The 57,671-nt window shown below is 64.6% G+C and carries 46 protein-coding genes and 2 pseudogenes (2 of these 48 only partly in view); 18 read left to right on the forward strand and 30 right to left on the reverse strand.

From position 1 onward, the window contains the following. The 4 genes in view from ACX80X_RS01640 to rfbA are tightly spaced (at most 60 nt apart) and all read left to right on the forward strand, a layout consistent with a single transcriptional unit that may run on beyond the window. A protein-coding gene (locus ACX80X_RS01640; RefSeq protein ID WP_459311129.1) for a DUF2304 family protein crosses the window boundary here: on the forward strand, positions 1–339 show its 3' portion. It extends 51 nt beyond the left edge of the window; 339 of the gene's 390 nt are visible here — the last part of the coding sequence; the start codon falls outside the window, past its left edge; its stop codon occupies positions 337–339. Between the two features lie 2 nt (positions 340–341). Next, positions 342–1,235, forward strand: a complete 894-nt coding sequence (locus ACX80X_RS01645; RefSeq protein ID WP_252600139.1) for a glycosyltransferase — start codon at positions 342–344, stop codon at positions 1,233–1,235. 5 nt (positions 1,236–1,240) lie between these two features. Further along, positions 1,241–2,143 carry a glycosyltransferase gene (locus ACX80X_RS01650; protein ID WP_252600140.1) on the forward strand — a complete coding sequence of 301 codons (903 nt, stop codon included), beginning with the start codon at positions 1,241–1,243 and terminating at the stop codon, positions 2,141–2,143. A 60-nt stretch (positions 2,144–2,203) separates the two neighbouring features. Next, on the forward strand, positions 2,204–3,067 hold the full coding sequence (rfbA, locus tag ACX80X_RS01655) for a glucose-1-phosphate thymidylyltransferase RfbA (protein WP_252600152.1): 864 nt from the start codon (positions 2,204–2,206) through the stop codon (positions 3,065–3,067). 61 nt (positions 3,068–3,128) lie between these two features. On the opposite strand, the gene ACX80X_RS01660 is transcribed toward rfbA, so the two are convergent. Then, entirely contained in the window at positions 3,129–3,287 is a 159-nt protein-coding gene (locus ACX80X_RS01660; protein WP_252600141.1) for a hypothetical protein, read from the reverse strand. On the opposite strand from ACX80X_RS01660, the gene ACX80X_RS01665 reads away from it, so the two are divergent. Further along, complete coding sequence (locus ACX80X_RS01665) at positions 3,220–5,118, forward strand: DUF6541 family protein (protein WP_308216181.1); 1,899 nt, start codon at positions 3,220–3,222, stop codon at positions 5,116–5,118. The two genes, ACX80X_RS01660 and ACX80X_RS01665, sit on opposite strands and share 68 nt — an antisense overlap. Positions 5,119–5,176: 58 nt before the next feature. Here the strand turns inward: ACX80X_RS01665 and ACX80X_RS01670 are convergent, their stop codons facing one another. The 6 genes and pseudogenes from ACX80X_RS01670 to glf all read right to left on the reverse strand — a co-directional run bounded on the left by ACX80X_RS01670 (position 5,177) and on the right by glf (position 12,133). Next, entirely contained in the window at positions 5,177–6,853 is a 1,677-nt protein-coding gene (locus ACX80X_RS01670) for an acyltransferase family protein (RefSeq protein WP_459311025.1), read from the reverse strand. Positions 6,854–7,029: 176 nt separating this feature from the next. After that, positions 7,030–7,311: pseudogene (locus ACX80X_RS01675) on the reverse strand (acyltransferase family protein); the annotation flags it as partial. 18 nt (positions 7,312–7,329) lie between these two features. Next, complete coding sequence (locus tag ACX80X_RS01680; protein ID WP_252598219.1) at positions 7,330–8,055, reverse strand: ABC transporter ATP-binding protein; 726 nt, start codon at positions 8,053–8,055, stop codon at positions 7,330–7,332. Then, positions 8,056–8,937 (reverse strand): ABC transporter permease, encoded by an 882-nt coding sequence (locus tag ACX80X_RS01685; protein WP_459309410.1) that lies wholly within the window; start codon positions 8,935–8,937, stop codon positions 8,056–8,058. Continuing rightward, complete coding sequence (locus tag ACX80X_RS01690; protein WP_459311027.1) at positions 8,934–10,949, reverse strand: glycosyltransferase; 2,016 nt, start codon at positions 10,947–10,949, stop codon at positions 8,934–8,936. Before ACX80X_RS01690 ends, ACX80X_RS01685 begins: the two co-directional genes overlap by 4 nt. After that, positions 10,946–12,133, reverse strand: coding sequence for a UDP-galactopyranose mutase (gene glf / locus ACX80X_RS01695; protein WP_104062236.1), 1,188 nt, complete (start codon positions 12,131–12,133; stop codon positions 10,946–10,948). Before glf ends, ACX80X_RS01690 begins: the two co-directional genes overlap by 4 nt. Before the next feature lie 246 nt (positions 12,134–12,379). Here glf and ACX80X_RS01700 point away from each other — a divergent pair, with 246 nt between their 5' ends. Next, a complete protein-coding gene (locus ACX80X_RS01700; RefSeq protein WP_459311029.1) occupies positions 12,380–16,393 on the forward strand; it encodes an FtsK/SpoIIIE domain-containing protein in 4,014 nt (1,337 codons plus the stop codon). A gap of 14 nt (positions 16,394–16,407) precedes the next feature. Here ACX80X_RS01700 and ACX80X_RS01705 read toward each other — a convergent pair whose 3' ends face one another. Further along, positions 16,408–16,845: a hypothetical protein gene (locus ACX80X_RS01705; protein WP_459309406.1), complete on the reverse strand. Its 438-nt coding sequence runs from the start codon at positions 16,843–16,845 to the stop codon at positions 16,408–16,410. 231 nt (positions 16,846–17,076) lie between these two features. Here ACX80X_RS01705 and ACX80X_RS01710 point away from each other — a divergent pair, with 231 nt between their 5' ends. After that, positions 17,077–17,325 (forward strand): WhiB family transcriptional regulator, encoded by a 249-nt coding sequence (locus tag ACX80X_RS01710; RefSeq protein ID WP_003804966.1) that lies wholly within the window; start codon positions 17,077–17,079, stop codon positions 17,323–17,325. A gap of 103 nt (positions 17,326–17,428) precedes the next feature. Here ACX80X_RS01710 and ACX80X_RS01715 read toward each other — a convergent pair whose 3' ends face one another. Genes ACX80X_RS01715 through ACX80X_RS01730 form a run of 4 tightly spaced genes read right to left on the reverse strand, consistent with a single transcriptional unit; the run spans position 17,429 to position 25,783 of the window. Further along, positions 17,429–18,898: a sensor histidine kinase gene (locus tag ACX80X_RS01715; protein WP_056343739.1), complete on the reverse strand. Its 1,470-nt coding sequence runs from the start codon at positions 18,896–18,898 to the stop codon at positions 17,429–17,431. Between the two features lie 28 nt (positions 18,899–18,926). After that, positions 18,927–23,780, reverse strand: a complete 4,854-nt coding sequence (locus ACX80X_RS01720; RefSeq protein WP_459311031.1) for an NAD-glutamate dehydrogenase — start codon at positions 23,778–23,780, stop codon at positions 18,927–18,929. A gap of 57 nt (positions 23,781–23,837) precedes the next feature. Beyond that, the gene (locus ACX80X_RS01725) at positions 23,838–25,145 is read right to left on the reverse strand and encodes an AAA family ATPase (RefSeq protein WP_252609065.1); all 1,308 of its coding nucleotides are present in this window, start codon (positions 25,143–25,145) and stop codon (positions 23,838–23,840) included. Beyond that, entirely contained in the window at positions 25,142–25,783 is a 642-nt protein-coding gene (locus tag ACX80X_RS01730; RefSeq protein WP_058931940.1) for a hypothetical protein, read from the reverse strand. The genes ACX80X_RS01725 and ACX80X_RS01730 overlap by 4 nt, the downstream gene beginning before the upstream one ends. 153 nt (positions 25,784–25,936) lie before the next feature. On the opposite strand from ACX80X_RS01730, the gene ACX80X_RS01735 reads away from it, so the two are divergent. Further along, complete coding sequence (locus tag ACX80X_RS01735; protein WP_252567261.1) at positions 25,937–26,152, forward strand: helix-turn-helix domain-containing protein; 216 nt, start codon at positions 25,937–25,939, stop codon at positions 26,150–26,152. A gap of 114 nt (positions 26,153–26,266) precedes the next feature. Here ACX80X_RS01735 and ACX80X_RS01740 read toward each other — a convergent pair whose 3' ends face one another. Next, positions 26,267–26,839, reverse strand: coding sequence for a hypothetical protein (locus tag ACX80X_RS01740; protein WP_056343753.1), 573 nt, complete (start codon positions 26,837–26,839; stop codon positions 26,267–26,269). Between the two features lie 148 nt (positions 26,840–26,987). Here ACX80X_RS01740 and ACX80X_RS01745 point away from each other — a divergent pair, with 148 nt between their 5' ends. Further along, the gene (locus ACX80X_RS01745) at positions 26,988–27,821 is read left to right on the forward strand and encodes a LysM peptidoglycan-binding domain-containing protein (protein ID WP_459311034.1); all 834 of its coding nucleotides are present in this window, start codon (positions 26,988–26,990) and stop codon (positions 27,819–27,821) included. 43 nt (positions 27,822–27,864) lie between these two features. After that, a complete protein-coding gene (locus ACX80X_RS01750; RefSeq protein WP_056343758.1) occupies positions 27,865–28,332 on the forward strand; it encodes an Rv3235 family protein in 468 nt (155 codons plus the stop codon). A gap of 123 nt (positions 28,333–28,455) precedes the next feature. On the opposite strand, the gene secA is transcribed toward ACX80X_RS01750, so the two are convergent. The 7 genes from secA to mtrA all read right to left on the reverse strand — a co-directional run bounded on the left by secA (position 28,456) and on the right by mtrA (position 38,784). Continuing rightward, complete coding sequence (secA, locus tag ACX80X_RS01755; RefSeq protein ID WP_459311036.1) at positions 28,456–31,194, reverse strand: preprotein translocase subunit SecA; 2,739 nt, start codon at positions 31,192–31,194, stop codon at positions 28,456–28,458. Between the two features lie 47 nt (positions 31,195–31,241). Beyond that, positions 31,242–32,507, reverse strand: coding sequence for a winged helix-turn-helix domain-containing protein (locus tag ACX80X_RS01760; protein ID WP_459311038.1), 1,266 nt, complete (start codon positions 32,505–32,507; stop codon positions 31,242–31,244). Positions 32,508–32,539: 32 nt separating this feature from the next. Further along, positions 32,540–33,265 carry a ribosome hibernation-promoting factor, HPF/YfiA family gene (gene hpf, locus ACX80X_RS01765; RefSeq protein ID WP_459311040.1) on the reverse strand — a complete coding sequence of 242 codons (726 nt, stop codon included), beginning with the start codon at positions 33,263–33,265 and terminating at the stop codon, positions 32,540–32,542. A gap of 144 nt (positions 33,266–33,409) precedes the next feature. Next, positions 33,410–34,438 carry a ComF family protein gene (locus ACX80X_RS01770; RefSeq protein ID WP_459311042.1) on the reverse strand — a complete coding sequence of 343 codons (1,029 nt, stop codon included), beginning with the start codon at positions 34,436–34,438 and terminating at the stop codon, positions 33,410–33,412. A gap of 59 nt (positions 34,439–34,497) precedes the next feature. Continuing rightward, positions 34,498–36,216, reverse strand: coding sequence for an LpqB family beta-propeller domain-containing protein (locus tag ACX80X_RS01775; RefSeq protein WP_459311044.1), 1,719 nt, complete (start codon positions 36,214–36,216; stop codon positions 34,498–34,500). Then, on the reverse strand, positions 36,213–38,138 hold the full coding sequence (gene mtrB, locus ACX80X_RS01780; protein WP_459311046.1) for an MtrAB system histidine kinase MtrB: 1,926 nt from the start codon (positions 38,136–38,138) through the stop codon (positions 36,213–36,215). Before mtrB ends, ACX80X_RS01775 begins: the two co-directional genes overlap by 4 nt. Further along, positions 38,110–38,784: an MtrAB system response regulator MtrA gene (mtrA, locus tag ACX80X_RS01785; RefSeq protein WP_056343773.1), complete on the reverse strand. Its 675-nt coding sequence runs from the start codon at positions 38,782–38,784 to the stop codon at positions 38,110–38,112. Before mtrA ends, mtrB begins: the two co-directional genes overlap by 29 nt. A gap of 154 nt (positions 38,785–38,938) precedes the next feature. On the opposite strand from mtrA, the gene ACX80X_RS01790 reads away from it, so the two are divergent. Genes ACX80X_RS01790 through ACX80X_RS01815 form a run of 6 tightly spaced genes read left to right on the forward strand, consistent with a single transcriptional unit; the run spans position 38,939 to position 45,178 of the window. Continuing rightward, the gene (locus tag ACX80X_RS01790; RefSeq protein ID WP_459311048.1) at positions 38,939–40,207 is read left to right on the forward strand and encodes a hypothetical protein; all 1,269 of its coding nucleotides are present in this window, start codon (positions 38,939–38,941) and stop codon (positions 40,205–40,207) included. Further along, positions 40,197–40,853, forward strand: a complete 657-nt coding sequence (locus ACX80X_RS01795; protein ID WP_459311050.1) for a DUF4129 domain-containing protein — start codon at positions 40,197–40,199, stop codon at positions 40,851–40,853. The genes ACX80X_RS01790 and ACX80X_RS01795 overlap by 11 nt, the downstream gene beginning before the upstream one ends. Before the next feature lie 14 nt (positions 40,854–40,867). After that, a complete protein-coding gene (locus ACX80X_RS01800) occupies positions 40,868–42,121 on the forward strand; it encodes a DUF4350 domain-containing protein (protein ID WP_459311052.1) in 1,254 nt (417 codons plus the stop codon). Continuing rightward, positions 42,118–43,119, forward strand: coding sequence for an AAA family ATPase (locus tag ACX80X_RS01805; protein WP_459311054.1), 1,002 nt, complete (start codon positions 42,118–42,120; stop codon positions 43,117–43,119). Before ACX80X_RS01800 ends, ACX80X_RS01805 begins: the two co-directional genes overlap by 4 nt. 11 nt (positions 43,120–43,130) lie before the next feature. After that, complete coding sequence (locus ACX80X_RS01810; RefSeq protein WP_459311056.1) at positions 43,131–44,423, forward strand: DUF58 domain-containing protein; 1,293 nt, start codon at positions 43,131–43,133, stop codon at positions 44,421–44,423. 41 nt (positions 44,424–44,464) lie between these two features. Then, positions 44,465–45,178 carry a DUF4166 domain-containing protein gene (locus ACX80X_RS01815; RefSeq protein ID WP_459311058.1) on the forward strand — a complete coding sequence of 238 codons (714 nt, stop codon included), beginning with the start codon at positions 44,465–44,467 and terminating at the stop codon, positions 45,176–45,178. 51 nt (positions 45,179–45,229) lie between these two features. Here the strand turns inward: ACX80X_RS01815 and ACX80X_RS01820 are convergent, their stop codons facing one another. The 7 genes from ACX80X_RS01820 to mnmA all read right to left on the reverse strand — a co-directional run bounded on the left by ACX80X_RS01820 (position 45,230) and on the right by mnmA (position 53,562). Continuing rightward, a complete protein-coding gene (locus tag ACX80X_RS01820; protein WP_252598240.1) occupies positions 45,230–46,240 on the reverse strand; it encodes a uroporphyrinogen decarboxylase/cobalamine-independent methonine synthase family protein in 1,011 nt (336 codons plus the stop codon). Continuing rightward, the gene (locus ACX80X_RS01825) at positions 46,231–46,617 is read right to left on the reverse strand and encodes a chorismate mutase (RefSeq protein WP_058931921.1); all 387 of its coding nucleotides are present in this window, start codon (positions 46,615–46,617) and stop codon (positions 46,231–46,233) included. The genes ACX80X_RS01820 and ACX80X_RS01825 overlap by 10 nt, the downstream gene beginning before the upstream one ends. A gap of 121 nt (positions 46,618–46,738) precedes the next feature. Then, entirely contained in the window at positions 46,739–48,454 is a 1,716-nt protein-coding gene (locus tag ACX80X_RS01830) for an ABC transporter ATP-binding protein (protein WP_459311060.1), read from the reverse strand. Further along, on the reverse strand, positions 48,451–49,464 hold the full coding sequence (locus ACX80X_RS01835; protein ID WP_252598242.1) for an ABC transporter permease: 1,014 nt from the start codon (positions 49,462–49,464) through the stop codon (positions 48,451–48,453). The genes ACX80X_RS01830 and ACX80X_RS01835 overlap by 4 nt, the downstream gene beginning before the upstream one ends. Next, entirely contained in the window at positions 49,464–50,546 is a 1,083-nt protein-coding gene (locus tag ACX80X_RS01840) for an ABC transporter permease (RefSeq protein WP_252598243.1), read from the reverse strand. The genes ACX80X_RS01835 and ACX80X_RS01840 overlap by 1 nt, the downstream gene beginning before the upstream one ends. 95 nt (positions 50,547–50,641) lie before the next feature. Then, entirely contained in the window at positions 50,642–52,282 is a 1,641-nt protein-coding gene (locus ACX80X_RS01845; protein WP_252598244.1) for an ABC transporter substrate-binding protein, read from the reverse strand. A 173-nt stretch (positions 52,283–52,455) separates the two neighbouring features. Further along, positions 52,456–53,562 carry a tRNA 2-thiouridine(34) synthase MnmA gene (gene mnmA, locus ACX80X_RS01850; RefSeq protein ID WP_252598644.1) on the reverse strand — a complete coding sequence of 369 codons (1,107 nt, stop codon included), beginning with the start codon at positions 53,560–53,562 and terminating at the stop codon, positions 52,456–52,458. A gap of 224 nt (positions 53,563–53,786) precedes the next feature. On the opposite strand from mnmA, the pseudogene ACX80X_RS01855 reads away from it, so the two are divergent. Then, positions 53,787–54,689 (forward strand): annotated as a pseudogene (locus tag ACX80X_RS01855) (NAD(P)/FAD-dependent oxidoreductase); the annotation flags it as partial. A gap of 102 nt (positions 54,690–54,791) precedes the next feature. Here ACX80X_RS01855 and ACX80X_RS01860 read toward each other — a convergent pair. After that, positions 54,792–56,024: a cysteine desulfurase family protein gene (locus ACX80X_RS01860; protein WP_459311062.1), complete on the reverse strand. Its 1,233-nt coding sequence runs from the start codon at positions 56,022–56,024 to the stop codon at positions 54,792–54,794. A gap of 56 nt (positions 56,025–56,080) precedes the next feature. After that, positions 56,081–56,743: a helix-turn-helix transcriptional regulator gene (locus tag ACX80X_RS01865; protein WP_459311064.1), complete on the reverse strand. Its 663-nt coding sequence runs from the start codon at positions 56,741–56,743 to the stop codon at positions 56,081–56,083. Between the two features lie 90 nt (positions 56,744–56,833). Here ACX80X_RS01865 and ACX80X_RS01870 point away from each other — a divergent pair, with 90 nt between their 5' ends. Beyond that, entirely contained in the window at positions 56,834–57,262 is a 429-nt protein-coding gene (locus ACX80X_RS01870) for a hypothetical protein (protein ID WP_459311066.1), read from the forward strand. 9 nt (positions 57,263–57,271) lie between these two features. On the opposite strand, the gene ACX80X_RS01875 is transcribed toward ACX80X_RS01870, so the two are convergent. Further along, positions 57,272–57,671, reverse strand: partial view of a hypothetical protein gene (locus ACX80X_RS01875; RefSeq protein WP_308216143.1) — the 3' portion only. It continues 272 nt past the right edge of the window; only the last 400 of its 672 coding nucleotides appear in the window; the start codon falls outside the window, past its right edge — the gene reads right to left on this strand; the stop codon is at positions 57,272–57,274.

Below are 57,671 nucleotides of genomic sequence, written 5' to 3' on the forward strand. Positions count from 1 at the left end.
ACCGAGATGCTTCGCCGCAAGAAACTCCGCGAAAAATACGCCATTTGGTGGCTTGTAGTTGGCGTCGCGACGCTGGTTCTCGCAGCATTTCCCCAACTCCTCGTAATAGTTTCCCAAGTCCTGGGCGTGCAACTGCCATCCAACCTGCTGTTCATCCTGAGCATCCTGATGCTGCTCGGCGTCTGCCTTCACCTCTCCTGGGAAATATCCGTTGTTGAAGAAGAAACGCGTGTTTTGGCGGAGGAGGTAGCCATCCTGCGTATTCAGATCGAACGCATCAACAACCTGTCCGCCGCTCCGCAGGAGGGCGGAGCCCACCACCCCGAAAGCAATATTTGAGCATGGCAAAATCCCTCGATATCTGTGTCCCCTACTGGGGCGACCCGGACTACATGAAGCTCACCATCGACAGCGTGCTGTCCCAACGTGATCCTCGGTGGTTTCTCACAGTCATTGATGATGCGTACCCCGATCCGACCATTGAGAACTACGTTTCCGACCTCGCCGACAGCCGCATCACCTACGTGAAAAAACCTGAAAACGAAGGCATTACGGCAAGTTTCCGGACGGCCGTACGGATGGCGTCGCAGGACCTCGTCACTGTGGTCGGCTGCGACGATATCCTCCTGCCCAACTACGTGGAAACTATCCTGGCCGCCCATGATTCCTTCCCGGAGGCGGATATTATCCAGCCCGGCGTCAGGGTCATTGATGCATCCGGCGGACCGGCCAGCACGCTGGTTGACGCTGTTAAGCAGAAGCTACTTCGGCCAAGAATTTCCGAAGCCACCCTGCTTTCCGGCGAAAAGCTGGCCACCAGCCTGCTCCACGGAGATTGGCTGTACTGGCCCTCGTTGACCTTCAAGACGGCATCGATACGGACCGTGGACTTCCGAAACGAGTTCTCCGTCATTCAGGATCTGGCGCTGATCATGGACATGATCATGCAGGACCGGTCGCTGCTCCTGGTTCCAACGGAATGCTTCGCTTATCGTCGCCACTCCGAGAGCGCCTCGTCGATGCTCATAATGGGCGGCGCCCGCTTCTCCGGCGAGCGGGAATACTTTGCGCTCGCCGCCCAGCTCGCCACCAGAAAGGGCTGGCGCAAGGCTGCCACAGCCGCACACCTGCGCCTGACATCGCGCGCTCACGCACTCTCACTCCTGCCCACCCTCATGAAGAACAAGGACGGCCGGGGCCTCCGGATGATGGCCCGACACGGTCTGGGGGCATAACGGACATGGAGCTCGAACCAGTCACAGTAGCCGTAGTCAGCACCTTCAACCCCCACCCAAACCTCCTCGACAACTGTGTCGCCCTGTTGGCGCAATGCGCCGAAGTTATCGTGGTGGACGACGGCAGCAGCGCACCGGACGAGCATGTCTTCAATGCTGTCGCGGGACTGGGCTGCACCGTGCTGAGGCTGCCCAAGAACGCCGGAATCGCGGCGGCACTCAATAGCGGTGTGGACTTCGCCCGGGAGCGTCAACGGCGTCTGGATTTCATCCTCACCATGGATCAAGACTCGCTTGTGGAACAGGGGTTCGTTGATGAGCTCACACGGGCCGCCGCCGCTGCGCAGTCAGCTGGTGTCAGGGTGGGAGTGGTCGCACCTGGAACCGTTAGCGGGCTGCCGAGCCGCGCACGGAAACTGGTGCGGAACATAGTCATAGGCGATGAGCCGGTCCAATCCGGTCTGCTCATTCCAGCCGAAACGCTGGACGCAATCGGAAACTTCAACGAAGCACTTTTCATCGATGGTGTGGACAGCGACTTCTATTTGCGGGCGAAGGCCGAGGGCTTGAACTGCATCATCGCCCCGGATGCCTCACTTACGCACTCGCTCGGCACGATGGTCCCGGCCAGCATCGGCCCCTGGACTGTTACGTGGCGCGGGAAGCCGGTCATGATACGAACGGCCGCGAGCTGGCGCTACTACTACATCGTCCGGAACCGTATACTCTTGGGACGAAAGTTCGCCCTTCGAGAGCCATACTGGGTGCTGCGTGGAGTTCTTGGCGACGCCAGGCACCTTCTGCTGGTCACCGTTCTCGCCTCGGGCAGGGGTGAACGCCTGTCCAGCGCGGCCGAGGGTCTGAGCGCCGGCGTGCGCGGCAGTACCGGACCGCGCCGAACCGCCTAGAAGGGGCTTACCGGCGTTCCCGTTTTGGCGCTTGGTCAGCTGTGGTGAATGATTGAACCCATGCGTGGAATTATATTGGCCGGCGGAACTGGGTCCCGGCTACACCCGATTACTCTTGGCATCAGCAAGCAGCTCGTCCCTGTTTACGACAAGCCGATGATCTACTATCCGCTCTCCACGCTCATTCTTGCGGGGATCCGGGACATTCTGATCATCACCACCCCGCATGACGCTGAACAGTTCCAGCGGTTGCTGGGCGATGGCTCTCAGTTTGGTATCAACCTGAGCTACGTGCAGCAGCCTTCCCCCGATGGCCTAGCCCAGGCTTTCGTCCTCGGTGCTGAGCATATCGGCAACGAGACCGTTGCGCTGGTTCTGGGCGACAACATCTTCTACGGCCAGGGAATGGGAACCCAGCTGCGGCGCCATGCCGACATCGACGGTGGGGCCGTCTTCGGCTATTGGGTCAAGGATCCGAAAGCCTATGGCGTTGTCGAGTTCGACGACGCCGGCAAAGCGCTCTCCCTGGAAGAAAAGCCGGAAAAGCCGCGCAGCCACTACGCGGTCCCAGGACTGTATTTCTACGACAACGACGTCATCGAAATCGCCCGGAACCTCAAACCGTCCCCACGTGGTGAACTGGAAATCACCGACGTGAACCGGACCTACCTGGAGAGGGATAAGCTTCAGGTGGAGATCCTGCCGCGAGGCACTGCTTGGCTGGACACTGGGACCTTCAATGACCTCAGCGATGCCTCGAACTTCATCCGCACGGTGGAGAACCGTCAAGGCCTCAAGATCGGTGCGCCTGAAGAAATCGCCTGGCGCAATGGCTTCCTCACTGACAACGAGCTGCGCGAACGCGCCGAGCCGCTCGTGAAGAGTGGCTACGGAAGCTATCTCTTAGGGCTCTTAGAGGACTAGGGCGGCCGGGCCGGAATCAACTCCCGGTCCCCCTGCCCGCATTCTGTCGTTCTCGTGGAGTCTAAATGAGCTGGTTTTCTACCGTACCAATCGTGGCTGCGTGCTTGGCGCTGCTCTTCCTGCCAGGATCGCTGATCCTTTTCGCCCTTGGTTTGCGAAAACCGGCATTCATTGCCGTGGCCCCGCCACTGACGGTCAGTTTGGTGGCTGTGATTGCCATCGTGGCTCCATTCCTTGGGATCGCGTGGTCGCCTTTACCGGTTGTTGCCGGCACTGTCCTTGCGGCCGCGGCTATCTTCGGCTTAAGAAAGTTGATCGAACGACGCGGGCCCCGCGCTAACCACCAACGTCTGGCATTCACTAGGCCGACTTGGATCCACGCCATTGCCGCGGCAGGATTCGTCATCGGCTCAGGATCCATTGCGCTCCAGCTTCACCAGGCTTTCGGTAGGCCAGAGAGCATCTCGCAAACATTCGACAATGTTTTCCATTTGAATGCTGTGCGGTACGTTCTTGAGTCCGGCAATGCCTCCTCAATGACGCTCACCGGGATGACCAACGGTGACAACCCGCCGTACTTCTACCCCGCTGCCTGGCACGGGGTAGCGTCACTACTCATCCAGATCACCGGCGCACCGTTGACCGTCTCAGTCAATGTCCTCAACCTGTGCATCGCGGCCGCGGTGTGGACGCTGGGGTGTATGTTCCTCGTGCGGTCGATTTTGGGGCCGAACCCTTACGCCGTCGGGGCAGCCGGGATTCTGGCGGCAGGTTTCGGTTCCTTTCCAATCCTCCTGCTCGACTTCGGCGTCCTGTACCCCAACTTCCTGTCCGTCAGCATGATTCCGGCGTCCCTTGCCTGCGTGAACATCTTTTTCGGAACCAGCAAGCTGTCCGGTTTCGGAACGGTGGCGCGTTACTCCCTGGCCCCGCTGGCCGCAATCGCGGTAGCAATCGCGCACCCGAATGGCGTGATGTCCCTGATCGCGCTGTCGATTCCCGTCGTGGTTTCCGCCTTCGTAATTTTCTCCGTGGCGCGCCGCCGGAACGGCAACACGGTTCGGCTCAGTCTCCTGGCAGGAGCGGCCCTGATTGTCGTCCTGGGGATCATTGCTGTCCTCTGGAAGTTCGTACGTCCTCCGGAGGCTGCGGCAACCTGGTTACCGGTGCAAACTCCTGGGCAGGCCGTCGGCGAAGTTCTGACTAACTCCGCGATGCTCCGCCCTCCGGCCTGGGCAGTCAGCATTCTCGTCATCACTGGACTTGTCTACGTCCTTCGGCGACACCGTTTTATCTGGCTCGCCGGCTCCTTCCTCATAGTGGCCGGTTTGTTCGTGGTCGTATCAGCCGGCCCTGCCGGCTGGGTCCGCAACATCCTGACAGGTGTCTGGTACAACGACAGCTACCGCCTCGCGGCTTTGCTGCCGGTAACAGCCGTTGCCCTTGCGTCAATCGGTGCCGCATGGGTGCTTCACGCGCTGCAGATGCGCCTTCGCGCCGCCACGGAGCGCCGAAGGCTGCCCGCTCTGCTCATGAGGCCGTCCATCTCTTCCGTCATTTTGCCAGTGGTCTTCTTCGCCGCCATCGCCGGTGCTCAGGCGCCGCCCATGATTACCCCTGTACGCTCGGCCCAGGCTAACTACTCAACGACTCCGGGCTCTCCGCTAGTTAGTTCTGACGAGTTGGCGCTGATCGATGAGCTGGACAATTTTGTCCCTGCAGGCGCAACCATCGCCGTGAACCCATGGACCGGGGGGGCAATGGCCTTCGCCATCGCCGACCGCAACACAACGTCCAAGCACACGCTAACGACGTACACCAAGGCAACGGAACTGCTGAACGACAAGCTTCGGGAAGCAAGCACTGATCCTGCCGTGTGCGCAGCGGCCCGGGCCGACAACGTCAGCTACGTGCTCGATTTCGGTACCAGCGAAGTCCATGGAGGAAATCACGGCTTCGTCGGGCTGCAGATCCCGGACGCCACACCCGGCTTCGAACTCCTCGCGCAGCACGGCGAGGCCAAGCTATTCAAGGTAACCGCCTGCGGCTGACTTGTCGCGCAGCGGCCAGGCAGCTCCGCTGGCATCCTTTACAGGACGTCCGCATGCCTCAGAGCCGGAGCAGTTGCCCCAGCGGCGAGGCAAGGGTCCGGGCGAAACTGTTGGTCATGTGGTTGTCCCGGTAGACCAGCACATTGCCAACGACGGACGGGCAGGCCCCGTCTGCGCAGAAGTAGGGGTAGAAGTCGATGACCTCCACGCCGGGAACCCTCGATGCCGCTGCAGCCAACAGATCCTCCGGACGGTCCTCGGCGCGCTGCTTCACTGTGCATGCGTCCGCGACCGGACCATGGGACTGGACGCAGTCCGGTGCCGCAAAGTCAGGATAGGGAATATCCATCACAACGGCGACCCTGATGCCGGCGTCCCGAAGTGGCTTGAGCATGGCCACATACCCGGACACGAGCGACTCCGGATCCTTCCAGCCCCATTGCAGGGCACGCCGGTATCCTGAGGGCGTCATTCCGGACACCACTACGAGATCAGGCTTCCGGTGCAGTATCCGCTCCAGTGATACGAGGTTCTGGTTGGGACAGTTGTGGAAGACCGTATCCGAGGACTCGGGCGGCGCGGCTGAAAAAGGACAACCGTTCCGGACCATCGCCTGCACGTTCCAGTCGGCTTGCTCCCCCACAAGCAGCAGGGGGTCAACCAGCTGGGCCGCATGCGAGTCACCCACTACCAGGATGGTCCGCTCCGCATCAGGACGGCCGTAACGGCATGCCTCATCGCCCATTGTCGAAGGATCGAACGCGCCGCACTCGTTGCCGCCCGTCAACGGCACGTCCTTCATCGCCACCGCCGGGTCGGGCCGCAGCGCCAGCCCAGAGGGAACTGCAGCCGGCCGGTCCCGGTCGAGCGCCATCGCGCCCGGATACTGGCGGATGTTGAGGGCACCGTCCAGCTGCTGGGATTTCGCTTCGACGATTCCCAGGGCGCCGCCGCCGCAAGGAAAGTCGCAGCCACCAGTCCCGACGCCATGACAAACGCGCCGCGGTGGCGGAACCGGCCGCTGGGGCCGGCCGCGGGGCTCCCCAGCGGATGCCGGAGCGGCCGGCGGAACCTTTGTTCGAAGACGTAATAGGACGCAATCGCCGCGGCCAGACTGATAAGCGCTATCACCGATCCATGAAGGATTCCTGGCGCCCTGCCCAGGCGGAAAACGTAGAAAACCACCACCGGCCAGTGCCACAGGTAAAGGGAATACGAGATGTCCCCGAGGTATTTGGACGGCCCGATAGCGAGCACCGACGATGCGCTGAAGCGCCCGGCGTCGTCCGTCTTTTCCGGTCGGGGTGCCCGCCGCCAGCACCAGGACCGTTGCCACGACGGGGACCAGCGCCACATAGCCTGGAAAATCCATGAAGGTGGAGAGGGTGAAGGCGCACCACAAAACCGCCGCCAGCCCGGCCCACCCCAGAAGCCGCCCGGTCCGTTCCCCCAGCTGCAACCGCGGGGCGGTCAGTGCGAGGATGCCGCCGAGGCCGAGTTCCCAGACACGGGTAGATGTGGCGAAGTAGGCGACGTCATGGTCCGCTGCCGAGAAAGCGATGCTGTGGACAAATGACACCGCTGACAGCGCAACGATCAGGTAGAGACACGCCGTTTTCCTGGGCAGGCCGGACTTTCGGGCCAAGGCGGCCGCAGCCAACAGGCACAGCGGCACCACCAGGTAGAACTGCTCCTCGACGGCCAGCGACCAATAATGTTGGACGGGCGATAACAAGGGCCGTGGCTCCTTCGTAGCTGCCGGAGGCGAACGCCTGGTTCCAGTTCTGGACCTGCAGGGCCGCCATGACCACGTCGAAGGAGATCGACCGCCATCGGCTTTGCGGGAAGTAGGAGCACCATCGCCGCGAGGGTTGCCAGCAGGACCAGGCTGGCCGCCGGGAGCAGCCGCCTGATCCGCTTTGCGTAAAAGGACCGCACGGACACCCGTCCGGTGGCCTCGACTTCGCGGACGAGCGATCCGACGATGAGGAAACCCGAGATGACAAAGAAGACGTCGACGCCAACAAAGCCGCCCGGCAGTACCTGCGGCCAGATGTGGTAGCCGATGACCAGCCCCACGGCCACTGTCCTGAGGCGTTGGATGTCGCGCCGAGGCGCAGGCAAAGATGACACAACTACCTTCCGTTGAGAGCGATAGTTGTCCGCTCCGTTGCTGGACGTTCTCTCCCGCACGAGCGGGCTGGCCTGCTGCTAGGAGCGCAGCATTGCCACGGCGTCGTGAATCGGCCCGTCGAAGAGCACGTTTCCGTGCTCCAGCAGGATTCCCCGCGCGCAGATGCGCGACACCAGGTCAAGGTCATGGCTGACCACCACGAGCGTCTTCCCGTTCCGGGCCAGTTCCTGGATCTTGTCGATGCACTTCCGCTGGAAGGGCTCGTCCCCGACGGCGAGAATCTCGTCAATCAGGAACACTTCAGGATCCGTGTGCACGGCAACCGAGAACGCCAGCCTCAGGTACATGCCCGAGGAGTAGAACTTCACCTCGGTGTCGATAAACTGGCCGATCTCGGAAAACTCGACGATGTCGTCAAAGCGGTCGTTGACCTGCTGTTCGGTCATGCCCAGGATGGCGCCGTTGAGGAACACGTTGTCGCGGCCGGAAAGGTCCGGGTGGAATCCCGCCCCCACTTCGATCAGGCCCGCTACGCGGCCCCGAGTCCGCACCGTGCCGGAGTCCGGCAGCATCACGCCTGAAATGTGCTTCAGCAGCGTGGATTTTCCGGATCCGTTCAGTCCGAGGAGCGCGACCGTTTCGCCTGTCTTCACTTCCACCGAGACGTTCTTCAGGGCGTGGAATTTCTCCGACAGGTCGCCCTTCCGCCCCTTGGCTAGCCAGACCACGGCCTCCTTGATGGACCGGGTATGGCGCAGCACGAACTGCTTGCTGATGTCAGAGACTTCGATTGCGTTGACCACTCACAGCTCCTGCGCGAAGCGGCCCTCGAGCCGCCGAAAAGTGAATTGGCCCAGAACCAGGACCAAGAGTGCAATTGCCAGTCCCACAGGTGTCCAGAGGCTGAACAGATTGGGAGGCATGGCAGCGGATCCATCTGTCGTCGGGAACCAGAAGGCATAGTGGAAGAGCTCGACGCCGATCGTCACCGGATTTGCCTGGTAGACGGCGAACGCAGTTGTGCCGAGTTTCTGCTCAACCATGGTCCACGCGTACATCACGGGTGAGGCCCAAGTCGCTACCATCAGCAACATGTCCACGAGGTTTTCGGAGTCGCGGAAGTAGACGTTGGCGGCACCGAATAGCAACCCCAGACCGGTTGCAAGCAAGCCAACAATCGCAAAGCCGGCAACGGCCGCAAGAAGCTGGAAGACGTCTGGGTGCCACCCAGCAAAAAGGCAGCCTGCCACCAGCACCACCAGCTGAGGGAAGAAGTGGACAGCCGAGACCCATACGGACGCAACTGGGAATAGCTCGCGCGGAAGATAGATCTTCTTAATCAAGTTGCCGTTGTTGACTATCGACCTGGCCGCATTGCCCAACGCCTCCGAGAAAAAATTGATCAGGACGATGCCTGAAAACAGGTAAACGGCGTAGTTGGACAGCCCGTCGGGGTTCCTCGGACTGCGTTCCAGCCCGAGGAACACACCAAGTGCCACATAGAAAACAATGAACTGCACACCGGGCTTAACGTAGGACCACAGGAGTCCAAGAACGGAACCGCGGTAGCGGACCTTGAGTTCCTTCCGCACCAACAGTTTCAGCAGAAAGCTCGACTGGCGAAGATCGCGTAGGCCACCGCCAAGTCCGGGCGTGGTTAGTTCCCCGGGACTGATCCCGCTCACTTGACCTCGTTCTGAGTGTGTTGCTCGAACGTCTTCCTCCAGGACTCAATCGACGTGAGGTCGTTCATTGCGGCCTTGTATTTCCGGCTGAGTTGCGGCCAGTCCTTGAGGAGTTCGGCGTGCAGGCGCGCGCTTTCGGCCAGCATCTTCCGGAGCTGCTTCGGATCGCGACGGTACCAGGACGCGCCGGTACCCTCTGCGTTGGACACCACGGCGCTGTCGAACTGGGCCATCCGCCACCAGCGGTTGTCTTGGTGGGCCACGGTGGCCTGCGGCCGCTCGGCGCTTGATCCGCTGACCGGGGAGGCCAACTGCCGGATCACGGTCTTGGCTGCCCAAGGAATCAGCGAGATCTTGGACGGTTGGGAGATCCCGTGTCCCCGGCGCGGAGGCTTGTCCATTTTCGGAGCCGGGAACTCGTCCGGGTCGGGGCGGAACACGGAATCAGAGTACCCTGACATCATTTCCCGGATCTGGGGCAGCTTGGCCGGGAGCAGGTCCCGCAGCGCCTCCGGACCCTTCAGGATGTCCTCAAGGGCCCATCCACGGCCGTGCGCGGTGGCGTACTGCATCGACACCAGGTGCTTGACATCGATGTACTGGGATTCCCTGACGACGCGTCCACCATGTTCATAGGGGCTGTGCAGCAGCGCTGCAACCACCCGGTTACGGGCGTGGAAATAAGCCTGCCAACCAACCAGATCGTCTTTGTCGATCCAAGATACATGCCAGACGGCTGAACCGGGCAGAGAGACCGTGGGGACGCCATGAGCCTTCGCTCGAAGTCCGTATTCTGAATCGTCCCACTTGATGAATAGCGGTAGGGAGAGCCCGATTTCGCGAATCACCTTCGTCGGAATCAGGCACATCCACCAGCCGTTGTAATCCACATCGCAGCGGCGGTGCAGCCAGGACGTCTGGCGGAGGTTTGAGGACATGAAGTCGTGTCCAAGAATCATCTCTTCGTTGGGCAGCGACGGTTGGAACCGGTATGGGTTCACGACTTCGCCGAACGTATGAAGGACTGTCCGGTTGTACAGGTCGAACATGTGTCCGCCGACAATCGTAGGAGTCTTGCAGCGGTCCGCGAACGTCAGCAGCCTAATGATGCTTTCAGGCTCGACGACGACGTCATCATCCATCAGCAGTACGTAGTCGCTGCCATTCTCTACAGCTTCGAACATCCCCCGGGCAAAACCTCCGGAGCCTCCGAGGTTGGACTGGTTGATAATCCGCAGTTTCCCCTGCAGGGAATCCCGGACCTCCGAAAAGCCTTCCGCATCCGCAACCTTCTGGGATCCCTGGTCGACGATCAGGATTTCGTGGACGTGTTCCAGCGCCTCGCCGCTCTCAGCGAGAAGCCGCAAGTTGTTGAGGCAGAAGTCCGTCTTGTTAAGCGTCGTGATCTGCAGCGTCACCGATCCAGGCTGGCTTTCGGCCACCGGGCCCTGCCATTCCGCGTCCAGCATGACGAGCGGTTCCGAGCCGGCCACGAGATCGAACCAGTACCACCCGCCGTCGCCGAACGGTGCTAGGGACAGTTCGAAGAAATTCTCCGAAAAGCCCTCCACCCTGCGGGTGTCCACGCGCTGCAGCGAACCGCGCGCGTTCGACTTATAGACAATGACGGATCCGGTCCCTTGCGTGCGCACATGCAGGCGGACCTTCTCAACGCGGGTCCACCGGCGCCAATAGCTGGCAGGAAAAGCGTTGAAGTAGCTACCGAAAGAGACGCGCTCCCCGGACCGGACGGACGTCGAGAAGCGTGATAGAAAGTCCTCAACGTGAGCTTCCTTCGTCGGGCTGCTGAAGGCTTGCGGCTTCTTGGCCTTTCCGTCGCGGTCGCCGACAGTGGGCAGCTGGATACCGGTGGCCGTGCCCATGTCCATGTACAGCGGCACAGTGTCCATTTGGCTTGAACTGGGCAGGATAACGCGCTGGAGCGTATCCCAGCGTTCTTCGTTCGCCTGTGAGCTTTCGGTGCCGTTCGTGCTTTCAGTTGAGACACTCATGCGTCTACGCCTCCGCTTTCAAGCTTCGCTCCGCCTTCGAAATGAGGCCGAATCTGGTTGTCGAACATGGTCAAGGCTGAGCCTATGGCCATGTGCATATCGAGGTATTTGTACGTGCCTAGCCGTCCGCCAAAGAGAACGTCCTTCTCAGCTGCGGCAAGGTCGCGATACTTCAGCAGGCGTTCCCGGTCTGTGGGCGTATTGATCGGGTAGTAGGGCTCGTCGCCCTTTTCTGCGGCACGGGAGAATTCGCGCATGATGACGGTCTTTTCCGTCTGGTACTCGCGCTCGGGGTGGAAGTGGCGCGGCTCAATAATGCGCGTGTACGCCACCTCGGCGTCGTTGTAGTTGACCACCGACGTTCCCTGGAAATCTCCGACGTCGAGTACTTCCTTTTCGAAGTCGATGGTGCGCCACGAAAGGTCGCCCTCTGCGAAGTCGAAGTAACGGTCCACCGGACCGGTGTAGATCACGGGGATGTTGCCGACGACCTTGTCCTTGCTATATTCGTGCGACTCGTCGAAGAAGTCGGTGTTGAGCCGAACTTCGATGTTCGGGTGTTCCGCCATCTTTTCGATCCAGGCCGTGTAGCCGTTCGTCGGCAGGCCCTCGTACTTGTCGTTGAAGTACCGGTTGTCGTAGTTGTAGCGCACCGGGAGGCGGGAGATGATGCCGGCGGGCAGGTCCTTGGGATCGGTCTGCCACTGTTTGCCGGTGTAGTGCTTGATGAACGCCTCATAGAGCGGCCGTCCGATGAGCTGGATGCCCTTGTCGTTCAGGTTCTGCGGATCCGTCCCAGCGAGCTCGCCGGCCTGTTCCTGGATCAGCGCCTGCGCCTGGCCAGGCGTCAGGTTGGCGCGGAAGAACTGGTTGATGGTGGCCAGGTTGATGGGCAGTGAGTAGACCTCGCCCTTGTGAACGCCGTAGACCTTGTGGACGTAGTTCGTGAAAGTGGTAAACCGGTTCACGTACTCCCACACGCGTTCGTTCGAAGTGTGGAACAGGTGGGCGCCGTAACGGTGCACCTCGATCCCGGTCTGCTCTTCCTTTTCGCTGTACGCGTTTCCACCGATGTGGTGGCGGCGGTCGATGACGACCACCTTCAAGCCGAGCTCAGTGGCGGCCTGTTCTGCGATTGTCAGGCCGAAAAAGCCAGACCCTACGATGACGAGGTCAGCGGTCACAAAATCTCCTGGTTCGAATGCGGGCAGCGCAATGTTGCGCATTGTCTGCTGCACCAGCCTACCCGAGACCCCATCGTGACCTACTAATCCGGTGCTCCCGCCCTTGTCCACATACGGCACGTCGCCTCACGACACCGTCCCGCGTGATGGCTAGCTTAGAGACAAGCTGACCGTTAGGACTTACACATCATGTTGCTGCACTGCACGCTCGTTCGGAGCCCGGGCGCAGCTCTCCAGGAACCACCCGTGGAGCTGACCATCGAGGGTCGACACGGGGCTGCCGGTGCGGAACTGCAGGCCGCGCTGACGGCAAATTTCGGGACCGGGATTGTCTCTGTCGACAGCCAGAACGTCGCTGAGCTCAGGCTCGGACGGCCTCCGCTTGTCAACGGAGCCACGCTCGTCGACGGGGCGGACCTCACAGCGCGCAGGTTCCGGCCGCGCACCTCCGAGCCTCCAGCGTCACTGGCATTGGCCGTCCACAGCGGCGCCGGCGCGGGGACGGTTGTGCCGCTGCGGCGGGGCACGTACACCATCGGCCGCAGCAATGCCGACATTCTCATCCCCGACGCCGACCTCTCGCGCACCCACGCACGCCTGGTGGTCACCGAGACAGCCATCACGATTGTTGATCTGGACAGCGCCAACGGCACCGATGTGGACGGCGAGCGCGTGCGGAATGCCGTGATTTCGACGGGCTCCACCATTCGTTGCGGCAACTCCACCATGTCACTGGTGTTCCTTGAGCGTTCGGGTGACGGCCTGGCCGACGCGGGGATGGATGTCCACGAGCCGTTGGTTATCAGCCGGCGCGACGATCCCACAAACCGCGCGGCGCTGCTTCTGACGGCTGTGTTGCCGGTGGTCATTGGCGTGGGGCTTGCCGTCGTGACCGGAATGTGGATGTTCCTGGCTTTCACGGCCGTCTCGGCGATCTCCATCTTGGTGCCGGTGATCGGCGGGCGCCGGCAACGCCGCGAACTCGCTGCCGCGGTCAGGGCCGCGGTCACCCAGGACCAGGAACGACGACGGCGGGCCGCGCCGCCGCTCTCGGACCTGACCATCGGGGATACAACAGGTAGGGACCGTGCCGGGCCGCGCACCAACAAGGGCATCTGGCTGCGGCTGGGCCAGGCAATCCAGCCGGCCAACCTCCGGTTCGAGCCCACGGATCCGGGCCGCGCAATTCCTTCGGCCGGTACACTGCCACTCACGCTCAGTCCGGCCAGACCCCTCACCACCATCCGCGGGCCACGAGCCGCCGTCGACGGGCTGGTGCGCTCACTCCTGATGCAGCTTTCCGGCTATCCGCTGGGCCGGAATACCCGGGTGGTCGTCCATGGCAAGGCGGAGCATCTCCCCCTCGCCGCACGGTATCTGGACGGTGTCACGCTTTCCAGTAACTCAAACACTCTCGGGACCCTGCTCGAACACGGCTTCGGGCCTGCCCATGGACACGGACTGCTCCTCCTTATGGACGGCACGGAGCCCTCGGCCAAGATCACCGCCACGGCATTGGAACACGGGTGGCAGGTCATCCATGCCCCCGAAGACGGGTCAGCGCTGACGAATGCTGACGTGGAACTCGGTGAACGCTTGTCTGTGTTCAATGACGGTGATAACAGCATCCGATTCGCTCCTGATCTGGCGCCCATTGACGTCTTCAACAGGTTTTGCCGTCGACTGGCGCGGGAGGCAAACCAGCCAGTCGGTGCGGGACGGTCCATCCCCACGTCCTGCCGGCTCGCAGAGCTGCTCCCCCACTCCACGCCCGAAACATCCAGGCGATGGTCAGCAAACAACAGCTTGCCCGGGCTTGCCGTTCCCATCGGGCGCGGTCTTGAGGGTCTACGGACACTCGATCTCCAAAACGACGGACCCCACCTGCTGGTCGCCGGGACCACCGGCTCAGGAAAATCCGAACTCCTGCGCAGCCTCACTGTTGCTCTCGCCCTCAGCTACGCGCCGGACCGCATCAACTTCCTCTTTGTGGATTTCAAGGGCGGCTCCGGACTCGGCCCCCTGACCGGGCTCCCGCACTGTGTGGGTATGCTCACCGACCTGAGCAGCCATGAGCTCGAACGCGCCCTGCAGTCCCTCCGCGCCGAGATCAAATTCCGGGAACAGAGCCTGGCGGCAGTTCAGGCACCGGACCTGACGTCATTCCGGGCAACGTCGGCGGGGCGCGCGTCGCCGCTCCCCCATCTTGTAATTGTCATAGATGAATTCCGGATGCTGGTGGAGGATGCTCCCGAATCGCTCCGGGAATTGATGAGGATCGCCGCCATCGGCCGTTCCCTGGGCATCCACCTGATCACGGCCACACAACGGCCCCAGGGCGCGCTGACGGCCGACATCCGCGCCAACGTCACCACTAGCATCGCGTTGCGCGTCCAGTCGGAGATGGAATCCGTGGACATCATAAATTCGAAAGCCGCGGCCGGGATCAGGGTCGATACTCCGGGCCGGGCTTACCTGGCCCGCGGAACGGAGGCTCCGCTGGAGTTTCAGGCCGGATCCCTGACAGCCGGAGCCATCCGGTCCGAACCCGCCGGAATCTCGGTATGGTTGGCCTCCGAGTACATCGATGCCCCTGCAGTGCTGGGGGGTTCCGGATCCGCCAGGCACGAACCGACGCCTGCCGAGGCAACCGCCCCGTTGATAGCTTCCATGTCCGCGTTGTGGGAGACCATGAACCGTCCGGCCATCCGGAAGCCGATTGCTGCGCCGCTCCCCTGTCTCCTCCCCGAACCTGCAGGCTCGTCTACCCCCGGGACCGTAGAAAGCGATGCTGACGACGACGATGGCGCCAGTGACAGGACCAAGGCCGACGCCGGTGCCACCAGATGGTCCGTAACGCTCGGCCTGATGGACCTGCCCGCCGAACAGCGAACGGCCCCTTTGGTCTGGGAACCTGCCGGCCACGGACACCTGGCGCTTGTCGGCGGACCGGAATCAGGAGTGCCCGAAGCCATCCGGCTGGCAGTCCTCGGCTTGGCATCCCACGCCCGGGAATCCCACTTGTATCTGCTGGACCCGGACAGTTCGTTCGTGGGGTTGGCTTCCCACTGCCGGGTGGGCGCCACGGCAGGACTGCACGAGCTTCGCCGTGCCGTACGCATCCTGGAGCGTCTGGCACGGGAGCAGTCACTCCGGCTGGGACGTGCCGCCGCTGACGACGAGATACCGCTCGTGCTGGTGGTCGCTGGCTGGGGATCCTGGCTCTCGGCCTTACGTGCCGGGCCGTTGGCGTGGGCCGAGGACGTTCTCCATGACCTAGTCCGGGATGGAAACCGGGCCGGTATCACGGTGATCATCTCGGGACAGCGGGAACTGGTCACTTCCAGGTTCTTCGCAGCCGTACCCAACCGCGTGTACTTCCCGACCGGATCCAGCGGCGACAGCCTGATTGCCTGGCCGAAACTGCCTCCAACAGCGCCCACGGTGGGAAGGGGCGTCGCTGTGGGCGCGCTGTCGGGTGGAAGAACTGCAGTCTGCCAGTTCTACACGGCTGCCGGCGCTGAGGCCGCGGATCCGCGGTTAGCCCAAGCGCCGGAGCCTTCCCTGCGGCGTCGACCATTCCGAGTGGAGCCCCTGCCGGCCGTGGTTCCGGCGGCCCGGATCCTGAACCGGGCGGCCCCTCAGATCCCGGCTGGACTGAAAGGCAGGATCCCACTGGGGCAGCGCGTCGTCCGCATCGGCGTGGGCGGCGACGAACTTGAACCGATATCCGTCCGGGTGTCTGCGGGCGGAGTGCTGGCGGTGCTGGGCGGCCCGTCGTCGGGCAAGTCGTCATTTCTCCGGCTCCTGCCGAGGGTCAACCCTGAAGCAGGACCGTGGCTAATGCCGGACCAGGACACCGAACCGGGTGCCTACTGGTCCGGGATCCTGCGCCAAGCCACAGCGGGCGGTCTGGAACGGAACCCGGTGGCATTGGTTGACGATGCGGACCTGTTGCTGCAGGACGTCACCCGTGACCTTGCCGACCTCAATACGCTTGGAATCACGGTGGTGATGACTGCGGGGTACAGTCCGATACTCGCCCAGCGGGTTCCGCTGGCGCTCCAGGCGCGCAACCTGGGCTGCGGCATCCTGATCGCGCCCCGGACGTCCATGGACGGCGACCTCTTAGGGGTCCGCTTCGAGGTGGAACCCAACCCGCCACCGGGACGGAGCGTTCTCATCCAGAACGGCCGCGCCACCGCCGTCCAGTTGGGCTGGGTACCGCTTGATCAGTCGAAGGACGGATTGGCCGCCTAAAGTGCCGGTGGTGCCTAGAACGCCGGAGGCGAATCGCCTGTCCGGGATGCGTAGCTGATGACGCGTCTGTCGAACAGGAGCACTATGGCCGCAAGCGCCGGCACCACCATGGCGATCCCCGCCCAAATGACGCCGCCGGTAAGGGTCGGGACGCCGATAGTAAGGACAAACAGCTGGGCGACCAGCGCCGCTGCCCTCGTCCACCGGCGCCCACGGAAGAGGAAGTGCCCCACCGAATAGAGCCAGGCCGAGAAAGCGAGCAAGAGGACCAGAGTAAATACGGCTCCCCAAAAAGACAGGACCGGTGCACCGGTCAGGAGTTCGTAGCCGTACCAGGCGGCGGTAACCAATAGCGCGGTGGCCTCGGCGGCAACAACAAGAGCTATCGCCACAATGCCGCGCGGGCGCGTGGATGGCGACGGATCTGCAGGGTTCGTGGGGGGTCTTGACACACTGGCACCCTACCGGAGATAGTCGGACAGTGGCGGGGGTCGGCAATGCCCGTGTGATGTATCGCTCAGCTATCCGGGGATTTCAAGCTGTATTACCCCTTGTTTACACAGCGTTAACATGACAGGCTTGACTGAGATGACCAAGGGGGCCCCTCAGGGCCCTTTTCCTTTGTAGCTACTAGTGAATTATTTCACAAAGAGCTTTTCCCAGAATTGGAGCAACTGATCAGCATGGATTGGCGTAACCGCGCGGCGTGCCTCGACAAGGACCCGGAACTGTTTTTCCCCGTAGGAAACACAGGGCCTGCCCTCCTCCAGATTGAGGAAGCCAAAAGCGTTTGCCGCCGCTGCCCCGTCGTTGACACGTGCCTCCAGTGGGCTCTCGAGTCCGGCCAGGACGCCGGCGTCTGGGGCGGCATGAGCGAAGACGAACGCCGTGCCCTTAAGCGCCGCGCCGCACGGGCCCGCCGCGCCTCCTAGGCTCGGTCCTTAAGGCCCTAGCACCAACAGCCTCACACAACGATGGCCGCAACCCTTCCGGGTTGCGGCCATCGGCTGTTAAGTCACGTGCAAGGTCTCCGGGCTACCTGGCCGCCAGGCTGAGGCGGATCTGGACAGCCGTTCCGCCGCCGTCGCGCGGGTGCCACGCGATGGTGCCGCCCAGCTCACTGGTGACCAGCGTGCGGACAATCTGCAGCCCCAGCCCCTCGACGTGCGGCGTATCCGGCAGTCCCACACCGTCGTCGGCAATTGTGACGGTCAGCAGTTCCTCGCCGTCTTCCTCCTCGGAACGGTCCGCGATGAGCCACACGGTGCCGGTCCGTCCTTCGAGCCCGTGCTCGACGGCGTTGGTCACCAGTTCGTTAATGACCAGTGCCAGCGGGGTGGCGAAGTCGCTGGGCAGTTCCCCAAACAGTCCGGACCGCTCGGTCTTGACCTGCTGCGATGGCGAGGCGACCTCTGCGGAAAGCCTGAACTGGCGGCCGATCAGCTCGTCGAAGTCAACGCTCTGCGCCAATCCCTGTGAAAGGGTCTCGTGGACCAGCGCGATGGTGGCCACGCGCCGCATCGCCTGCTCCAGGCCCTGCTTGGCCTCGTCGCTGACCATCCGGCGGGACTGCATACGCAGCAGGGCCGCTACGGTCTGCAGGTTGTTTTTCACCCGGTGATGGATCTCGCGGATGGTCGCATCCTTGGTAACGAGTTCCATCTCCCGGCGCCGCAGTTCGGACACGTCCCGACACAGCACCAGCGCACCAAAGCGCTGCTGCTCATCCCGCAGCGGGATGGCCCGCAGCGACAGGCTCACACCACGGGATTCAATCTCACTACGCCACGGCATCCGCCCCGTCACCACCAGCGGCAGCGTCTCGTCCACCAGCCGCCGGTCCTTGAGCAGGCCGGCGGTCACCTCAGCCAGGGAACGGCCTTCCAGCGACTCGCCGTCGCCCAGCCGCCGGAAGGCCGATACCCCGTTGGGGCTTGCGTACTGCACAATTCCTTCGGCATCGAGCCTGATCAGGCCGTCCCCCACACGAGGCGCGCCGCGGCGCGAACCGGTAGGCGAGGCAAAGTCAGGCCACAGCCCCAGCGTTCCCATCCGGAGGAGATCGTAGGCGCACTGCCGGTACGTCAACTCCAGGCGGGACGGCATCCGGGAACTGGACAGGTCCATGTGGGTGGTCACCACAGCCAGGGTCCGGCCGTTGCGCACCATCGGCACAGCCTCCACCCGCAACGCCATGTCAGTGCTCCAGTTGGTCTCACTGGACCGCTCGATGGCACGGCTGCTCCAGGCCTTGTCCACCAGCGGCTGCAGGTCCTGCCGGATGGGCTCGCCCACAAAGTCGCCGTGGAACACGGTGTGCGTGGTGGACGGCCTGACGTGGGCCAGCGCCACATAGCCGTGATCCGGGTGCGGGAACCATAACGCCAAGTCGGCGAACGCCAGGTCAGCGACCATCTGCCAGTCGCCCACCAGGAGGTGCAGCCATTCGGCATCGCCCGGCCCGAAATCAGCGTGTTCCCTGATGGGGTCCGTAAAGATTGCCACTGCACCTCCAGTTACGACGCCGGGATTCCTAGCGTCGGACGATTGACCTCAAGAGCCTCAATGCTACCGACAGTGAGGCCATGTCGTCGGCCTCGAGCGAGTTGACCTCGTCAAACATGCTCTTTGCCCTACCCAGCTGCTCGGCATTCTGGCGTTCCCAGTCCTTCAGCCTGTCCTCCGCGGAGTCCCCTGACGCCGTCGACTCGAGTACCGCCGTCGTCATGTCCGACACAGTGGAATAGAGGTCATCCCGGAGTGCGGCCCTGGCCAGTGCCTGCCACCTGTCCTGGCGCGGCAGGCTGCTGATCCGTTCCAGCAGCCTGTCAGCGTGGAAGCGGTTAAACACTGTGTAGTAAACGGCCGCAATCTCCTCCACCGGCTCCTTACGGGCATGCACGATCTTGGCGATGTCCAGCAGGACAAAGCTCTCGAAGAGCTCCGCCCACCGGAAGGCAAGCCCCTCCGGGAGTTCCCACGCGCGCGCGGTCTCCAGCCAGTCCGCAACGCGGTCACGGTCATCGCCACGCAGGTAGTCCAGGAGCCGGGCCCGCATCGGGTCCAGGAGCGGCTTGAATTCGGCCACGGTGTCAGCGATGGGCCGGGACGTGCCGCCCTGCGCCAGCAGCCACCGGACAGCGCGGTCCAGCAGACGACGGATGTCCAGGTGGACGGTGCTCCAGTGCTCTGTGGGGAACGACGCCGGCAGGCTGTTCAGCTCCCCCACCATGGTGTTCAGGTCGAAAATCTCGCGGAGCGCCACAAAGGCCTTCGCCACAGCCACTTCCGTGGCCGACGTTTCCTCCATGGTCCGGAAGGCGAACGTGATGCCGCCCAGGTTGATCATGTCGTTGGCCACCACCGTGGCAATAATCTCGCGCCGCAGCGGATGGGTGTCCAGCTCGGCGTCGAACCGTTCGCGCAGCTGCTGCGGGAAGTACGCCCGCAGCGTCCCCCGGAACCACGGATCGTCGGCGAGGTCGCTGTCACGCAGCGCCGAGGCCAGCTCGATCTTCGCGTAGGCCGCCAGCACCGAGAGCTCCGGTGACGTCAGCCCCTGGCCCTGGCTTAGGCGCTCCCGCAGGGTTTCGGTGCTGGGCAGGGCTTCAAGGTCACGCTTCAGGTCAGCCGACTTTTCCAGCCAGTCCATGAGTCGCTCATAGCTGGGACTCCACTCGGCCACCCGCATCCGGTCGTTCAGGAGCAGGATGTTCTGGTCCACGTTGTCCTCGAGGACCAGCCGCCCTACCTCGTCCGTCATGGAGGCGAGGAAGCCTGCCCGTTCCTCCGGGGTCAGTTTGTCCGCAGCCACCATCCGGTCCACAAAGATCTTGATGTTCACTTCATGGTCGGAGCAGTCGACGCCGGCCGAGTTATCGATCGCGTCAGTGTTCAGGATGACCCCTTGCAGGGCGGCTTCGATGCGGCCGCGCTGCGTCATGCCCAGGTTTCCGCCTTCGCCAACCACCTTGACCCGCAGGTCCTTGCCGTCCACGCGAATGCTGTCGTTGGCCTTGTCACCCACGGAGGCGTTGGACTCGGTGCTGGCCTTGACGTACGTTCCGATCCCGCCGTTATAGAGCAGGTCTGCAGGGGCGAGCAGGATAGCGCGGAGAAGCTCCGGCGGGCTGAGCTCGGTGGTCGCCTCAGGCAGGCCCAGGGCCGCCCGGACCTGCCGCGAGACCGGAATGGACTTGGCCTGGCGGGCGTACACGCCGCCGCCTTCGCTGATGAGGGATTTGTCGTAGTCGTCCCACGAGGACCGCGGCAGTTCGAACAGCCTCCGGCGTTCCACGAACGACGATTCCGTTTCCGGTGCCGGGTCAAGGAAGATGTGCCGGTGGTCGAACGCTGCCAGCAGCCGGATATGCCGGGACAGGAGCATGCCGTTGCCGAATACATCGCCGGACATATCACCCACGCCCACTACGCTGAACGGCTGGGTCTGGGTATCAACGTCGAGCTCGCTGAAGTGGCGTTTGACCGACTCCCAGGCGCCACGGGCCGTGATGCCCATCGCCTTGTGGTCGTAACCCACCGAACCTCCGGAGGCGAACGCGTCACCGAGCCAGAACCCGTATTCTGCGGCCAGCCCGTTGGCAATATCCGAGAACGTGGCCGTCCCCTTGTCCGCCGCCACCACAAGGTAGGAATCGTCGTCGTCGTGCCTGACAACGTCCGACGGCGGCACTACAGTTTCGCCCTCGGCTCCGGTGACGAGGTTGTCAGTGAGGTCCAGCAGGCCCCGGATGAACGTCTTGTAGCTTTCAACACCCTCCGCCATCCAGGCGGCACGGTCCGCGGCAGGATCGGGCAGCCGCTTGGCGAAGAAGCCGCCCTTGGCCCCGGTGGGAACGATGACCGCGTTCTTGACGGTCTGCGCCTTCACCAGGCCAAGGATCTCCGTCCGGAAATCCTCGCGCCGGTCAGACCAGCGCAGGCCGCCGCGGGCCACCTTGCCGAAGCGCAGGTGGACGCCCTCAACCCGCGGGGAATAGACCCAGATTTCGAACATCGGCCGCGGGAACGGCAGCCCCTCAATCCGGGCAGGATCGAGCTTGAAGCTCAGGTGCGTTTTGTACTGGTAGTAGTTGGTGCGGAGGGTCGCCTCGATCAGGTTCGCCAAGGTCCGCAGCACACGGTCGGCGTCGAGGGTTGCCACCTCTTCAATGGCAGCTGACAGCTCGCCGCGGGCTTTCTCCTGCGCCGCAAGGCGCTCGGTCCCGCTCAGGGCGGGATCGAACCGGGCCTCGAAAAGAGCTGTCAGGGCCTTGGTGACATCGGGATTGGCGAGCAGCGTGTCCGCCATGAAGCCCACCGAGTTGGTATTTCCCATCTGCCGCATGTACCGGGCATAGGCCCGCAGGACAGTGATCTGCCGCCACTGCATCCCCTCACGCAGCACCAGCCGGTCAAAACTGTCCGACTCAACGGCGCCGGATACGGCGGCACCGAACGAGTCAGCCAGCAGCTGTCCCGTGGCCAGCGGATCAATGCCGGCAGGGTATTTAAGCCCGAGGTCATAGAGGAAGAAGTCCCGCTGGTCAGCCGTCTCGATCTCAAAGGGCCGCTCATCCAGCACCTCGAGTCCCAGATTGTGGAAGAACGGCAGGATCTGGCTCAGGCTCTTGGGCTCCAGCATGTACAGCTTGACGCGGGCGTCCTCCTCCAGGACTTCACCGGCGCCCTTGGGCAAGTACACATGGACGCCCGGCCGTTCCTGCCTGGCACCGGCCGTGCGTTCGGCTTCGGCCCCGTATTTCTCGAACCGGGCGATGTCCTCCAGCGCGTCTTCGACCTCGTAATCCACCCGGTAGCCGGCCGGAAAAGCCTCCGACCAGATCGCGGCAAGCTCCTTCGCCTGCTCATCGGCGCCGCGTTCCCGCAGGACTTCAGCGATGCCCTCACTCCACGAACGGGCTGCCCGGACCAGCCGCGCTTCAAGCTCGTCGGCGTTGAAGTGGCTGACCTCGCTGCCCTTGGGCAGGCGGATCCGGAAGAACAGGCGGGCGAGGGCCGATTCTGTCATCCGCGCCTCGTAGTCGATGGACTCAGCCTTGAACGTGGTCCGTAATTCTTCCTCGATGCGGAGCCGGACATTGGTGGTGTACCGGTCACGCGGAAGGTAGACCACCGCGGACATAAAACGGCCGTAGATGTCCGGCCGGAGGAACAGCCGGGTCCGCCGCCGCTCCTGCAATCTCTGGATGCCGGTTGCGGTGGCCGCCAGGTCCTCGGTCTCGATCTGGAACAGCTCGTCGCGTGGGTACGTCTCCAGGATCCCCAAAAGGTCCTTGCCGGAGTGTGAGTCCGGCGGGTAGCCGGCATTGCCCAGCACGGCGTCCACTTTTTCGCGCACGACGGGGATGTTCCGGACGGATCCGGCGTAGGCACTGGTTGCGAACAGGCCGATAAAGCGGCGCTCGCCGTTGACGTTGCCGGCCGCGTCGAAACTCTTCACGCCAATGTAGTCAAGGTACGCGGGGCGGTGGACGGTGGACCGTGAGTTTGCCTTGGTGATCACGAGCGCCCGCTTTTCGCGGGCCTTTTTTCGGCCGGCGTCGGTGAGATGCTGCATATGCGGCGCGCCCGGCTTCGCCCGGAGCAGTCCGAGACCGCTGTCTTCACGCAGTTCCAGTACATCTTCACCGTCGACGTTGACGAGGTGGTACTCACGGTATCCAAGGAAAGTGAAGTTGCCGTCGTCGAGCCAGCGCAGAAGATCCTGCGCCTGCCGCAGTTCGGCAATCTGGGCCGGGTGGGACACCTGGTCGAGGCTCGCGGCAATCTGTTGGGCCTTGTTGCGCATCTTGGGCCAGTCTTCGACGGCGGCGCGCACGTCTCCCAGGATGCGGTCCAGCCCGTCCAGCAACGACGCCTTTGCCTCGTCGGAGACACGGTTGATTTCCACGGCGATCCACGACTCCATGTGGGAGGCGTTTTCGCCCTGCGCGATGAGGTGCGACAGCACAGGCATCGCGGCCGTATCACCGCTGGAGAGACCGATGTGGGACGGGACGCGGTCAACTTTGACCAGCTGACCCGTTTCCCGGTTCCGGGTCACCACGAACAGTGGATGAAGCACAAGTCCGATGGCGGCGTTCTGGCGAACAAGCTCGGCGTTGACCGAGTCAACAAGGAAAGGCATATCGTCCGTGACGACGTAGACGACGCTGCTGTCCGCCTCGTTGACGATGGAAACCTTCGCCTGGCCCGGCTGCCGGTTCGCGGCGACACCGCGGTGGGTTTCCGCCCGGCTGGCCAGCACCTCCGGGGAATAAGTCCGGGCATCTTCTTCGGCAAGGTGCTGGTAATAATCCGCCAGGAACCCCTCCCGGTCACCAATAGCCAAGGCTTGATCCTCCACGCTGGATCCAGACGACATCAACAAACGCCTCCATCACAAGTTTGATGCTGCACCGTTGCAGCTCCTACGGTGAGCCTAGCCCTTTCGCCGAAGCCTCGGTGTGGAAGAAAATACAGAGGATCGGGAAGATCGCTGGACAGCTGCACAAACCAAATCGGCGATCGCCCGCCTGAGCTTGGAATCCGGCGCTGTTTCGAGCAGCAAAGAGCCGCCGAGCAGCGCGGCGTCAGCTGCGGGGCTGTCCGCCGGCAGGAAGGCTGCGATCTCCGCCGACGGGCCATACCGCCCCCACGCATCCTTCAGCTGTCGCTCCGGGGATCTCCCCACCGCCGCCGCCCGGACCTTGTTCATCACCACAACAGGCGACACGTTCGGCACTGCCAGCTCGAGCTCCGCGAGTCCGCGGACCAGCCGGGGAACCCCCACCGGATCGGCGGCCCCCACGGCATAGACGGTGTCCGCCAGTTCCAGGGTCCGCAGGGTCGCGGCATTCCGGCGCGGAGCCATCGTGTCGAAGCTGAGTTCCTCGTCCGCCTCCAGGCAGAAGCCGGTGTCCACAACCACGACGTCGGCAACCTCCTTGGCGCGTTCCAGCACCAGCGACAGTGCTGCTGCCCGTAGTTCGGTCCACCTGTCCGCCCGGGTGATCCCGGTCAGGACCCGGAAAGTTCCAAGTTTGGTGGTGACAGGTGTGGCCACCTTCAGCAGCGCATCGGCGTCGAGCAGTCCCTGGTCCGCAAGCCGGCAGGCCTGCGCGATCCCCGCAGATTCATCCAGCAGGCCCAGGACTGCGGCGATGCTGGCCCCGTAACTGTCGGCGTCGACGAGGAGCACGGATTTCCCATCCGCAGCCAGTTCCCCCGCGATGTTGGCCGCGACGAAGGTCCGGCCGGGTGAACCGGCGGGACCCCACACGGCAATGATCTTTCCCGCCCCGGAGGCCGGCGGCACGTCCGCCTGGGCTGCGGGACGCTGACGCAACGCAGCACTGGTGTCCCCCAGCCCGCTCCCGAACGTTGCATCCCTGGCGGTGCCTGTCAGCTGGTCAACGGCCTCGGCAATCCTGCCGGCCAGGGCGGCGGACTCTACGCCGGTCAGTGCGGAGGCCACACCGATCCCGCGCAGCCTGGCAGCCTCGTCGGCGTCATCCGTGAGGGCGATGATCGCCACGCCCACGGCACCGAGCCGATCAACGAGCGAAGCAGTCAGGCCCTCGCAGCCGTCAGCCACAACCGCGGCCCGTGCCAGGCCGCTCTGGCAGGCCGCCAGCAGTTCCGTCAGTTCAGTGCAGCGACGGACCACCGTGACCGGACCGTGGAGCCGCTCCAACCCGCCCACCACGTCCTCGCGGGCCTGGCCCACGGTGACCACGGGGATACTCATGAGGCCCCGCCCGGGTTCCACACCACTGAAATCTTGGCCTGGTTCGCCTGCGCGCCGAGGATGGCCGGCATCTGGCCGTCGGCAACCAGCACCATCAGCACTGTATTGCGGGAGGACCCCAAGGCCGTGGAGCCGGCGGTCACCTGTGCAATTTCCGCGCCGGGCAGCAAGAGCTTCGGCTCACTGAAGCCGTTGCGGGCATCCGGCAAGGCAACCCAGACGTCCACCCGGGTCCCGGCAACCGCCTGCGGCGGCAGTGCTTCCTCAATGGTCACGGCCACTGGCTTGCGGTCCAACGAATCCACAGTGGCCAGACTTTCCTTGGGCACCAATTGGTTCTTGCCGATTCTTTGGACTGCAACCAACCCGTCGGGGAGCCCTGCTTCAACGGTGACGTAATGCTGTTCGGTCTCACCCAGGCGGACCTTGGCCCGGACCACATTGTCCGCGGTCAGCTTCTCACCCACCGCAATGGAGTCCCGTGCGGCGTAAACCTCGGTGGTCTGATCAGCGCTGCCAACCAGCGAGATCACTCCCACCACCGATGCCAGGACCAGCAGCACGCCAACCAGCAGCCGGGGATCCTTCCACGACGGCGGTTTCAGCCTGGCACCTGTAGTAACAGCATCGTGGCTCATGCTCTTCTCCCCCTTAGCTCCGGTCCAGGCGGCTGGCTGCGTCCGGACACCTCATTGTTACGGCATGGGCCCCGGAACAAAAGTCAAAAGACCAAACAACATCAAACTGTGGATAACCGCACCAGATGACGCCTTCAATGGCAAAATGGAGCTATGCCCAGATTCCTGACTCTCGCCGATGTTGCTGAACAGCTGCAAATCAACTCGCCGGCGGCCTATGCCTTGGTCCGCAGCGGAGAACTGAAGGCCATCCAGGTGGGTGGGCGCGGGCAGTGGCGCGTCGAGGAAAAGATGTTGGAGCAATACATCGAAGAGCGTTACGCCGAGGCCAGCCGCATGATCCTGGAAGCCAAAGCCAAGCAAGGCTGATTTTGGCTTTGCGAGTCAGCCCTCGCAACCGTTTGTCCGCTGAGTTTTTGTCCAGATAATCGCCTCTACGGGGCGGCAAAGTCCCATTAGGTGGACAAAAACTCCGGCCCGCGGCTACAGTTCCCCTGCACTCCGTGACCGCAGGGCACCCAGCGCCGCAAACGGAATCGTGGCTACCTGCCGAACCTGTGATGCACGCCGGGACTCCCCGGGGCTGACCAGCGCCAGGTCCAAAAAGTCACTGCCCACCCGGTCGATGACTCCGGCCAGCCCTGTATCCCTTTCCGGCGCGTGGCGCAGAGTGACTGCAAGTTCGGCCCGGTCCCGCGCCAGGCCCCGCAGCGCATGCGCCAATCCGATCCGGCGCCGCACCTGCGAAGTCTCGGCCACGGAGCCGCGGCCAAGGCCCGCATAGCGTGCCACCGCGCCGTACGGGACCAGGACCTGGTGACGCAACTCGTTCAGGACCAGCGCATCGGCGCCGGCATGGCTCAGGGTTCCTTCGAAGGCGCGCCCACACGCCAGGTACACGGCCACGTGGCTGTTCAGGGAACCCCGCAAGCGGTCAGCCAGAGCGACGGAGGCCGTTTCCGCTCTTGCCCGCTCAGAGATCTCGGCATCGACGGCCAGCCGCTCGCCCTCGGCGAACTGTGCCTCCATATCACTGAACAGAGCATCCCAACGCATGGGGCCAAGCGTAGGGTGCGGGTTTGTTCGCGGTCAATTCACCAACGACTTCACTCCAGTCTCTGGACAAATCCAGCATAAGTGCGTCAAACTGAACCTAAATTTATCAAATGATATCAAACAGCATCAAACATAAGATAGGAACATCATGACGGCAGCTACAGCACGTGGGCTCCGCGCAGACGCCGTCATGGCGGCGTCCATCCTCCTGTTGGGCTTCTTCCTCTGCGTTGCCGGCGGGGGCATGGTGGGCCAATGGCAACTGTCCACAGCACGCCGGCAAGGCCCGGACCTCGATGACCTACTCGGTGCCGTGGCTGTCGCCGCAGGGCTGGCCATCGTGGCGTGGTGGATCTTCTCGATGGTTTTGGCGTCAGCGGCTGCCGTCCTGGACAGGTGCGGCAGGCGGCGGGCCGCCGACAGGGCCGGCAAGTGCTGCCCGGCATTTATGCGCCGGCTCGCTGTGGCCGCACTGTCGGTGCAACTACTGTCGGCACCGCTGGCTCACGCAGCCGTCCCACCGGCCGGACCCGCCTGGGTACCCACGCAGGAAGTGGCGGTCCAGGACGTACCGGTCCACGGCGCAGCCATCCAGGCCCAGTGGTCTCCCACAAGCGGCCACCGGCAGCTCCCGGAACCGGAGGGCAAACACCCTGCAGACACGGGAGGACAGACCACCGAAACTCCTGCGGCGGCGGTCCGGCCAGACTGGCGTCCCAGCCCGCCGGTCCCGGACCCCGGCCTGCTGGCGGCCCAGCCCGTCCGGGCGGAACAGGGCCCAAGGTCGCCATTGAGTGAGGTCACGGTACTGGCGGGCGACACACTCTGGGACATCGCTTCCCGCCACTTGGGCCCGGCGGCTTCGGATGTGGATGTCGCCTTGCACTGGCCCCGCTGGTACGAGGCCAACAAATCCCGGATCGGCGAAAGCCCGCATGTCCTGCTGCCCGGGCAGATTTTGAAAGCACCTTCCACGGCCTAACCGACGTTCCGATATTCATCAGCTCACGATTAAGGGGAATCACATGTACGCAGTTACGCCAATCCGCTCCGCCACGGTCAACCCGGGCGGCGCGGCAGCAGTCCGCCAGGTTCCTCCGCGCACCACTACCGCGCCGGTCGTGCCGCTGCGTGCGGCAGACGAAGCCTCCGAAATCCTGGCGATCACACGCAGTACCGTGCAGGCGGCCATGGAAGTCCTCGCCGGCATCCGGCCGATCCACCAGCTCGCCCGCCGTCTGGATCCGCGCTGCCTCGCCGTGCTGCAGCACCGTGCCGCCTTGATCCGCCGCGAACAGTCGCGCTCTGCCTCGCCGTCCCTGGCCCGGCTGCACAAGAACTCCATCGTGCGTTCAGTCCGCGCCTGCGAGGTCGCCCCGGGCATCTATGAGGCAAGCGCCGTCGTGGTTGATGACATCCGGGCACGGGCTGTAGCGGTCCGGCTTGAGCGCAGCAAGCAGGTCTGGCGCGTGACCGAGTTTATGGTCGGCTGAACCGCTTGCCCACGAATGCAGAAGTGCCCGGAGCTGAGGCTCCGGGCACTTCCAGTGTCGAACTATTTCAGTGACGATCTATTGCAGTGCCGACCTATGGCTGATCAGTCTCGATCCCTGCTGTCAGCGGCGCTTTTTCCTGGCCGGACGCTTGGTGGCGTCCTGCGCTGCAGCCTTTGCGGGATTTCCGGACCGTGAAGAGACACGACCCTCCACCCGTGTCTGGGATGCGCCGTCTTCGCCGGGAGCCGTGTACTGCAGCTGGGCCGGCTTCTTCGGTGCTTCCAGGCCGGCAGCGTGGATCTGCGGCTCAACGTGCTCGGTGTGGCCACCTGCTGCGTCGGGCACCACCACATCCTGGGCTGGAGTCACCTCAACTTCAAGGTTGAACAGGAAACCGACGCTTTCCTCGCGGATGGCCTCCATCATGCTCTGGAACATAACGAAGCCCTCGCGCTGGTATTCCACCAGCGGGTCACGCTGTGCCATGGCGCGCAGGCCGATGCCTTCCTTGAGGTAGTCCATCTCGTAGAGGTGTTCCTGCCACTTGCGCCCGATGACCGAGAGCACCACGCGGCGTTCCAGCTCGCGCATGCTTTCGGAACCGATGGTCTCTTCCCGGGTCTGGTAGACCACGCGGGCGTCGGAGAGCAGTTCCTCCTTGAGGAATTCAACAGTGAGCTTGGACTTGCCGCCGGCTTCCTCGATGATCTCCTCCGCTGTGACGCTGACGGGGTAGAGCGTCTTGAGGTTGGTCCACAGCTGGGTGTAGTCCCAGTCGTCGCCGTTGCCTTCGGCCGTGGCGGAGTCGATCAGGGCGGTGATGGTGTCCTCCACAAAGAACTGGACCTTCTCGTGGAGGTCGTCACCTTCGAGGATCCGGCGGCGGTCACCGTAGATGGCTTCGCGCTGGCGGTTCAGGACGTCGTCGTACTTGAGGACGTTCTTGCGCTGCTCGGCGTTGCGGCCTTCAACCTGGCCCTGGGCAGACGCGATGGCCCGGGAAACCAGTTTCGATTCCAACGCCACATCATCCGGGACGGAACTGTTCATCAGCCGTTCGGCCGCGCCGGAGTTGAAGAGCCGCATCAGGTCATCGGTCAGGGAGAGGTAGAAGCGTGATTCGCCGGGGTCGCCCTGGCGGCCGGAGCGGCCACGGAGCTGGTTGTCGATGCGGCGGGACTCGTGCCGCTCAGTTCCCAGGACATACAGCCCGCCGAGGTTCAGTACTTCCTCGTGTTCGTCCTTTACGGACTGCTTGGCCGACTCCAGGCCAGCCGGCCATGCGGCCTCGTACTCTTCGGAATCCTCTTCCGGGTCCAGCCCGCGTTTGGCCAGATCGGCCACCGCAGTGAATTCGGCGTTGCCACCCAGCATGATGTCAGTGCCGCGGCCTGCCATGTTGGTGGCCACCGTAACAGCACCCTTGCGTCCGGCCTGCGCCACGATGGCCGCTTCACGGGCGTGGTTCTTGGCGTTCAGGACTTCGTGCCGGATGCCCTCCTTGGCGAGCAGCCCGGAGAGGTATTCGCTCTTTTCGACACTCGTGGTGCCCACAAGGATCGGCTGGCCCTCTTCGTGACGCTCGGCAATGTCCTTCACGACGGCGTCGAACTTCACCTTTTCATTCTTGAACACGAGGTCCGACTGGTCGAGCCGCGTCATGTCCCGGTTGGTGGGGATGGCCACCACGCCGAGCTTGTACGTGCCCATGAATTCGGCGGCCTCAGTCTCGGCCGTGCCCGTCATGCCTGCCAGCTTGGAGTACATCCGGAAGTAATTCTGGAGCGTCACCGTGGCCAGGGTCTGGTTTTCGGCCTTGATCTCCACGGCTTCCTTGGCCTCAATGGCCTGGTGCATACCCTCGTTGTAGCGGCGCCCGGCCAGGATGCGGCCGGTGTGTTCGTCAACGATCAGGACTTCGCCGTCCAGGATGACGTAGTCCTTGTCCCGCTTGAACAGTTCCTTGGCCTTGATGGCGTTGTTCAGGAACCCGATGAGCGGAGTGTTCGCGGATTCGTAGAGGTTCTGGATACCCAGGTAGTCCTCCACCTTTTCGATGCCGCTCTCCAGGACGCCGACGGTGCGCTTCTTCTCGTCCGCCTCGTAGTCCTCGCCGGCCTTCAGGCGCTGCACTACCTTGGCAAATTCGCTGTACCACCGGTTGGTGTCGCCCTGGGCAGGGCCGGAAATGATGAGCGGCGTACGGGCTTCGTCGATGAGGATGGAGTCGACCTCATCAACAATGGCGAAGTTGTGGCCGCGCTGGACCAGTTCTGATTGGTCCCACGCCATGTTGTCGCGCAGGTAGTCAAACCCGAATTCGTTGTTGGTGCCGTAGGTGATGTCCGCGGCGTACTGCTGCCGGCGCACTGCAGGATCCTGGTTGGACAGGATGCAACCGCTGGTCAGGCCAAGGAAGCGGTAGACCCGGCCCATAAGATCTGACTGGTATTCGGCAAGGTAGTCGTTCACCGTGATGACGTGGACGCCATTGCCGGTGAGGGCATTAAGGTAGGCGGGCGCGGTGGCCACGAGGGTCTTGCCTTCGCCGGTCTTCATTTCGGCGATATTGCCCAGGTGGAGGGCGGCGCCACCCATAAGCTGGACGTCAAAGTGACGCATGCCCAGGGTGCGGGATGCGGCCTCGCGCACGGCGGCGAAGGCCTCCGGGAGGAGATCGTCCAGTTGCTCGCCGTCCTGGTGGCGGGCGCGGAGGTGGTCAGTTTCCTCGCGGAGCTCAGCATCCGTGAAGGTTTTAAACGAGTCTTCGAGCGCATTGATGGAGTCGGCATAGTTCCGCAGTTGCCGCAGGGTTTTTTTGTCACCCGTGCGGAGAAGTTTTTCGATAAGTGATGCCACGTGAAGATACTCCCAGTCTTATGCTGCCGAATTCTGGCGTTTTTAGTCTACGGGAGAGACACAGGCCACGCGGCCGGTGTTCCCTGAGAGCGGAGCGGACCGGCGCGGTGACGCAGGGCGAGCCCAAGGGACTCCGCCAAGTCCCCTACCGGGCTGATCAGAATGTCCCCCAGCTCAAGCCACTCGGCCATCAGTTCCAGCTCGGCTGCGAGTTCGACGGCGGTCCCTGGCGGTGCGTCCGGCTCACCGTAGGCGGACCTGACCAGCAGTTTTCCTGCCGCACGGTCTGCTTTAAGGTCCACCCGCGCCACGATGGTGTCACCCAGGAGAAAGGGCAGGACGTAGTACCCGAAGCGCCGGAGGTGCGCGGGCGTGTAAATCTCGATCCGGAAGTGGAACCCGAAGAGCTCCTCAAGCCGGCGCCGCTCGAAGACCAGGGAGTCAAAGGGACTGAGCAAGGCCCGCCCCGCGGCCCGCCGCGGCATTGTGGCGTCGGCATGCAGGTATACCTTCCGGTCCCATCCTGCGACAGCCATCGGCTCCAGCCTCCCTATGCTGACCAGATGGTCCACAGACGCGGCGGCCGCCTTGACCGGTGTACGGAAGTAGTCCGCGAAGCATTTCACGGTTCCGATGCCATGGGCTTGCGCGGCCGCGTCGATGAGCCGGTGCATGGCCTCAACAGGGTCCGGGGCGGCTTCGAGGGCCAACCGGCGCGGCAGCACCCTGGCCGTCAGCGTGTACTTTCGCTCGAACTGTTCGGTTCTGGACGCCGCGGAAATGATGCCCGCCTCGAACAGATCCTCAAGCACGCGTTTGACGGCGTTCCAGTTCCATCCCCAGTTGTCGTCCCGCCGGTCCTCCACGTGCCCGATGTTAACCGTCAGTTCCGCCGCTGTCATGGGCCGTCCGGCGGCGAGGGCGTCGAGGATGTTTCCGGCCACCGCGTCGCGCAGTTCCGGGTCCAGGGTGGACGCACCCACCCACGTGCGTTTCTGCCACAATCGGAGGTCCTGGAAGTGCTGGGGCCGGATGAAGCTGGCCTCGTGCGCCCAGTACTCCATCATGCGTCTGGGAGGCGAGCTGGCCATCCGCTGAAGAATGGTGCGGTCATAGTTGCCGAGCCTCGAAAAGAAGGGCAGAAAGTGACTGCGGGACAACACGTTGACGGAATCGATCTGGACAAGCTGGATCCGGGCAAGGGTACGGCCCACCGTCCGTGAGGTCACGGGGCCGGCGGGCCGTCCTTTGTCGAGTCCCTGAGCTGCCAGGGCGATCCGCCGGGCCTGGTTAAGGCTCAGCGTCGCAGGCACATCAGTCCTTTCATTGAGGGGCGTGAACCACCCTAGAGTTTTGCAGCCTCGTCATCGGAGCGGTAAGCGAGGATTTTTTCTTCGACGGCGGTGTCCCCCGGTTCGCATTCGTGGTCCAGGGTGATTACCCCGTACGTCCAGCCACGGCGCCGGTAGACCACCGAGGGCGTGTTGGTGGCTTTGTCCATAAACAGGTAGAAATCGTGGCCTACGAGCTCCATGTTGTCCACAGCATCGTCCAGGGTGAGGGAGGCCGCAGGGAAGACTTTGCGCCGGATCAGCACTGGGGAATCCCCTGCCGGAATGTCGTTCTCGACCTCGTAGGGCGATCGTTCAGCGGGCGGCGCCTGTGGTTCGCTGCGATGGCTCGCCTCGACGTATAGGGGCTCACTGGCACTTGCTGGCTCCAGTGCCGCGGTGGCCTCACGCACTGCCTTGGGGGTGTGGCGCCCGTGGTGGACCTTCTTGCGGTCCTTGGCACGGCGGAGGCGTTCAAGCAGCTTGGTGTAGGCGAGATCGAATGCGGCGAATTTGTCTGCGGCGCTGGCTTCGGCACGGATGACGGGTCCCCGGCCCAGAACCGTCACTTCAACGGTGAGCTGATCGCCGGTCTGGCGCGCATTCGTTTCCTTGGAAACCTTCGCATCAACCCGTTGGACCTTGTCGCCAAGTGACTCGATCTTCGAGATCTTCTCACCGGCGTATTCGCGGAAGCGGTCTGAGACCGTCAGATTTCGTCCGCTGATCATAAACTCCATGGTGCCCTCCAAATGACTTCGGTGACACGACGGCGGCACATCCCAGAGGCCGATCTGCTTGACAGTCGAGCCCCTTCCGAGCCGCCATCGAAAGGTACAACTTGTTCTTGGTACCCACAACCGACGTTAGTTCATAGCCACCTGTTATTCATCCTTTCTTGGTTTATTTTTTTCTAAGACGGGCGGCATTCCGCCAGCTCCCGGGCCGGGCGATTCGCCGCCAGCTGAATCGGGCGGGCGTGTCGCGGCGAGGACCACCGCGCCCACCACCACGGCACCGCTGACTTGCAGCGCGCGGGCTGCTTCTGCGAGTGTGGCCCCCGTGGTGAGGACGTCGTCGACAATGATGCAGCGGCGTCCGGCCACCCGCGCGCGGTGGCGTTTCGGGACCTTCATGGACCCCTTGACCCGGCTCGCCCTGGCACCGCGGCCGAGTCCCTTTTGGCCTCCAGGCAGCCGCTCCAGTGCGGCGCGGCGCCGGGATTTCCGGATCACGTCCAACACCGGTGTACCGCGGAGGGTGGTCCCCCGACGCAACTCTGCGAGTAGGAGGTGGACCGGACTGAACCCTCTTTTGATGTAGCCGGCCGTACTGCTGGGCACCGGAACCAGGCAGACGCCGTCGACGCCGGTCACGGACGCGGCAATGCCCTGCCCCAGTCCGCGCGCCAGGACTGACGTGAGCTGGTGCTGGCCATGGCTCTTGAACGAAAGCACGGCCTGCGCCAGCTCCTCGCGGTACGCCCCGGCCGCCACCACGGGAAGGATCAGGCCGCCGTCGACGTTCATCAGGGCCGGCGCCTGCTCCTCTGCCCGGAACGGGTGCCTGGTCAACAGGCGGACGTGGCGTTCGCACATGACGCACAGGGCCAGGTCCTCCGCACCGCAGCAGACGCAGTCCACAGGGACGGCAAGTGCCAGCAGCTCCGCGGCGGCCACGCCCATCTGGTCGGCGGCCCGCAGCCAGCGGCGGCGGTGGCCGCCGCGATGCTTGGCGGACTGCAGCGGAGGCGGCAGGAGGTCCGGATCCAGGCTTGCCGCATTTCTGGCGCGACTTCCCCCGAAGCGGCCCCCAACGCCGCCCCCGGACCGGCGCGCAGGCGCGTGGCGAGCAGGCGGCTGGCGGGCAGGAGCGTGGCGAGCAGGAGGACGTCCGGGCTGAACTTCGGTCACACCCCATGGTGGCCTGCGTATCGCAGCCCCGGAACTGCTGGTCCGCGCTATGTGGAAAGCTACCCAGGGAATGAGGGGTCGATGGGGCCCTTCAGCTGGGGCGACCAGCCGTTGCCGAGCCGCTGGAAGATGCCCTCGGCCGACTGGCCGTAGATTTCCTCCAGCCCGTTGCCGGCGCTGAGCCACACAAGGCCGGGCCACGGCGCCAACTGCTGGGGTTGTCCGGACGTGAGGGACAGCAGCTCCGGCGTGACGTTCGAGCCTGCCGAGGCTTTCATCACGGCGACCGTTGTGTCGTTCACCCAGACGCCCTGGTCCGGGTCACCGGAAACCACCAGCGTGATCGGGGCAGTCAGTTCCCGGGGTGTCCCGTCGGCGTTCCGGATGATCCCGGCAATCTGCACCTTCGTCTTGCCCTTCTGTTCCGAAATGACCAGCGCCCGGACGCCCTCGCGGGAGATCCTCAGCTCCTTGACGGTTCTTCCGGCCAACCACGACGGCGTGAGCGTAACGGTGGGAACGGCGGCACCTTCGGCGACTCCGATGGGCCGGTAGGCCACCACCTCCGTACCGCCGGTAGCTCCCGGCCCTGCGGCCCACACCCAGTCATGAATACTGAAGGACGGGTGCGTAATGGTGCTGCGCGTTGTCAGCGCACGGGCGGGCTGTCCCGGCACCATGCTGTAGAGCGTCGTCCGGCTTTCGTTGAGGAAGGCAACGGTCTGGGACACCGGGGATTCCGACGGGTAGCGGGGCCCGAGCGATGAAACTGGCTGCATATCCGGCAGCGGGGACACCCTGTTGTTTTCGTAGCGAACCAGCTCATTGCCGCTGACAGCAATCTCGCGGACCGGCACGTTTTTGTCCCTCACCGGGGGCAACACCGAACCGTTGTCTTCGACGCGGACCAGGTCCTGGTTGGCATGCAACTCCACATTAACGACGTCGGGCTGGCTGCGGAACGTGAGCGAAAGCTGCGTCTGCATCCGGAGCCTGTCCTCCGTGGACGCCTCGGTGAGTTCCTTGGCGGTGAGGTCCACCTGCGCGGCGCCGGACACCACCGGAACCGATTCGCGGGCAAGTTTGATGCCGGACGGGAAGGCGCTCACCACGGCTCCGCGAAGGTACGGTGCGGGGCCGGCAAGCAGGGCGCTGGTCATGGCTTTGACGGTCTTGTTCTTGATGAACCAGCGCACGTCGGGCACGGCATACGTGAAGCTGGGATCGTAGAAGTAGATGGGGTAGGCGCCGTAGATGACCTTGAAGGTTTCCTCCGGGATTGCTGTTCCGTCGGGGATTGCCGAGATCCGCCATTCGCCGTCCACCTGGGTGAGCGTGGCGGGAATGTTCTCGATGGTGCCCTCGGGCATCTGGGTGGCGATGCCGTCAACATCCACGCTGTACGCAACGTCCAGCTGGTAGTTGTAGACGTTGTCGACGCCGGTGCCCACCACTTTCGCCTCGCGGTACACCAGCGCGCGCTGGTCGGGTTTCCAGGATACTGACGCTGCCTGCGTCAGGTATTCGCGGGCCACCGCGTAGTCCCCCTCGTATCCGGTGCCGGCCCGGTAGAAGTAATCAATGATGTTTTCCGGAGTAGCGCCGGGCTGGGGAGCGGCCGGGAGGAACACCGGTGCGTTGACGTTGCCGGCGCTGCCTTCCGCGCTCTTCCCCACCGGCCCGGCCGTGGGAATGCGCGCGCAGGAGGCCAGCACCAGGGCAACGACGAACAGCACAACGCTCCTCTTCAGCATCGCCCGCACTTTTCGTCCCGTCATGAAGACTCCTTCGGTGTTGCGCCCGTCCCGGCAGGGGTGCGCCCGGCGCCCTGGCCACGCCCGCCGCCAGCGGGGACATCAGGCGCCCCAGTGGGGCCGGGCCCCAGGACCAGCACGTTTTTCGAATGTGGGACGTCGGGGAGGATGATGTCCTCCGGCTCAAGCTGCACAGGCGAGCGGTCGATCTCCTCGCCCTGGCGCAACGGAATGGTCAGCCGGAAGTTGGCCCCTCTACCCTTGTTTCCCCATGCCTGCAGCCAGCCGTTATGGAGTTTGGTGTCTTCCATTGCGATGGACAGGCCCAGTCCGCTGCCTCCGGTGGTGCGGGCCCGCGCCGGATCCGCACGCCAGAACCGGTCAAAGACCCGGGCGGCCTCGGCCGGGGTCATGCCGATCCCCTGATCCCGGACTGCAACTCCCACCGCTGACTGGTTAGCTGAGACAGTCACGGTGACCGGCCTGCCTTCGCCATGCTCCACTGCATTCAGGATGAGGTTCCGCAGGATCCTGTCGATCCTCCTGGCGTCCATCTCCGCGACAATTCCCACGGCGGGAGCCCGGAGGATGATCTCCGAGCCGTATTCGGCCGCGACGGGCGCTGCCCCGTCAATGACATGGGCGATCACCTGCAGGATGTCCTCGGGCTCGGCGTCGAGCATGGCCACGCCGGCGTCGAAGCGGGAGATCTCGAGCAGGTCGGCCAGCAGGGACTGGAACCGCTCCACCTGGTTGTACAGGAGTTCCGCGGAGCGCTTGTTGATGGGGTCGAAGTCGTGGCGGGCGTCGTACAACACTTCCGCGGCCATCCGGACGGTGGTCAGGGGGGTGCGGAGCTCGTGGGAGACGTCGGAGACAAACCGCTGCTGCATCTGGGACAACATGGCCAGCTGGGTGATCTGCTCCTGGAGGCTGGCGGCCATGTGGTTGAACGATGCCCCGAGTCGGGCAACCTCGTCTTCGCCTTTGACCACCATCCGCTCCTGCAATTGGCCGGCAGCGAGCTTCTCCGAAACCAGGGCAGCGTGGCTGACGGGGCTGACAACATTGCGGGTGACATACCAGGCGATGGCCCCGATCATCAGCACCAGCACCGCGCCGCCGGCCAGGAGGACGCCCTGGATTTCGTCGAGCGTCTGCTGGGCGGTGTTGACGTCATAGATCAGGTAGAGCTCGTACACGGTCCCGTTGAAGGTCACCAGGTTGCCCACGGCGATGCCCGGCCTGTCCTCGGTACCTACCGGAATCACGGTGGAGGCCCAGTACTGGTCCTTGCCTGAATCCTGTACCGCCGTACGGAGTTCAGGCGGGATGACGCTGACGGTCAGCTGGTCCGAGGCCCGCGACTCCACCCAGCGGTTCCGGGGCTTGGTCTGTTCGGGCTTGGCTTCGAAAACGTAGCGGCGCTGGATGACGGAGCCGCGGCCCTCCACTGCGTTCAAAGTGTCGTAGACCAGGGTGATGACGCTGGACTGGTCGGTGACCTGGGCGCCGTCGAACGTCTCCTGGACCTGCTTGACAAAGTAACGGGTCTCGGATTCGGCCTGGGTGAGGCGCTCCTGGAACAGGTTGTTGGCGATCTGGTTGGACAGGTAGGCGCCCACGGCGCCAAAGGATGTCACGGCCAACAGCAGCGTGGTGAGGACTGTCCGGAACTGCAGGGACCGGCGCCAGCGCCGACGCATGGCCCGCCCGGCAAAACGGACCGCAGGGAAGAAACGGGTCACGTCGAGACGGACAAGGCGGCCCACCCGTAGCCCCACGATTACTCCACGGCGCCGCCAGATCCGTGCCCGGAATGGCAGCGTTGCCAGCTCCGACGGCAGCGCATCCGTGTGCTCCGGGCCCTTGGCTGCGGGAAGGTCCGGGGCGCGGTGCGCTTCTGGTCCTGAGGGCTCAGGAACCTGCTTTGTAGCCGACACCACGAACCGTCAATACAACTTCGGGAGCTTCCGGATCCCGTTCAATTTTTGACCGGAGGCGCTGGACGTGGACGTTGACCAGCCGGGTGTCCGCCGCGTGGCGGTAGCCCCAGACCTGCTCCAGCAGCAGCTCACGGGTGAACACCTGCCATGGCTTCCGCGCCAGGGCTACGAGGAGGTCAAACTCCAGGGGCGTGAGGGAAATCCGCTCATCGGCACGCTTCACGGTGTGGCCGGCCACGTCGATGGTGATGTCAGCGATCCGCAGCGTTTCAGGCGCCTTCTGGTCGCCGGGCCGCAGGCGGGCACGCACGCGTGCCACGAGTTCGGCGGGTTTGAACGGCTTGGGCACGTAGTCGTCTGCGCCGGACTCAAGGCCGCGGACGACGTCGGACGTATCCGACTTGGCCGTGAGCATGACGATGGGCACGTCCGATTCGGAGCGGATCTGCCGGCAGACCTCGATGCCGTCCACGCCGGGCAGCATCAGGTCAAGCAGCACGAGGTCAGGTTTCGATGAACGGAAAATATCCAGCGCCTGGCTGCCATCGGCGCAAAAAACCGGCTCAAAGCCGTCATTGCGCAGAACAATCCCAATCATTTCGGCCAGCGCTTCGTCATCGTCAACTACCAGAATGCGTGCCTTCATAGTTATATATTCCCTTATTGAACAGGGTTTGTCCTGTTGAACGGCCTTACGGCATGGCGCCACACTATGACGCCCGACGGCGGAACTATAGGCTGGCAACACGCGGACAGTCCCGCACGGGGGAAGGAACAGGGTGCCACACCAGGATCCGAACATGCAGCAGCCGCATCCTGCCGGCGAGGCTGGGAAAGGCCAGCCGCCAGGGAACCAGGCTCCGTGGGGGCAGCAGCCCGGCCCGGCACAGCAGCCCTGGGGCGGCCAGCCGGTTTGGGGACCTCCTCCGGGTGGCCCGCCGGCTTGGGACACTCCGTCGCACAATCCCTACGGCGCTCCGCCGCCCTACCAGCAGCCGCGTTATGTTGCCCCGCCCAAACCCGGCATCGTTCCCCTGCGGCCACTGATGTTCGGCGAGATCCTGGATGGCTCCTTCCAGGCGATCAGGCGCAACGCCAAGGCCATGCTGGGCGCCGCGCTGCTGGCGCAGACGCTCGCCGCAGTGCTCACGGCAGTTCTCAGTTCATTTTCCGCCACGTCCGCGGCGTCACTTGAAGCCTGGGCGGCGGGCCTGACGGAGCAGGACCTGGTCCCGCTGGTGGTGACCTTCGCGTCCGGGATCCTGCTCGTCTCGCTCACCGTTTTTCTGTCCGCGGTGCTGCAGGGCGCCATGGTGGTTCCGGTCGCCAGATCCGTCCTCAACCGCCCCACCGGCTTCAGGCAGATGTGGACCCTGGCGCGGTCCCGCGCTGGTGCCCTGATCCGCCTTGCGGCCCTGCTGGTGGGCGGCGGGCTCCTCGTTGCGCTGCTGTTTTTGGCGCTGGCAGTGCTGCTGGTCAGCACCGTCGGCGGAGTGGGCGCCCTGATCCTCATCCCGCTGGGGCTGGTGTGCTTTGTGCTGTACGTATGGGTCTACATCAAGCTTATGGTGGCCCCTGCCGCCGTTGTCGTGGAGGAACTCGGTGCGATGGCCGGCATTCGGCGCTCCTGGGAACTGACACGCAGCAATTGGTGGCGGCTCCTGGGCATCACGCTGATGGTGGGCATCATGGTGGGGGTCATCGCCCAGGTCGTCATGATTCCCGTCACGCTGCTCACCGGCTTTTACACCGGAGTGGTCTCACCCCACGGCGGTTCCGAGCAGGCCATGACGGCGGCCGTGGTGGCGGGCGTTGCCACCGCGGTCGTTACCGCAGTGGTCGCCGCAGCGGGTTTTGCCTTCCAGACCTCCGTGATGGCGCTGCTCTACCTCGACCTCAGGATGCGCCGGGACGGACTGGATATCGCCCTGCTCCGGCTGCTGGAATCCGGAGCAGATCCCGACGGCGTCCCGGGCCGAGGCGTTCCGGTCTACCGGGCGGGACGCGGCCAAAATCCGCTGCCGCCCTACGGGGCACCGCCCGGCGGGGCATGGCCGGATGGCCGCTGAACCACCGGTCCTGCCTGGCCGCGACGAGGCCCGCCGCTGGGCCGAAGAAGAACTCGCCAAGCCGGAATACCGTGACGCGGCCCCCGGCTGGCTGGACACTGTGTGGGCGGACATCCTGGACTGGCTGCGGTCCCTGGACGGCGGCTCCGGCCCGGACACCACCGTGGCGGCGCCGTGGATCGGTGTGGCCATCGCCGTGCTGATCGGCGCCGCGGTCGTCCTGGCCCGCCCGCGCCTCAACGCGAAGGCCAAGCGTGCCGGAGACGTATTCGACGCCGGCACAACAGTCAGTGCCGAGGCCTACCGTGGGCGCGCGGCGGCCGCTGCCGCGGCCGGCCACTGGAGCGCCGCCATCGTGGACTGTTTCCGTGCGCTCGTGCGCACAGCCGAGGACAGAACGCTTTTCGACGCGCGGCCGGGCCGGACCGCGGACGAGGTGGCGCACGAACTGGCCACACCGTTTCCGTCAGAGGCCGGCCGCCTGACGGAAGCTGCGCGGACTTTCGACGGGATCCGCTACGGAAATGAGTCCGCAGGCCAGGCTGACTTTGCCGCGGTGCGCGAACTGGACATTGCCCTGCAGTCCCTCACGCCGGCGAGCGCCGCCCTGCCCGCTGAACGTAACGAACCGGCGGTTCCGCGATGACGCAGGGTCCCACGATGCAGAACCCTTCGCCGGATCTTTTGACGCCCAAACTTCCGACGTCGGGTGCACCGGAGGCGCAGCCGGGTTCCGCCCCGGCACTCCGATCCGGGTCCGGGTCCGGCGCCGGTGCCGTGTCCGGTGCCCGTGCCTGGCTCCGGCGGCACCGCGGCGGGGCAGCGATCGGCGCGGCGGCCGCCGTCGGACTGGCGGTGGTTATTTCCACCCAACTCGCACCAAAGGGCGATTCCCTGCCCTTATCCGTGCATAACGCCGGGCCGGGCGGCGCCAGGGCGGTCACCGAGATACTGGGCCGCCACGGTGTCGAGGTCCAGGATGTTGACTCCTTTGACTCCGCCACGGCAGCACTCGCGGACCGGCCGGGTGCCACCCTCCTCCTGTACGACCGGAGCGGATTCCTGGACCAATCCCGGCTGGACGAGCTGGCCGCAAGTGCGGGTAGCGTAGTGCTGGTGACGCCGCGGCTCGGCACGCTGAAGGCCCTCGATACCGGCATCAGCCAGGCCGGTGTGGTGCCTGAGTCAACGGCGCTCCTGGAACCGGGCTGCGATCTCACCGATCCCGCGGCGGCAGGTGCTGTCTCCGGAACCGGCGGATTCCTGTACGACGGCGGCACAGTGTGCTTCAGCCCGCCGGGAAGCACCGCCGGGCTGCTTGCCCGCACGGATGACGGCGGCCTGACCGTCCTGGGCAGCACCGCCCTCCTCAACAACGGCGGGCTTGCCGGCCACGGCCATGCCGCACTGGCCCTGCGGACGCTGGGCGGCTCAGAAGTCGTTGTCTGGTACCTGCCCGGACTGGGCGACGCGGCCGCTGCGGAGTCAACGCAGACACTTGATGACCTCGCCCCTGACTGGGTGGCATTCCTGGGGCCCTGGCTGGTCTTTGTGACCGTGCTGACCATTGTGTGGCGCGGGCGCCGCCTCGGCCCGCTCGTGTTTGAACCACTCCCCGTGGTGGTCAAGGCCGTGGAGACCGCCGAAGGCCGCGCGCGCCTTTATCAGGATTCCCACGCACTGGACCGGGCACGGGACAACCTTCGGGCCGGCACCCTGGTTCGTCTGGCGCAAGCCCTTCGAATCGGATCCCAGGCCACTGCCGACGACGTGGTGCAGGCAGTGGCCCGGCACATGGGCCGGCCGGTCAGAGATATCAGCGGCCTGATCCAGGAACGCCCCGGTACCGCAACCAGGCTGGTGCAATGGTCACAGGAACTGGACAAACTAGAGAACGAGGTCAGAACCCGATGAACGAACCGTACGGCGCCCCGCAGATCATGGATTCCTCCCCGCGGACGCTGGATCCCGCCCGGCAGGCGCTTTTGGATGTCCGCCACGAGGTTGCCAAAGCCGTGGTGGGCCAGGATGCCACCGTCACGGGACTCCTGATCGCGCTGCTTTCCCAGGGGCATGTTCTCCTCGAGGGCGTGCCCGGTGTGGCCAAGACACTCCTGGTCCGTGCCCTTTCCGCCGCGCTGAGCCTGGACACCAAACGCGTACAGTTCACCCCTGACCTGATGCCCGGCGACATCACCGGTTCCCTGGTCTATGACTCGCACACCTCGGAATTCAGTTTCCGCGAGGGGCCGGTCTTCACCAACATCCTGCTGGCCGACGAAATCAACCGGACGCCCCCGAAGACGCAGGCCTCCCTGTTGGAGGCCATGGAAGAGCGGCAGGTCTCGGTGGACGGGGTGTCCCGGCCGCTGCCGGCGAACTTCCTGGTGGCGGCAACCCAGAACCCCGTGGAATATGAGGGAACCTATCCCTTGCCCGAAGCCCAGCTGGACCGGTTCCTGCTCAAGCTCACCATGCCGCTGCCCAGCCGGACTGACGAGGTGGAAGTGATCCGGCGGCACGCAGCCGGCTTCAATCCCCGGGATCTTGCTGCCGCCGGTGTCCGGGCGGTGGCCGGCGCCGAGGACCTCGAACGGGCGCGGCGGGCTGTGGCCACCGTTGCCGTCGAACGGGAAATCATCGGCTACATCGTGGACCTGGTACGCGCCACCCGGCAGGCGCCGTCGTTCCAGCTGGGCGTCTCGCCCCGCGGCGCGACTGCACTGCTTAATACGGCCCGCGCCTGGGCCTGGCTGTCGGGCCGCAGCTTCGTCACCCCGGACGACGTCAAGGCACTGGCGCTGCCGTGCCTGCGCCACCGGGTGGCCCTGCAGCCTGATGCCCAGATGGACGGGGTCCGCGTGGACGATGTCCTGGGCAGCATGCTGGCGTCCGTCCCGGTCCCCCGCTGATTCGCTTGCACATGGCACTCTCCGGACGGTTCGTCGTGCTGGCACTGCTGGGCCTGGTGCCGGTGTTGCTGTTTCCTCGCGGGGGAACGGTCCTGGGCGTGGTCGTGGCACTCGCTGCTCTCCTGGGCCTGGACCTTGGCCTGGCCGCTTCCCCGCGGGCCATCATCGTCACGCGCGCCGAGCCCGGCAACGTGACGCTGCACGGCACGGCCGCTTCGGTCATCACGCTGCGCAACAGTGGCCGGCGACGCTTGCGCGCCACTGTTCGAGACGCGTGGCAGCCGTCTGCCGGGGCTGTGAATCCGGTCCAGGACCTGGACATCCCCGCCCTGGAAAGCCGCCGGATGACCGTCCGGCTACAGCCGGTCCGCCGTGGCGACGTGGGCGCCCGGCACGTCACGGTGCGCTCCCATGGACCCCTTCGGCTCGCGGCACGCCAGCGCACGTTTAACTGTGACGGCCTCCTGCGGGTCCTGCCGCCGTTCCATTCCCGCAGGCACCTCCCCTCGAAGCTCAGGAAACTCCGCGAACTCGACGGCAAGGCCGCCGTGCAGATCCGGGGTTCCGGCACCGAATTCGACTCGCTGCGTGACTACGTCCGCGGGGACGACGTCCGGTCCATCGACTGGCGCGCAACCGCCCGCCGGTCCGCCGTCGTCGTCCGCACCTGGCGCCCGGAACGCGACCGGCGCGTGGTGATCATGCTGGATACGTCCCGCACGTCAGCGGCGAGGATCGAGGACGAACCAAGGCTGGATACCGGCATCGAAGCGGCGCTCCTGCTGGCGGTGCTGGCAGAGCGTGGCGGTGACCGGGTGGATTTCCTTGCCTACGACCGCCGTCCGCGGGCCAGAGCCGGTTCCGCCACCACCGGCAACCTCCTGGGGCAGCTGGTGCAGGCAATGGCGCCCCTCGAAGCTGAACTGATCGAGCTTGACTGGTCCAGCCTCCCCGGCCAGATCCGGGCGGTCTCCGCCCACCGGTCCCTGGTGGTGCTGCTGACGGCGTTGGACGGCGGGGCGCCGGAGGAAGGACTCATTCCCGTGGCCGCGCAGCTCGCCCAGCAGCACGTTGTGGGGGTGGCCGCCGTCCGTGATCCCATGCTGGGGCAGATGCTGCGGGAGCGTGAGAACGCCGCCGGTGTATTCCGGGCGGCAGCGGCTGAACGCGTACTCCTGGAACGGGCGGCGGTCAGCGCCGAGCTCCGGCACCACGGGGTGGAAGTGGTGGATGCGGAGCCACACCAGCTGCCGCCACAGCTTGCCGACATGTACATCCGGCTCAAGGCGGCCGGTAGATTGTGAATTACTGCAGCGCCGCTGACGGTACCGTCCAGGAGGTCACCATGAACGTCCCTATTTACCGGCAGGCCCTGGGCGAGGACTTCCACCGGCTGCAGCCTGAGCTGCAGGAGTACTTTTCGCTGGCGCCCGGTTCGGGGCACTACGGCGTCGGGGAGGGCGTGTTCGACGTTGTGGGCTGCCGGCAGGCGTGGCTGCGGCCGCTGCTCAAGCTGACCTCCGGGGAGGACGCGTTCTTCCCGGATTACGGGGAAGGCATCCCCTTCCGGATTGAAAACCATGCCCACCAGGATCCGTTCGGCCGCTCCAGCCTGACTGCCAGGCGGGAAATCCGTTTCCCCGGGCACCTGCGGATATTCCAGGACACCACCAGCCTCGTGGATTCCGACGGCGGCCCGCGGCTGGTGGACTACCTGGGCCGTTTCCGGCGCATGGTGACCGACCTCAAGCTCAGTGTGACGAACGAGGGTAGGCTGCGCGGCGTTTCCGAAGCCTCGCGGCTGTTCCTGGGCCCCCTCCGCCTGCCGCTGCCGGCCACCGTGGATGCCAGGGCTTACGCCGAGCAGTGGTGGGACGGCGCCGCAGGCGAGCACGGACAGCACCGGATCCAGGTCAAGGTCATCCAGCCGCAGATCGGGCTGGTCCTGGTCTATGCGGGCGGTTTTGACTACCGCCTGCGTCCCTACATCGGCGGCAGTTCGGCGCAGAGTTTCCTGCCCCGCTACGCCCAGCCGGACCGTTGGGAAAACCGGACGTAGAAGTCTTGCGTCGCACGGCTGAGCGGTGGGCCCGCTCAGCCGTTCGCCCGCTCAGCCGTGCGCGCGCTGGTTCAGGCCGTCGGCCACCTGGGTGAGCCGGCCCAGCACTGCTGTGGCGGTGGCCGGCGTGTGGCCGGCAAGTCCCGCCGAGGGGGTGACCCGGATACTGCCCAGGGACGACGCCGGGAGCCCCAGCTCGTGCCATGGCCGCCAGACGGACTCCACGACGTCGGCCACCCTGGGCAGTGTGCCGCGGCTGACGTCCAGGGCGCCGGCCCAGATCCGCTTGCCTGCCTCCACTGCCGTGGCCAACTGCTCCCACTGCCGTGTGGTCAGGGCCCTCAGCGGCACGGCCACGCCGTCGGCACCGGCGGCCATGATCCGGTCGATGGGGGCCTCAATTTCAGGCACGGAGATGACGATTTCGGCGGCACCCGCGGCGCGCAGCGCGTCGATCACCACCTGCCAGGACTCGGTGACCTCCTGGCCACCCACCGCCCGAAGCGTGCGGTAACCGCTCGACGTCGGAATGGTGCCGGCCAGTACGGCGGCGATATCAGGCTCATCGACCTGGACCACCAGCCGTGCGCCCGGAACGGCGCTGGAGATCCGGGACAGGTAGCCGCCCACCCCTGCGGCAAGCGAGTCGGCAATGTCCCGGCGTGCGCCGTAGTCGATCAGTGCCCGTTCGCCGTTGTGCAGGTGCAGCCCGGCGGCAAGACCCAGCGGTCCCAGCAGCTGGACCTTGAGTTCGGGGGCCGGGGTGTCCTCGGCGCCGGCGACATCTGCCAGGACGTTGATGTCGGTGGACAGGGCCGACGCGGCCCGGCGGAAATCCTTGCCCGGACGGTCCACCAGCCGCCAGCCGTACGGCTGGACATCCACGGCCATTTCAACCAGGAGTGCGGCCGTCCGCCCCAGGGCGTCGGAACCGACTCCACGGTCCGGAAGCTCTGCCAGGAACGGCAGGTGCGGGCTTCCAAGCTCGCCGCGGATAATGCGGGCAGCCTCCACGGGGTCCTCCCCCGGCCAGGGCCCAAGCCCGGTGGATGTTACTTCCACTCTGCAGCGGCCTGGTGGTCCTCGGCGATGGCTTCATGATGGCGGATGACCTCGCCGATGATGAAATTCAGGAACTTCTCCGCAAACGCGGGATCGAGGTGTGCATCCTCCGCCAGCCGCCGGAGACGGGCGATCTGGGCGGATTCCCGGCCTGGATCCCCCGCCGGGAGCCGGTGCGCGGCCTTGAGGAAGCCCACTTTCTGGGTGGCCTTGAACCGTTCGGCCAGGAGGTACACCAGGGTCGCGTCGATGTTGTCGATGCTGGAGCGGATGGACAGCAGTTCCGCCATCACCGAGTTGTCCACGTGGCCTGCCAGCGAACTCGCGGCGGCATCGTAGGTGTCGGTGTCGGGAACATCGTGGTTTTGCTGCGTCATGGTCCAAGTCTATGGGGCGTCCGGAGAAATCCTTCCGGTGTTAAGCGGCGGACGGACACCCCGCCTGGTGGGGCGGGATGTCCGTCTGGTGATGCCGCGACTGTGGGGTCGCTGGTGGTGCCTACTGGGGCAGCAGCGCCCGGTGCGCTTCCCGGCGTCGTGCCTGTTCGTCCGGATCAGGGACCGGCAGCGAGGCAATCAGCCGTTTGGTGTAGTCGTGCTGCGGCGCGCCCATCACCTGGCTGCCGATACCCTGCTCCACCAGCTTGCCCTTGTACAGGACGCCCACCCACTGGGACAGAATGTCCACCACCGCGAGGTCGTGGCTGATGAACAGTGCCGCGAACCCGAACTCGGCCTGGATTTCCTTGAAGAGTTCCAGGACCTTTGCCTGCACCGAAACGTCCAGGGCCGACGTCGGCTCGTCAGCGATCAGCAACCGCGGGTTCAGGATCAGTGCCCGCGCCAGCGACGCCCGCTGGCGCTGGCCGCCGGACAGCTCGTGCGGGTACCGCTGGGCGTACGACGCCGGCAACTGCACTGATTCAAGCAGCTCAGCAACGCGTTTGCGCGCCTGCGCCGGGCTCGGGTTGGTGTGAATGATCATGGGCTCCGCTACGCAGTCGCCGATGGTCAGCTGGGGGTTGAAGGACGCAGCCGGATCCTGGAACACAAAGCCAATATTCTTCCGGAGGGGCTTGAACGTCCGCTCCTTGAGGTTCAGCATCTCGTAGCCGAGTACCTTCAGGCTGCCGCCCGTGGTCCGGTTCAGGCCCGCGATGGCCCGGCCGATGGTGGTTTTCCCTGAGCCGGATTCGCCCACCAGCCCAAAGACTTCGCCCGGGGACACGGTGAAGCTGACCCCGTCCACGGCCTTGAAGGCCGGAGTTCCCAGCCTGCCGGGGTACTCGATGGTCAGGTTGGTTGCCTCCACCAGCACCGGCGAACCCTGGTGGGCGCGTTCCCGCAGGCCCTCCGACGCCGAGTTCCGGCCCAGGTGGGGCACGGCGGCCAGCAGCTTCTTGGTGTAATCCTGCTTGGGTTCAGCAAAAAGCACGCGCACCGGCGCCTCCTCCACCACATCACCCTGGTACATCACCACTACGCGGTCCGCGAGATCGGCCACCACGCCCATGTTGTGGGTGATCAGCACGATCGAGGTGCCGTACTTGTCCCGGAGGTCCCGGAGCAGCTCCAGGATTTCGGCCTGGACGGTGACATCCAGGGCTGTGGTGGGTTCATCGGCGACAATCAGTCCCGGGTTCAGGGCCAGCGCGGCGGCGATCACCACGCGCTGCTTCTGGCCGCCGGAGAACTGGTGCGGATAGTAGTTAACCCGATGCTCCGGATCCGGGATCCCCACTTTGCGCAGCGCCTCAATGGCACGGACCTTCGCGTCCTTGGCCGAGACCCGCTTCCCGCCGGCCCCGCCGGCGTGGGCACGGATGCCCTCGGCGATCTGCCAGCCCACGGTGAACACCGGGTTCAGTGCCGTGGAGGGCTCCTGGAACACCATGGCCACATCGCGGCCACGGATCTGCCTCAGCTTCGCGGCGCTGACGCTGATCACGTTGTTCCCGTTGATCAGGACAGCCCCGCCGCTGGTGGCTGTCTCCGGCAGCAGCCCGAGGATGGTTTTCGCGGTCACGGTCTTGCCCGAGCCGGATTCGCCCACGATGGCCAGGACCTCGCCGGAGCGGACGTCCAGGCTCACATCCTTCACGGCATAGACGTCTCCGCCATCGGTGGCGAACGTGACTTTGAGGTGGTCGATCTCCAGTACGGGCTGGTCTGCCGGCCTGGACTGGTCAGATGCCGAATCAATATTGATGGTCACAGTCCTCTCACATTCGCTGCGATGGCAGACTGCGCGGCCGCGGTTGATGGTCCCGGGGCGCCCTTGGCGCCGGCAGCCTTGCGTCCGCGCAAGCGCGGATCGTTCAGGTCGTTGATGCTTTCACCCACGAGGGTCAGGCCAACCACCGTCAGCACGATGGCGAGGCCGGGGAACACGCCGGTCCACCAAATGCCTGAGGAGGCGTCGGACATCGCCTTGTTCAGGTCAAAGCCCCATTCAGCGGCGGAGCTTGGCTCGATACCGAAACCGAGGAAGCCCAGGCCTGCCAGAGTGAGGATGGCTTCGGAGGCGTTGAGCGTAAAGATCAGCGGCAGGGTCCGGGTCGCGTTGGAAAAGATGTGCCTGCTGATAATCCTGGCGCTTGAGGCGCCAACAACCTGGGCGGATTCCACAAACGGTTCAGCCTTGAGCCGGATGGTTTCAGCACGGATCACCCGGAAGTACTGCGGTACAAACACTGCCGTGATGGCAAACCCGCAGGCGAGGATTCCGCCCCAGAAGCCAGACTGTCCCTTATTGATGGCAATCGACATCACGATAGCCACGAGGAGTGTGGGGAAGGCGTAAATCGCGTCAGCAATCACCACCAGCACTCGGTCCAGCCAGCCGCCGAAGTAGCCACTCACCAGTCCGAGGAACACTCCCAGGAAGATGGACATCAACACGGCAGCAACAATCACCGCCATGGCTGTCTGCGATCCCCAGATCATCCGGGACAGCACATCGTATCCGCCCACGGTTGTTCCCATCAGATGCTTGCCACCGGGTTCGGCCTGCGCCGGGAAAGAACCGGCGTCATCGGAAATCTGAGAATACCCGTAGGGCGCCAGCACCGGCGCAAATATCGCGGCCACCACAAAAACAGCGCAAAGGACGACGCCGATGAGCAGCATGGTCCGTTGCAGGCCAACGCTCTGGCGGATGTGGGACGAGACCGGAAGCCGGTCCAGCAAGGACTTCTTTTTCGGTTCCAAAACTGTGGTGCCCATCAGTACCTCACTCGCGGATCAATCAGGGCAGCGGCAATATCCACCACGAAATTGGTGATCGCCACAATGACGGCCAGCAGCATCACGATGCCCTGGACAGCCACAAAGTCACGCGCGGTAAGGTACTGCGCCAGCTGATAGCCAAGGCCCTTCCACTCGAAGGTGGTTTCGGTCAGCACCGCACCGCCGAGCAGCAGGGCAATCTGCAAACCCATCACCGTGATGATGGGGATCAGCGCAGGCTTGTAGGCATGCTTGGTCACCAGGCGGTATTCACTGACACCTCGGGACCGGCCTGCCTCAACATAGTCCCTGCCCAGCGTGCCGATCACGTTGGTGCGGACCAGACGGAGGAAGACGCCCGCGGTCAATAGGCCCAGCGCGACGGCCGGCAGGACTGCGTGGTGGACGATGTCGCCAAAGGCTGCCAGATTGCCGCTGCGAAGGGCGTCCAGCCAGTAGACGCCAGTGGGCGCTGCCAGCCGGCCCATCGCCAATTCCGTTGTGGTGGATGCACGGCCAGCTACGGGGAACCAACCCAGTCCTACAGAAAATGTCAGCTTCAGCAGCAGGCCGGCAAAGAAGACAGGGGTGGCATAGCAAAGGATGGCGAACATGCGCAGGACAGCGTCCGGAACCTTGTCGCGTTTGTGGGCGGCGAACATACCCAGCGGTATTCCCACGAGCAACGCCACCATCACGGCGTTGATGCTCAGTTCCAGGGTGGCTGCACCAAATTTCGCGAGCATCTCGATGACGGGCCGGCCATCTGAAATAGTCCGGCCGAAGTTTCCGGTGGCGATGTGGCCAAGGTACTCGATGTATTGGATGAACAGGTTCCGGTCATAGCCGGCCTGGTGAACCAAGGCGTCGATTTGTTCCTGCGGGAGGCGTCCGCCCTGGGCTGCGGTAATGGGATCGCCGGTGATCCGCATCAGAAAGAAAACGAGGGTGACGAGGATGAAGATCGTGGGGAAAATGAGCAGGAAGCGAATCAGGATATACCTCCCGAGGCCACCTCCCGCGGATTTGGATGTGGGGGCCGCTACAGTTGGCGGCGGCGCATCAATCAATGTGGCCATGCTGAACCTGCTTGGTCTGGAAAGCGAAAAGTGTGGAGCCAACACGTAGGAGGCAGGGCCGGCCGGCCCCACCTCCTACGCAGGTGTAACAGGTGTTACTTGGAAATGGTGCCGAGCCGGAACTTGAACGACGCATCCAGCGTCGAATCCACGCCCTTCACCTTGGTCCCCGAAACAGCCACCTGTGCCCCTTGCAACAACGGCAACGTGGAGATGTCCTTGGCAAGCAGGTTCTGGACCTCCTGTATGGTCTTCTCACGCTCTGCCTTATCAGCCGTCACAAGCTGCTTTGCGATCAGCGTTTCGACCTCGCTGTTGGAGTAGTGGTTGTTCATGAAGCCACCGCCCACAAAGAAGGGTGTCAGGTAATTGTCCGCGTCGCTGAAGTCCGGGAACCAGCCCAGCTGGAAGACGGGGTAGCTGTCTTTCTTCGACGCAGAGTTGTACGTGACCCACTCGGTGGACTGAAGGTCCACGGTGAACAGACCGCTCTTCTCCAACTGGTCCTTGACCATGGCGTATTCGTCACCGGATGACTTGCCATAGTGGTCAGGGTTGTACTGCAGTTTGATCGTTACCGGGCCGGTGATGCCGGCGTCGGACATGACCTTCTTGGCCTTGTCCAGGCTGGGCTTGCCGGAGCCGTCCCCATAGGCCTGCTTGAAGGATTCGTTGGCGCCCACGAAACCGGACGGGACGTTGGACCACATGGGCAGGTACGTGCCCTTGTAGACCTGGTCCGAGATGGCTTGGCGGTCAATGAGGTCAGCAACGGCCTGGCGGACGGCCAGCGCTTTCTTGGGGTCCGTTTCCGGGGTCTTGGCACCGAAGGGCATGGTGTCGAAGTTGAAGACGATGTACCGCATCTCGCCGCCGGGTCCGACATGGACCGTGACGTTGGAGTCCTTCTTGAGGTCATCGATGTCCGTGGCGCTCAGGCTGCGGTTGGCAACATCGATCTGCCCGCCCTTGACCTCCAACTTCATGTTGGTCTGGTCGGTGTAGTACTTGATGGTGGCCCCTGCGTTGGCGGGCTTTCCAAGCACGCCCTTGTAGTCCGGCCAGGCCTTGAGGCTGACCAGCGTGTTCTTGTTGTAGGAGTCGATGATGTACTGGCCGTGGAAGGCATTGGCCTTGACAATTTCCTCGTCGCTGAGGAGCTTGTCTGCCGGGAAGACTTCATCGTCGACGATCGGCGCGGCCGGGCTGGTCAGAATCTGCGGGAACGTCTGGTCGTTGGCATTCTTCAGCGTGAATACAACGGTGCTGGCATCAGGCGTGGCAATGGAATCGATGTTGGACAACAATGATGCCGGTCCATTGGGATCGTTGATGGCCACCTGGCGATCAAAGGAGAACTTGACGTCTTTGGAATCCAAAACGTGCCCGTTGGCCCACTTGAGGTCGCTCTTCAGCTTGACGGTGAATTCCGTAGGCTTGGTGAAGGACGACGATTCGGCAAGGTCCGGCACGGGATCGGCGCCACCGGGCTTGGAGTTCAACAAATAGGAGTAAATCTGGTTCATCACCATAAACGAACCGTTGTCGTACGAGCCCGCCGGGTCCAGTGCGGTGACTTTGTCTGTGGTGCCATATGCGATGACGCTGCTTGCATTCTCCGAAGCTGTGCTGCCACCGCCCCCGCCACCCGAGGGGCCCGTGCAGGCCGTCAATGCGAAGGCGGAAACGCCTGCGAGCGCGAGTGCGCTGCGCAAGGCTTGAGTGCTCTTGGTCATCTGTGAACTTTCTGTTCGATGAGTACGCGCTCGCCGCCCGCAAATGGGTGTCTTGGCTTGAGCGGGCAGCGCGCTGTCCTGATGCCTAGATTCAACCAGACGCCGGACTCATCAACCGGCTTTTTTGTGAGTTGAGACACAAAATTTACCTGACCGGGGTAAATTGCTCCGCCTCAGAGCTCCGCGCGCTGCAACGACCGGGCAGCGTCGATGGTGGCCTGGCCCAAGACGCGGCTGCCCTGGTAGAGGACCACTGTCTGGCCAGGTGCCACACCGCGCAGCGGATCGGTCAAGGTGACCAGCAGCTGGGGTGCACCCTCGCCGGGCAGCATTCGCGCGGTTGCCGGCACGGGGTCTCCGTGGGCGCGGACCTGGGCATAGCAGTCAAACTCGGCGCCCGTTTCGATTTCCGCGATGGGCAGACCGGCCCACGAGACCTTGATGCCGCGGATCTCGTCAATGGCCAGCAGCGCCTGGGGCCCCACCACTACCTTGTTTTCCTTGGGCCGGATCTCCAGGACGAACCTGGGCTTGCCGTCCGCTGCGGGTGTGCCGAGCTTCAGGCCGCGGCGCTGTCCCACGGTGAACGCGTTGGCTCCCGGGTGCTCCCCCACCTTCGAGCCGGTCTCGTCCACAATGTCACCGGTGGTCATGTCGATCTTTTCGGCGAGCCAGCCCGCGGTGTCGCCGTCGGGAATGAAGCAGATGTCGTGGCTGTCGGGCTTGTTGGCCACTGACAGTCCACGGCGCTCGGCCTCGGCCCGCACCTCAGCCTTGGAGGGCGTGTCAGCCAGCGGGAACATGGAGTGCTTGAGCTGCTCGTGGGTCAGGACACCCAGGACGTAGCTCTGATCCTTGGCCCAGTCCGCCGCCCGGTGAAGTTCGGGGTTGCCTTCGGCGTCCTTGATGACCTTGGCGTAATGCCCGGTGCAGACGGCGTCAAAGCCCAGGGCGATGGCCTTCTCCAGCAGGGCGGCAAACTTGATCCGCTCGTTGCAGCGCATGCAGGGATTGGGTGTCCGCCCGGCAGCATACTCATCGATGAAGTCCTGGACCACGTCTTCCTTGAAGCGCTCCGAGAAATCCCAGACGTAATACGGAATGCCCAGCACATCGCAGGCCCGCCACGCATCGCGCGAGTCCTCGATGGTGCAGCAGCCGCGGCTGCCCGTCCGCAGGGTTCCGGGCATCCTGGACAGCGCAAGGTGAACGCCGACGACGTCGTGCCCGGCTTCAACGGCACGTGCTGCGGCAACGGCGGAGTCGACTCCACCGCTCATGGCTGCTAGAACTCGCATGCTGGCTTTCTTTAGGTTCGGGGGATGCCGGCAGAGGGCGGCTGCCGTTCAACCGGCTGCCGCAGAAATAGCACAATGCCTGCCGCACCAGTCTATCGCCACGCCGAATCCTCCCCAAAAGACCCTTGACCCAGCGGGCCTTCACTTCTAAAGTCAGAACTAACGGTTTTAGACTTCGAGCACGCACCAGCGGGAATCGGACGGACATGGCTGAGGACATTGCGGCCGCGGGGGAATCTGTGATTGCCGGCGGCTGCCTGGCCGGTGCCACCGCTGCCAAGACCCTGCGGGCGGAAGGGTTCGAAGGCCGGGCGACCATCATCGGCGCCGAGCGCCATCACCCCTACTTGCGGCCGCCGCTGTCCAAGGAGTATCTGCTGGGAAAGGCTGACGAGGACGCCGTCCCGGTGGTGCCGCCAGGCTGGTACGCGGAGAACGACGTCGGCCTCCGCCTGGGCGCGCGCGTCACGGACATCCGGCCGGACGCCAGGACGGTGGAACTCGACGACGGCAGCACACTGTCATACGGCTCCCTGCTGCTCGCCACCGGCGCGACGCCCCGCACCCTCCGCGTGCCCGGCAGCGATCTGGCCGGGGTATCCACCTTCCGCACCTTGGACGACAGCCGGCGGTTGCGCAGCAGCCTGGCGGCGGGCGGCAGGAACGTGGTGATGATCGGCTCCGGCTGGATCGGTATGGAACTGGCTGCGGCGGCCGCCACGTACGGAAACAACGTCACCCTCCTTGGCCTGGAAGAGATCCCCCTGGCCGGGGCCATCGGCCCTGACCTCGGACGGTTCTTCCGCAGCCTCCACGAAGCCAACGGCGTGAGCTTCCGGCTTCCTGCCTCAGCGCGGGAAATCACCGGCCACGGCGGCGCTGTCACCGGGGTGGTCACCGATTCCGGAGAGGCGCTCCCTGCGGACATCGTGGTCATCGCCGTCGGCATGGTTCCCGAGACCGGACTCGCGCAGGCGGCCGGCCTCACCCTGGACAACGGGATCCTCACGGACGCGTCCCTGCAGACCAGCGCGCCCGGTATTTTTGCCGCCGGCGACGTCGCCAACGCCTTGCACCCCTTCACCGGCCAGCACCACCGCAGCGAGTACTGCTCCAATGCCCTGAACGGCGGAAAGGTGGGGGCCAGGGCCATGCTCGGCCAGGACCCGAGTCACAACGGAGCGCCTGGCCGACAGGTCCGTTGGGCTCGATCAGCTCCTGCCGGAGGACGCCTGACGCGCTACCGTTCCCGCAGTCTGGATCGAGGATTCATGCCCGGCCATCCCTGCCTGGCGGGCGCGTTGGTACGCGCCGGGGAGGGCTGCCAGCAAGGCATCCACGTCCGCGTCGGTTGAGGCATGTCCCAGCGTGAAGCGCTGGGCGCCACGGGCTGTCTCCTCGTCCAGCCCCATGGCCAGCAGCACGTGGGACGGGCGCGGGACACCGGCCGTGCAGGCGGATCCCGTGGAGGATTCCACCCCCACCAGGTCCAGCAGGAACAGCAGCGAATCACCTTCGCAGCCAGGGAACGTGAAATGCGCGTTGCCGGGCAGCCGACCCTCCCCCGGGGCGCCGCGGAGTGCAGCTTCGGGCACCCGCTGCAGGACGCCGTCGATGAGCCTGTCCCGCAGGGCCGCGATCCTCGCGGACTCGGCGGCAAGCCGTGCGGTGGCGGCCTCGGCGGCAGCAGCGAAGGCGGCGATGGACGCCGTGTCCAGCGTCCCGGAGCGCACGTCGCGTTCCTGGCCGCCGCCGTGCTGCACCGGGGTCAGCTTGACGGCCCGCCCCAGCAGGAGGGCGCCGACTCCCACCGGTCCGCCGATCTTGTGCCCGGAAACGGACATCGCGTCCAGCCCGGAGGCCTTGAAATCAACCGGCAGCGAGCCGAAGGCCTGCACGGCATCCGAATGGACCGGCACCCCGGCGGCGTGCGCCAGCTGCACAATCCTGTGCACCGGCTGGATGGTGCCCACTTCATTGTTGGCCCACATGACCGTCACGAGCGCAATGGTCCCGGGGTCCCGGGCCAGCTCGGCGGCGAGCACGCCCAGGTCCGCCACGCCCTCGCTGTCCACGGGAAGCCACGTGACAATGGCACCCTCGTGCCGCTCCAGCCATTCCACGGTGTCCAGCACGGCATGATGCTCGACGGCGGAGCAGAGGATGCGCCGCCGTGCCGGGTCTTCGCCGGAACGGGCCCAGTACAGGCCCTTCACGGCAAGGTTGTCGGACTCAGTGCCCCCGGACGTAAAGATGACCTCGGAGGGATGGGCGCCGGCCGCTTTCGCGATTGCTTCCCTGGCGTCCTCCACGGAGCGGCGGGCACGCCGGCCCGAGCCGTGCAGGGACGAAGGATTGCCGGTGCGGGCAAGTTCCCGGGTCAGGGCTGCCAGCGCCTCGGCGGAAAGTGGCGTGGTGGCTGCATGATCGAGGTAGACGGGCACGCCTCAATTCTAGCGGCGCCCAGGGCGGCACACCCGCGGCCCCGGCCCATCAGGTGTCAGGGCGGGGTGATCCTGGCGCAGCACTGGCCAGGCTCGCTGTTCGGCGCTATACGTTCCTCCGGCTCCCCGCACGCCGCAGCCGCGCCCTGCAAAAATGATCCGTTCATGGCGCAGACCACTTCCGGGTGCCCGTCCGAGAGCCGATGGAACGGGCAGTTCACCAGCACAAAGCCGCCGGTGCCGTCAGGCCTGGGCTCGTAGCCCTCCCCCGCCATGAAGTCCGCCAGGCTTGCGGCGCCGGCGGCCAGCGCCTTGCCCTTGCCGTACGACGCGGCCAGCAGGGAATTGCCCACGGCTCCGCCGGTCGCTGTGGAGTGCTCGATCGCTGCGACCAGCAGCTCAGCGGCGAGGTCATAGTTGCGGTCCGGCACGGAAGCGCCGACCTCACTCGTTGATTGCCGGTACATCTTCGCCGGCCGCCCGGAGCCAGGACCTGACTTCCCGGCGGCCTTGTGGAATTCCACCGCCAGGAGTCCGTCCTGGACCAGCCTGTCAAGGTGGAAGGACGCAGTGCTTCTTGGCAGGCCGAGGGCCAGCGCAGCCTCATCGCGCCCGACTGCGGCATCGGAAGCGGCAACCAGTTCAAAAAGCTGCCGGCGCTTGTCGTCGCCCAAGGAAGCCACGGCCGCCATGCGGCGGCCCCACGGAAGTCTGCGCACCCTGTACCCCTAACTCTAAAAACAATATCCATTGCTTAATGGTGCCAATCTTTCTAAAATAATCATACCTACTTTTAGAAGGAGTCCACCATGACAACCAACGCGAAAAAAACCGCAGGCAGTCGGCTACAGGCTATGGCACCGGACAGGCAGGCCTTCTTCCTGCTGCGCACCGTGTTCACCGTCGCACCGATTCTCTTCGGGCTGGACAAGTTCACCAACACCCTGACCGACTGGACCATATACCTCGCGCCGGCTGCCACCTCCGTGGTGCCCGTGTCGGCGCAGAGCTTCATGTACATCGTCGGCGTCGTGGAGATCGCCGCCGGCATTGCAGTGGCCGTCCGGCCCCGGTTCGGTTCCCTGCTGGTCGCCGTCTGGCTGCTGGGCATCATCATCAACCTACTGGTCCTGGGCAGCTTCTACGACGTTGCCTTACGGGACTTCGGCCTGCTCGTGGGCGCGCTGGCCCTGAACCGCCTTTCCCCCGCCGGGTCCTGGCGCAGGCATGGTAAGTAACCGACACCGCTAGTTCGACGGCGGAACCAACAGGAGGCGTTCTGCGATGTAGGCCCGGGCGGCTGCCAGTGTGGCATCGTCCGGGCAGGCCACCGAAATGTAGACCGACGATGCCGCAGTGCCGAACACCCGGGCCATAACGGCCGTGGGCCTGACGCCCGCTTGGCCGGGTTTCTCCAGAGCCAGCACCTCAGCCGATGGCCCCGGCTTGCCAACCTCACCGCCCCACCGCAGCGTCGCTGTCTTCAGATAGCCGGGCAGGATGGTCGGGTCCAGGTACGTGAAGAGGCCAACAGTCGACTCCTTGTCGTCCTGAAGCGCCAGCGGTGCCTGGTTGGTGCGGACCTTGGCCGCCACCAGACAGCCATCGGACTTCACGAATTGACTCTCGCCGGCCACGTTCTCCTTG

The sequence above is a fragment of the Pseudarthrobacter sp. MDT3-1 genome (genome assembly GCF_054510755.1).

Excerpts from the sequence above, each read along its gene's own strand:
- ACX80X_RS01645 (WP_252600139.1), top strand. The coding sequence starts at position 342 with ATGGCAAAATCCCTCGATATCTGTGTCCCCTACTGGGGCGACCCGGAC.
- ACX80X_RS01650 (WP_252600140.1), top strand. The coding sequence starts at position 1,241 with ATGGAGCTCGAACCAGTCACAGTAGCCGTAGTCAGCACCTTCAACCCC.
- rfbA (WP_252600152.1), top strand. The coding sequence starts at position 2,204 with ATGCGTGGAATTATATTGGCCGGCGGAACTGGGTCCCGGCTACACCCG.
- ACX80X_RS01660 (WP_252600141.1), bottom strand. The coding sequence starts at position 3,287 with ATGGCAATCACAGCCACCAAACTGACCGTCAGTGGCGGGGCCACGGCA.
- ACX80X_RS01690 (WP_459311027.1), bottom strand. The coding sequence starts at position 10,949 with ATGAGTGTCTCAACTGAAAGCACGAACGGCACCGAAAGCTCACAGGCG.
- ACX80X_RS01710 (WP_003804966.1), top strand. The coding sequence starts at position 17,077 with ATGGATTGGCGTAACCGCGCGGCGTGCCTCGACAAGGACCCGGAACTG.
- ACX80X_RS01720 (WP_459311031.1), bottom strand. The coding sequence starts at position 23,780 with ATGTCGTCTGGATCCAGCGTGGAGGATCAAGCCTTGGCTATTGGTGAC.
- ACX80X_RS01725 (WP_252609065.1), bottom strand. The coding sequence starts at position 25,145 with ATGAGTATCCCCGTGGTCACCGTGGGCCAGGCCCGCGAGGACGTGGTG.
- ACX80X_RS01730 (WP_058931940.1), bottom strand. The coding sequence starts at position 25,783 with ATGAGCCACGATGCTGTTACTACAGGTGCCAGGCTGAAACCGCCGTCG.
- ACX80X_RS01735 (WP_252567261.1), top strand. The coding sequence starts at position 25,937 with ATGCCCAGATTCCTGACTCTCGCCGATGTTGCTGAACAGCTGCAAATC.
- ACX80X_RS01740 (WP_056343753.1), bottom strand. The coding sequence starts at position 26,839 with ATGCGTTGGGATGCTCTGTTCAGTGATATGGAGGCACAGTTCGCCGAG.
- ACX80X_RS01745 (WP_459311034.1), top strand. The coding sequence starts at position 26,988 with ATGACGGCAGCTACAGCACGTGGGCTCCGCGCAGACGCCGTCATGGCG.
- ACX80X_RS01750 (WP_056343758.1), top strand. The coding sequence starts at position 27,865 with ATGTACGCAGTTACGCCAATCCGCTCCGCCACGGTCAACCCGGGCGGC.
- hpf (WP_459311040.1), bottom strand. The coding sequence starts at position 33,265 with ATGGAGTTTATGATCAGCGGACGAAATCTGACGGTCTCAGACCGCTTC.
- ACX80X_RS01775 (WP_459311044.1), bottom strand. The coding sequence starts at position 36,216 with ATGACGGGACGAAAAGTGCGGGCGATGCTGAAGAGGAGCGTTGTGCTG.
- mtrA (WP_056343773.1), bottom strand. The coding sequence starts at position 38,784 with ATGAAGGCACGCATTCTGGTAGTTGACGATGACGAAGCGCTGGCCGAA.
- ACX80X_RS01790 (WP_459311048.1), top strand. The coding sequence starts at position 38,939 with ATGCAGCAGCCGCATCCTGCCGGCGAGGCTGGGAAAGGCCAGCCGCCA.
- ACX80X_RS01795 (WP_459311050.1), top strand. The coding sequence starts at position 40,197 with ATGGCCGCTGAACCACCGGTCCTGCCTGGCCGCGACGAGGCCCGCCGC.
- ACX80X_RS01800 (WP_459311052.1), top strand. The coding sequence starts at position 40,868 with ATGCAGAACCCTTCGCCGGATCTTTTGACGCCCAAACTTCCGACGTCG.
- ACX80X_RS01805 (WP_459311054.1), top strand. The coding sequence starts at position 42,118 with ATGAACGAACCGTACGGCGCCCCGCAGATCATGGATTCCTCCCCGCGG.
- ACX80X_RS01810 (WP_459311056.1), top strand. The coding sequence starts at position 43,131 with ATGGCACTCTCCGGACGGTTCGTCGTGCTGGCACTGCTGGGCCTGGTG.
- ACX80X_RS01815 (WP_459311058.1), top strand. The coding sequence starts at position 44,465 with ATGAACGTCCCTATTTACCGGCAGGCCCTGGGCGAGGACTTCCACCGG.
- ACX80X_RS01825 (WP_058931921.1), bottom strand. The coding sequence starts at position 46,617 with ATGACGCAGCAAAACCACGATGTTCCCGACACCGACACCTACGATGCC.
- ACX80X_RS01835 (WP_252598242.1), bottom strand. The coding sequence starts at position 49,464 with ATGGGCACCACAGTTTTGGAACCGAAAAAGAAGTCCTTGCTGGACCGG.
- ACX80X_RS01840 (WP_252598243.1), bottom strand. The coding sequence starts at position 50,546 with ATGGCCACATTGATTGATGCGCCGCCGCCAACTGTAGCGGCCCCCACA.
- ACX80X_RS01845 (WP_252598244.1), bottom strand. The coding sequence starts at position 52,282 with ATGACCAAGAGCACTCAAGCCTTGCGCAGCGCACTCGCGCTCGCAGGC.
- mnmA (WP_252598644.1), bottom strand. The coding sequence starts at position 53,562 with ATGAGCGGTGGAGTCGACTCCGCCGTTGCCGCAGCACGTGCCGTTGAA.
- ACX80X_RS01870 (WP_459311066.1), top strand. The coding sequence starts at position 56,834 with ATGACAACCAACGCGAAAAAAACCGCAGGCAGTCGGCTACAGGCTATG.